The organism is Rhizobium sp. P1_E6, from assembly GCF_056405875.1.
The window spans coordinates 1-55,253 of the sequence record NZ_JBFUBG010000007.1; the positions used below are offsets into that span (position 1 = coordinate 1).

General features: G+C 60.0%; 60 protein-coding genes and 1 tRNA gene (1 of these 61 running past the window's edge). 24 read left to right on the top strand and 37 right to left on the bottom strand.

Going from position 1 to position 55,253, the window contains the following annotated elements:
* The 6 genes from AC1D35_RS06055 to rfbF form a co-directional block, all read right to left on the bottom strand.
* The coding region (locus tag AC1D35_RS06055) for a DegT/DnrJ/EryC1/StrS family aminotransferase (RefSeq protein WP_477938349.1) at positions 1–601 on the bottom strand (601 nt) is incomplete at its 3' end.
* 117 nt (positions 602–718) lie between these two features.
* Positions 719–1,963 carry a glycosyltransferase family 2 protein gene (locus AC1D35_RS06060; RefSeq protein ID WP_477938350.1) on the bottom strand — a complete coding sequence of 415 codons (1,245 nt, stop codon included), beginning with the start codon at positions 1,961–1,963 and terminating at the stop codon, positions 719–721.
* A complete protein-coding gene (rfbC, locus tag AC1D35_RS06065) occupies positions 1,960–2,502 on the bottom strand; it encodes a dTDP-4-dehydrorhamnose 3,5-epimerase (protein ID WP_113298211.1) in 543 nt (180 codons plus the stop codon). Before rfbC ends, AC1D35_RS06060 begins: the two co-directional genes overlap by 4 nt.
* Positions 2,499–3,734, bottom strand: a complete 1,236-nt coding sequence (locus tag AC1D35_RS06070; RefSeq protein ID WP_113507352.1) for a class I SAM-dependent methyltransferase — start codon at positions 3,732–3,734, stop codon at positions 2,499–2,501. The genes rfbC and AC1D35_RS06070 overlap by 4 nt, the downstream gene beginning before the upstream one ends.
* Complete coding sequence (gene rfbG, locus AC1D35_RS06075; protein WP_477938369.1) at positions 3,731–4,795, bottom strand: CDP-glucose 4,6-dehydratase; 1,065 nt, start codon at positions 4,793–4,795, stop codon at positions 3,731–3,733. Before rfbG ends, AC1D35_RS06070 begins: the two co-directional genes overlap by 4 nt.
* Positions 4,786–5,559, bottom strand: a complete 774-nt coding sequence (gene rfbF / locus AC1D35_RS06080; RefSeq protein ID WP_113298214.1) for a glucose-1-phosphate cytidylyltransferase — start codon at positions 5,557–5,559, stop codon at positions 4,786–4,788. The genes rfbG and rfbF overlap by 10 nt, the downstream gene beginning before the upstream one ends.
* Before the next feature lie 341 nt (positions 5,560–5,900).
* On the opposite strand from rfbF, the gene AC1D35_RS06085 reads away from it, so the two are divergent.
* A complete protein-coding gene (locus AC1D35_RS06085; RefSeq protein WP_162747150.1) occupies positions 5,901–6,107 on the top strand; it encodes a hypothetical protein in 207 nt (68 codons plus the stop codon).
* A 280-nt stretch (positions 6,108–6,387) separates the two neighbouring features.
* Here the strand turns inward: AC1D35_RS06085 and AC1D35_RS06090 are convergent.
* Positions 6,388–6,474, bottom strand: a tRNA-Leu gene (locus AC1D35_RS06090).
* Between the two features lie 169 nt (positions 6,475–6,643).
* On the opposite strand from AC1D35_RS06090, the gene AC1D35_RS06095 reads away from it, so the two are divergent.
* On the top strand, positions 6,644–7,051 hold the full coding sequence (locus tag AC1D35_RS06095; protein ID WP_113307259.1) for a BA14K family protein: 408 nt from the start codon (positions 6,644–6,646) through the stop codon (positions 7,049–7,051).
* Positions 7,052–7,054: 3 nt separating this feature from the next.
* On the opposite strand, the gene AC1D35_RS06100 is transcribed toward AC1D35_RS06095, so the two are convergent.
* Positions 7,055–7,348, bottom strand: coding sequence for an Rdx family protein (locus AC1D35_RS06100; RefSeq protein WP_477852656.1), 294 nt, complete (start codon positions 7,346–7,348; stop codon positions 7,055–7,057).
* 187 nt (positions 7,349–7,535) lie between these two features.
* Between AC1D35_RS06100 and AC1D35_RS06105 the strand changes: the two genes are divergently transcribed.
* Positions 7,536–8,585 (top strand): glycoside hydrolase family 25 protein, encoded by a 1,050-nt coding sequence (locus AC1D35_RS06105; RefSeq protein ID WP_477938351.1) that lies wholly within the window; start codon positions 7,536–7,538, stop codon positions 8,583–8,585.
* Positions 8,586–8,644: 59 nt separating this feature from the next.
* Here AC1D35_RS06105 and AC1D35_RS06110 read toward each other — a convergent pair whose 3' ends face one another.
* The gene (locus tag AC1D35_RS06110; protein WP_113307260.1) at positions 8,645–9,721 is read right to left on the bottom strand and encodes a methyltransferase domain-containing protein; all 1,077 of its coding nucleotides are present in this window, start codon (positions 9,719–9,721) and stop codon (positions 8,645–8,647) included.
* A 160-nt stretch (positions 9,722–9,881) separates the two neighbouring features.
* Here AC1D35_RS06110 and AC1D35_RS06115 point away from each other — a divergent pair, with 160 nt between their 5' ends.
* Positions 9,882–10,928 carry a helix-turn-helix domain-containing protein gene (locus AC1D35_RS06115; protein ID WP_113307261.1) on the top strand — a complete coding sequence of 349 codons (1,047 nt, stop codon included), beginning with the start codon at positions 9,882–9,884 and terminating at the stop codon, positions 10,926–10,928.
* 5 nt (positions 10,929–10,933) lie between these two features.
* Here the strand turns inward: AC1D35_RS06115 and lepA are convergent, their stop codons facing one another.
* Together lepA and tenA are read right to left on the bottom strand one after the other, a co-directional pair.
* Positions 10,934–12,766 (bottom strand): translation elongation factor 4, encoded by a 1,833-nt coding sequence (lepA, locus tag AC1D35_RS06120; protein ID WP_113298220.1) that lies wholly within the window; start codon positions 12,764–12,766, stop codon positions 10,934–10,936.
* Positions 12,767–12,842: 76 nt separating this feature from the next.
* Entirely contained in the window at positions 12,843–13,541 is a 699-nt protein-coding gene (tenA, locus tag AC1D35_RS06125; protein WP_113307262.1) for a thiaminase II, read from the bottom strand.
* A gap of 130 nt (positions 13,542–13,671) precedes the next feature.
* Between tenA and AC1D35_RS06130 the strand changes: the two genes are divergently transcribed.
* Positions 13,672–14,241, top strand: a complete 570-nt coding sequence (locus tag AC1D35_RS06130) for a helix-turn-helix domain-containing protein (protein ID WP_113307263.1) — start codon at positions 13,672–13,674, stop codon at positions 14,239–14,241.
* A gap of 29 nt (positions 14,242–14,270) precedes the next feature.
* The gene (locus tag AC1D35_RS06135) at positions 14,271–14,789 is read left to right on the top strand and encodes a GNAT family N-acetyltransferase (RefSeq protein WP_477852650.1); all 519 of its coding nucleotides are present in this window, start codon (positions 14,271–14,273) and stop codon (positions 14,787–14,789) included.
* Here the strand turns inward: AC1D35_RS06135 and AC1D35_RS06140 are convergent.
* Positions 14,771–15,397, bottom strand: coding sequence for an HAD-IA family hydrolase (locus tag AC1D35_RS06140; protein ID WP_113307264.1), 627 nt, complete (start codon positions 15,395–15,397; stop codon positions 14,771–14,773). The genes AC1D35_RS06135 and AC1D35_RS06140 overlap by 19 nt on opposite strands.
* Before the next feature lie 152 nt (positions 15,398–15,549).
* Here AC1D35_RS06140 and AC1D35_RS06145 point away from each other — a divergent pair, with 152 nt between their 5' ends.
* The 3 genes from AC1D35_RS06145 (at position 15,550) to AC1D35_RS06155 (ending at position 18,123) form a co-directional block, all read left to right on the top strand.
* Positions 15,550–16,575 carry a histone deacetylase family protein gene (locus AC1D35_RS06145; protein WP_113307265.1) on the top strand — a complete coding sequence of 342 codons (1,026 nt, stop codon included), beginning with the start codon at positions 15,550–15,552 and terminating at the stop codon, positions 16,573–16,575.
* 9 nt (positions 16,576–16,584) lie between these two features.
* Positions 16,585–17,136, top strand: a complete 552-nt coding sequence (recX, locus tag AC1D35_RS06150) for a recombination regulator RecX (protein ID WP_113307266.1) — start codon at positions 16,585–16,587, stop codon at positions 17,134–17,136.
* Between the two features lie 93 nt (positions 17,137–17,229).
* Positions 17,230–18,123: an EamA family transporter gene (locus AC1D35_RS06155; protein ID WP_113307267.1), complete on the top strand. Its 894-nt coding sequence runs from the start codon at positions 17,230–17,232 to the stop codon at positions 18,121–18,123.
* Between the two features lie 4 nt (positions 18,124–18,127).
* Here AC1D35_RS06155 and AC1D35_RS06160 read toward each other — a convergent pair whose 3' ends face one another.
* Positions 18,128–18,595: a truncated hemoglobin gene (locus AC1D35_RS06160; protein ID WP_113298227.1), complete on the bottom strand. Its 468-nt coding sequence runs from the start codon at positions 18,593–18,595 to the stop codon at positions 18,128–18,130.
* A gap of 173 nt (positions 18,596–18,768) precedes the next feature.
* On the opposite strand from AC1D35_RS06160, the gene mbfA reads away from it, so the two are divergent.
* Positions 18,769–19,752 carry an iron exporter MbfA gene (gene mbfA / locus AC1D35_RS06165; protein WP_113298228.1) on the top strand — a complete coding sequence of 328 codons (984 nt, stop codon included), beginning with the start codon at positions 18,769–18,771 and terminating at the stop codon, positions 19,750–19,752.
* 102 nt (positions 19,753–19,854) lie between these two features.
* Here the strand turns inward: mbfA and AC1D35_RS06170 are convergent, their stop codons facing one another.
* Both AC1D35_RS06170 and AC1D35_RS06175 read right to left on the bottom strand, forming a co-directional pair.
* Positions 19,855–20,454 carry a transglutaminase-like cysteine peptidase gene (locus AC1D35_RS06170; RefSeq protein ID WP_113298229.1) on the bottom strand — a complete coding sequence of 200 codons (600 nt, stop codon included), beginning with the start codon at positions 20,452–20,454 and terminating at the stop codon, positions 19,855–19,857.
* Between the two features lie 208 nt (positions 20,455–20,662).
* The gene (locus AC1D35_RS06175; protein WP_113307268.1) at positions 20,663–21,460 is read right to left on the bottom strand and encodes an alpha/beta fold hydrolase; all 798 of its coding nucleotides are present in this window, start codon (positions 21,458–21,460) and stop codon (positions 20,663–20,665) included.
* 181 nt (positions 21,461–21,641) lie between these two features.
* On the opposite strand from AC1D35_RS06175, the gene infC reads away from it, so the two are divergent.
* From infC to pheT, 5 genes are all read left to right on the top strand, one after another.
* On the top strand, positions 21,642–22,178 hold the full coding sequence (infC, locus tag AC1D35_RS06180; protein WP_477938370.1) for a translation initiation factor IF-3: 537 nt from the start codon (positions 21,642–21,644) through the stop codon (positions 22,176–22,178).
* A gap of 298 nt (positions 22,179–22,476) precedes the next feature.
* Positions 22,477–22,680, top strand: coding sequence for a 50S ribosomal protein L35 (gene rpmI / locus AC1D35_RS06185; protein WP_007813308.1), 204 nt, complete (start codon positions 22,477–22,479; stop codon positions 22,678–22,680).
* 39 nt (positions 22,681–22,719) lie between these two features.
* On the top strand, positions 22,720–23,124 hold the full coding sequence (rplT, locus tag AC1D35_RS06190; RefSeq protein ID WP_477938352.1) for a 50S ribosomal protein L20: 405 nt from the start codon (positions 22,720–22,722) through the stop codon (positions 23,122–23,124).
* A 148-nt stretch (positions 23,125–23,272) separates the two neighbouring features.
* On the top strand, positions 23,273–24,355 hold the full coding sequence (gene pheS, locus AC1D35_RS06195; RefSeq protein ID WP_477938353.1) for a phenylalanine--tRNA ligase subunit alpha: 1,083 nt from the start codon (positions 23,273–23,275) through the stop codon (positions 24,353–24,355).
* Between the two features lie 15 nt (positions 24,356–24,370).
* On the top strand, positions 24,371–26,794 hold the full coding sequence (gene pheT, locus AC1D35_RS06200) for a phenylalanine--tRNA ligase subunit beta (RefSeq protein ID WP_477938354.1): 2,424 nt from the start codon (positions 24,371–24,373) through the stop codon (positions 26,792–26,794).
* Positions 26,795–27,013: 219 nt separating this feature from the next.
* On the opposite strand, the gene AC1D35_RS06205 is transcribed toward pheT, so the two are convergent.
* Both AC1D35_RS06205 and AC1D35_RS06210 read right to left on the bottom strand, forming a co-directional pair.
* Entirely contained in the window at positions 27,014–27,373 is a 360-nt protein-coding gene (locus tag AC1D35_RS06205) for a nuclear transport factor 2 family protein (protein WP_113298234.1), read from the bottom strand.
* Positions 27,374–27,493: 120 nt separating this feature from the next.
* Positions 27,494–27,994, bottom strand: a complete 501-nt coding sequence (locus AC1D35_RS06210; protein WP_113307271.1) for a YciE/YciF ferroxidase family protein — start codon at positions 27,992–27,994, stop codon at positions 27,494–27,496.
* 144 nt (positions 27,995–28,138) lie between these two features.
* Between AC1D35_RS06210 and AC1D35_RS06215 the strand changes: the two genes are divergently transcribed.
* Positions 28,139–28,756 (top strand): hypothetical protein, encoded by a 618-nt coding sequence (locus AC1D35_RS06215; RefSeq protein ID WP_113307272.1) that lies wholly within the window; start codon positions 28,139–28,141, stop codon positions 28,754–28,756.
* Here the strand turns inward: AC1D35_RS06215 and AC1D35_RS06220 are convergent.
* Both AC1D35_RS06220 and AC1D35_RS06225 read right to left on the bottom strand, forming a co-directional pair.
* Positions 28,746–29,189 carry a GNAT family N-acetyltransferase gene (locus AC1D35_RS06220; RefSeq protein ID WP_113307273.1) on the bottom strand — a complete coding sequence of 148 codons (444 nt, stop codon included), beginning with the start codon at positions 29,187–29,189 and terminating at the stop codon, positions 28,746–28,748. The genes AC1D35_RS06215 and AC1D35_RS06220 overlap by 11 nt on opposite strands.
* A gap of 14 nt (positions 29,190–29,203) precedes the next feature.
* Positions 29,204–30,151, bottom strand: a complete 948-nt coding sequence (locus AC1D35_RS06225) for an aldo/keto reductase (protein ID WP_113307274.1) — start codon at positions 30,149–30,151, stop codon at positions 29,204–29,206.
* A 180-nt stretch (positions 30,152–30,331) separates the two neighbouring features.
* On the opposite strand from AC1D35_RS06225, the gene AC1D35_RS06230 reads away from it, so the two are divergent.
* Positions 30,332–31,318, top strand: a complete 987-nt coding sequence (locus AC1D35_RS06230) for a Gfo/Idh/MocA family protein (RefSeq protein WP_113307275.1) — start codon at positions 30,332–30,334, stop codon at positions 31,316–31,318.
* A gap of 3 nt (positions 31,319–31,321) precedes the next feature.
* Here AC1D35_RS06230 and AC1D35_RS06235 read toward each other — a convergent pair whose 3' ends face one another.
* Both AC1D35_RS06235 and AC1D35_RS06240 read right to left on the bottom strand, forming a co-directional pair.
* Positions 31,322–31,705, bottom strand: a complete 384-nt coding sequence (locus AC1D35_RS06235; protein WP_113307276.1) for a GtrA family protein — start codon at positions 31,703–31,705, stop codon at positions 31,322–31,324.
* A complete protein-coding gene (locus AC1D35_RS06240; RefSeq protein WP_113307277.1) occupies positions 31,702–32,697 on the bottom strand; it encodes a glycosyltransferase in 996 nt (331 codons plus the stop codon). Before AC1D35_RS06240 ends, AC1D35_RS06235 begins: the two co-directional genes overlap by 4 nt.
* Before the next feature lie 155 nt (positions 32,698–32,852).
* On the opposite strand from AC1D35_RS06240, the gene AC1D35_RS06245 reads away from it, so the two are divergent.
* Positions 32,853–34,700: a hypothetical protein gene (locus AC1D35_RS06245; protein ID WP_113307295.1), complete on the top strand. Its 1,848-nt coding sequence runs from the start codon at positions 32,853–32,855 to the stop codon at positions 34,698–34,700.
* 11 nt (positions 34,701–34,711) lie between these two features.
* Here the strand turns inward: AC1D35_RS06245 and AC1D35_RS06250 are convergent, their stop codons facing one another.
* Positions 34,712–34,954: a hypothetical protein gene (locus tag AC1D35_RS06250; RefSeq protein WP_113298243.1), complete on the bottom strand. Its 243-nt coding sequence runs from the start codon at positions 34,952–34,954 to the stop codon at positions 34,712–34,714.
* Between the two features lie 577 nt (positions 34,955–35,531).
* Here AC1D35_RS06250 and xseA point away from each other — a divergent pair.
* Positions 35,532–37,112 (top strand): exodeoxyribonuclease VII large subunit, encoded by a 1,581-nt coding sequence (gene xseA, locus AC1D35_RS06255; protein WP_113307278.1) that lies wholly within the window; start codon positions 35,532–35,534, stop codon positions 37,110–37,112.
* A 2-nt stretch (positions 37,113–37,114) separates the two neighbouring features.
* Positions 37,115–37,705, top strand: a complete 591-nt coding sequence (locus tag AC1D35_RS06260) for an NAD(P)H-dependent oxidoreductase (protein WP_477938355.1) — start codon at positions 37,115–37,117, stop codon at positions 37,703–37,705.
* On the opposite strand, the gene AC1D35_RS06265 is transcribed toward AC1D35_RS06260, so the two are convergent.
* Positions 37,706–38,203, bottom strand: a complete 498-nt coding sequence (locus AC1D35_RS06265) for a MarR family transcriptional regulator (RefSeq protein ID WP_113298246.1) — start codon at positions 38,201–38,203, stop codon at positions 37,706–37,708.
* A gap of 81 nt (positions 38,204–38,284) precedes the next feature.
* Here AC1D35_RS06265 and AC1D35_RS06270 point away from each other — a divergent pair, with 81 nt between their 5' ends.
* Complete coding sequence (locus AC1D35_RS06270; RefSeq protein ID WP_477938356.1) at positions 38,285–39,205, top strand: EamA family transporter; 921 nt, start codon at positions 38,285–38,287, stop codon at positions 39,203–39,205.
* Here AC1D35_RS06270 and AC1D35_RS06275 read toward each other — a convergent pair.
* The 10 genes from AC1D35_RS06275 to AC1D35_RS06320 form a co-directional block, all read right to left on the bottom strand.
* Positions 39,153–40,406, bottom strand: a complete 1,254-nt coding sequence (locus tag AC1D35_RS06275) for an aminopeptidase (RefSeq protein WP_113307695.1) — start codon at positions 40,404–40,406, stop codon at positions 39,153–39,155. The genes AC1D35_RS06270 and AC1D35_RS06275 overlap by 53 nt on opposite strands.
* A gap of 93 nt (positions 40,407–40,499) precedes the next feature.
* Entirely contained in the window at positions 40,500–40,973 is a 474-nt protein-coding gene (ybaK, locus tag AC1D35_RS06280) for a Cys-tRNA(Pro) deacylase (RefSeq protein WP_113307696.1), read from the bottom strand.
* A 3-nt stretch (positions 40,974–40,976) separates the two neighbouring features.
* Entirely contained in the window at positions 40,977–41,327 is a 351-nt protein-coding gene (locus tag AC1D35_RS06285) for an ArsC family reductase (protein WP_113307697.1), read from the bottom strand.
* A 69-nt stretch (positions 41,328–41,396) separates the two neighbouring features.
* Positions 41,397–42,176: a phosphonoacetaldehyde hydrolase gene (gene phnX, locus AC1D35_RS06290; RefSeq protein WP_113298251.1), complete on the bottom strand. Its 780-nt coding sequence runs from the start codon at positions 42,174–42,176 to the stop codon at positions 41,397–41,399.
* On the bottom strand, positions 42,173–43,303 hold the full coding sequence (locus AC1D35_RS06295) for a TIGR03364 family FAD-dependent oxidoreductase (RefSeq protein ID WP_113307698.1): 1,131 nt from the start codon (positions 43,301–43,303) through the stop codon (positions 42,173–42,175). Before AC1D35_RS06295 ends, phnX begins: the two co-directional genes overlap by 4 nt.
* 104 nt (positions 43,304–43,407) lie before the next feature.
* The gene (locus tag AC1D35_RS06300) at positions 43,408–44,469 is read right to left on the bottom strand and encodes a M14 family metallopeptidase (protein WP_113307699.1); all 1,062 of its coding nucleotides are present in this window, start codon (positions 44,467–44,469) and stop codon (positions 43,408–43,410) included.
* A 70-nt stretch (positions 44,470–44,539) separates the two neighbouring features.
* Complete coding sequence (locus AC1D35_RS06305; protein ID WP_113307700.1) at positions 44,540–45,148, bottom strand: 2'-5' RNA ligase family protein; 609 nt, start codon at positions 45,146–45,148, stop codon at positions 44,540–44,542.
* A gap of 174 nt (positions 45,149–45,322) precedes the next feature.
* Complete coding sequence (locus AC1D35_RS06310; RefSeq protein ID WP_113307701.1) at positions 45,323–46,042, bottom strand: ParA family protein; 720 nt, start codon at positions 46,040–46,042, stop codon at positions 45,323–45,325.
* 387 nt (positions 46,043–46,429) lie between these two features.
* Positions 46,430–47,371 (bottom strand): hypothetical protein, encoded by a 942-nt coding sequence (locus tag AC1D35_RS06315; protein ID WP_162748432.1) that lies wholly within the window; start codon positions 47,369–47,371, stop codon positions 46,430–46,432.
* Between the two features lie 553 nt (positions 47,372–47,924).
* Positions 47,925–48,821, bottom strand: coding sequence for a LysR family transcriptional regulator (locus AC1D35_RS06320; protein ID WP_113307703.1), 897 nt, complete (start codon positions 48,819–48,821; stop codon positions 47,925–47,927).
* A 250-nt stretch (positions 48,822–49,071) separates the two neighbouring features.
* On the opposite strand from AC1D35_RS06320, the gene AC1D35_RS06325 reads away from it, so the two are divergent.
* Complete coding sequence (locus AC1D35_RS06325) at positions 49,072–49,806, top strand: SDR family NAD(P)-dependent oxidoreductase (RefSeq protein WP_477938357.1); 735 nt, start codon at positions 49,072–49,074, stop codon at positions 49,804–49,806.
* Between the two features lie 51 nt (positions 49,807–49,857).
* On the top strand, positions 49,858–50,460 hold the full coding sequence (locus AC1D35_RS06330; protein ID WP_477938358.1) for an NADPH-dependent F420 reductase: 603 nt from the start codon (positions 49,858–49,860) through the stop codon (positions 50,458–50,460).
* Positions 50,461–50,711: 251 nt separating this feature from the next.
* Here the strand turns inward: AC1D35_RS06330 and guaA are convergent, their stop codons facing one another.
* The 3 genes from guaA to AC1D35_RS06345 all read right to left on the bottom strand — a co-directional run bounded on the left by guaA (position 50,712) and on the right by AC1D35_RS06345 (position 53,451).
* Positions 50,712–52,274, bottom strand: coding sequence for a glutamine-hydrolyzing GMP synthase (guaA, locus tag AC1D35_RS06335; protein ID WP_113307705.1), 1,563 nt, complete (start codon positions 52,272–52,274; stop codon positions 50,712–50,714).
* A gap of 92 nt (positions 52,275–52,366) precedes the next feature.
* On the bottom strand, positions 52,367–53,005 hold the full coding sequence (locus AC1D35_RS06340) for a 5'-methylthioadenosine/S-adenosylhomocysteine nucleosidase (RefSeq protein WP_113298260.1): 639 nt from the start codon (positions 53,003–53,005) through the stop codon (positions 52,367–52,369).
* Positions 53,002–53,451, bottom strand: coding sequence for a PaaI family thioesterase (locus AC1D35_RS06345; protein WP_113298261.1), 450 nt, complete (start codon positions 53,449–53,451; stop codon positions 53,002–53,004). Before AC1D35_RS06345 ends, AC1D35_RS06340 begins: the two co-directional genes overlap by 4 nt.
* A gap of 391 nt (positions 53,452–53,842) precedes the next feature.
* Here AC1D35_RS06345 and AC1D35_RS06350 point away from each other — a divergent pair, with 391 nt between their 5' ends.
* The gene (locus AC1D35_RS06350; RefSeq protein WP_477938359.1) at positions 53,843–54,922 is read left to right on the top strand and encodes a DUF2252 family protein; all 1,080 of its coding nucleotides are present in this window, start codon (positions 53,843–53,845) and stop codon (positions 54,920–54,922) included.
* Here AC1D35_RS06350 and AC1D35_RS06355 read toward each other — a convergent pair.
* Positions 54,901–55,253 carry the end of a DUF1513 domain-containing protein gene (locus AC1D35_RS06355; protein ID WP_113307707.1) on the bottom strand. 748 nt of this gene lie beyond the right edge of the window, so 353 of the gene's 1,101 nt are visible here — the last part of the coding sequence; the start codon falls outside the window, past its right edge; the stop codon is at positions 54,901–54,903. The genes AC1D35_RS06350 and AC1D35_RS06355 overlap by 22 nt on opposite strands.

The following is a 55,253-nucleotide window of genomic DNA, read 5'->3' on the forward strand; positions in this document are numbered from 1 at the left end:
GATCGGTGTCGCTGGTCACGAACATGCCGCCTTCGCCCGTCGTCAGCGTCTTTGTGCCGTGGAAGGAGAAGGTGCCGAAAATGCCCATGGAGCCGGCGCGACGGCCGTGCCAGACGGAACCGATCGCCTCGGCTGCGTCTTCGATGACGGGGATGCCGGTGCGGCGGCTGATGTCGAGCAACGCGTCCATGTCGCAGAGATTGCCATAGATATGGGTGGCGATGATGGCGCGCGTGCGCGGCGTAATCTGGCGCTCGACCTCCGCGGGGTCGATGCACCAGGTATCGGGCAGCACGTCGACGAAAACGGGCTCAGCGCCCAGATGCTTGATCGGCGCAACGGTTGCGATCCAGTTCGTGTCGGCGAGGATCACCTCATCGCCGGCGCCGATGCCGAGCGCGGCAAGCCCCATATGCATCGCGCCGGTGCAGCTCGACGTCGCAATCGCGTGGCTGGTGCCGAGATAGGCAGCAAATTCCTTCTCGAAGCGGATGATATAGTCGTAGCAGCGGGCACCCCAGCCGTTCGCCGCAGCATCGGCTGCATAGCTCGTCTCAAGCTCGGTGATGGACGGTTTGGTGTAGAATATCCTGTTTGTCATGCCTTAATTCTTTTGTGATGGGGCTGAGACTCACGCAATCGGGGCACATTGAACTCTGTAAAAACTAGGGGGTGAAACTGGCGCGAGGCTTTGCAGCGTCGGACGCAACTTCAGGCATCAGACGAGCACGTGCTGCGTCAGGTCGGTTTCGATGAAGATGAGGTTCGGCTTGTAGCCGAGCTTCAGGAAGTTCTCGCGCCTCGGCATGTCGGCGGCAAAGATCGCCGTCTTCTCCAGAAGCGCCGGATCATGCGTCTGCGGGTCGGCGACGATCTCGATCTCGGGCAACAAACCGATGTCACGCAGCATTTCGCCGATCGATTTCGGATCGGCCATGCCGCTGAGGATGAGCCTGTTGATGCCGGCGGTCGAGTTGACCTGATAGGCGAGCGTCTGGATCGCCACCGCCATCGGGAAGTTGTGACGAAGCTGGGCCACTTCCGGATGCTCGCCGAGCCCGCCGAGCRCCATGCGGGTATAGAGCTCGTAGGCCTTGATGAAGTCCTTGCGAGCCACCCAGAAACGGACGGCAACCGACATGCGGTTCAGCGTGAAGATCTTGCACATCTCGTCATAGATGGCGCGCGCCTCGCGGCTGGTATTCAGCTTGCCACGCTTGGCGGCGATATAGAGGAAATATTCGAGGCCACCGCGATACTTGTCCCAGGCGGTCATCACGTCGTCATTGCCGGCCTGCTGGCGCGTCGGCGCGATCTTGGAAACCGTCACCGAGCGATAGAAGGGCTCTTTAAGAAATGTGACAGCACCCTGATCGACGAAATGCGCCAGATAGGCGAAGGCCCAGAAGCAGAAATCGCGCGGCACCCAGGCGGAGCGCAGGGCGGACGAGCGGTAAATGCCGATCTCGGGGAAGATGTGCCCGTTGTAGATGAACTGGAAGAGTTCCACGAAATTCTGCCGTGCGAACTTCGTGTTCTCGGCGATCTCGTAGAACTTCGAGACGTCCTTGTCCTGCACTTCGTCGTAGAAATACCAGGGTGCGTGGCAGGCGACGACATCGGGATTGGCGTCCAGATAGGCCATTGCTGCCTCGACGCCGGCAGGCACCAGAAAATCGTCATCGGCAAGGTAGATCGAATATTCGCCGACCGCGTGATGGAAGGCGCAGGCAAGATTCGGTCCCGAGCCGCCGTTGACGGCGCGGCGGTGATAATGGATCGGCAGTCCCTTGGCGATGAACTCCTCGACAACCTGGGTCGTGTTGTCCGTCGAAGCATTGTCGGAAATGACGATCTCGTAGGGGAAGCTGAACTTGTAGCTCTCGCAATGCTCCAACGCGTTTCTGAGATAAGGTTCGCGATTGTAGGTCGGAATGCAGATGCTGAGTTTGATGCCGCTCAAAGGCTCGTCTCCTGGCTGTAGCTTTCAAGCGCGGCGTCGCGCTCGCTGATGACGCTCGGCATAAATGGCCAGGCGATGGAAAAGGCGGGATCGTCCCAGCGGACGCCGCGCGCAAGCTCCGGCACGTAGACTTCCGACATCTGGTAGAAGAGCTCGCAGTCGTCTTCGAGCGTCAGGAAGCCGTGTGCACATCCGGCGGGTATGTAGAAGGCATTGTGGCTGGCCGCATCGAGCTCAACGGCGGCCCATTTCAGATAAGTCGGCGAATCTCGCCTCAGATCGAGCGCCACGTCGAACACCTTGCCGCGCGTGGCGCGCACCAGCTTGATCTCCGGCCGTGGCTCGGCCTGGTAGTGCATGCCACGCAAGGTACCGCGCTTGTGGTTCTGCGACACGTTGCACTGCGGATAAACAGGCACGAGACCGTGGTCGGCAAAGCTCTTGGCGTCGAAAGTCCGCGCAAACAGTCCGCGGTCGTCGGAACGCGCGTCGACCTCTACGACAAAAGCACCCGAAACCGCGGTCGGAACGAATTTCATCCGATCACCGTCAGTTCCGGCACGGCGACGGCGAAGCGTCCGCCCCAGCCCCCGACCCTGCTGTTGGCCGCCACGACTTCGTTCTTGATGTTCCATGGCAGGATCAGAATGTAGTCCGGCCGCGTCTCGTCCATCTTTTCCGGCGCGTAGATCGGCAGCTTGCTGCCCGGCAGGAAGTGGCCCTGCTTGTGCGGATTGCGGTCGACCACGTAGTCGATGAGGTCGGTGCCGACGCCGCAGAAATTCAGAAGCGTATTGCCCTTGGCGGCGGCGCCATAGGCAGCGACCTTCTTGCCGTCGCGCTTCGCTTCCGCGAGGAAGGCGAGCAACCCGTCCTTGATCGGTGCCACGCGGCTCTGGAACGCCTCGTAGGTTTCGACCTCGTCGAAGCCCGCAGCCGCCTCGTCGGCGCGCACCTTGGCGACGCCGGGKCCGGTCGGATGAGCAGTAGAGGCCGTCCTGCAGGCAAGCACGCGCAGGCTGCCGCCATGTGTCGGCAGTTCTTCCACGTCGAACACTTTCAGGCCGTGCGCCGCGAAGACCTTTTCGACTGCCAGCAGCGACAGGTAATAGAAATGCTCGTGGTAGACCGTGTCGAACTGGATATTTTCGATCAGCCGCAGCAGATGCGGGAATTCGACGCTGACGACGCCATCGTGCTTCAGCACGCCTGAGAGCCCGCCGACGAAGTCGTTGATGTCCGGGACGTGGGCCAGCACGTTGTTGCCGATGACGATGTCGGCGGCCAGGCCGCGGGAGACGAGATCGGCCGCCGTTTCCTTGCCGAAGAAGCGCGCTTCCGTGGGCACGCCGATCTGCCGAGCCACTTCGGCCACGTTTTCGGCCGGCTCGATGCCGAGCACCGGCACGCCGGCCTCGACGAAATGCTTCAGCAGATAGCCGTCATTGCTCGCTACCTCGATAACCTGGGACTTCTCGCCGAGGCCGAAGCGCTTGCGGGCCATGATGGTGAACTGGCGGGCGTGCTCCACCCAGCTGTCGCTGTAGGAGGAGAAATAGGCGTAGTGACTGAAAATGTCTTCAGGCGGCACGAAGGCGTCGGCCTGCACCAGCCAGCAATCGGAGCAGACGAAGGCGCGCAGCGGATAGGACGGCTCCGGCTGCTTGAGCTGCTCTTCCGTCAGATAGGCGTTGGCGAGTGGCGTCGAGCCGAGATCGACGAAACGGTGCTGCAAGGGAGCGCCGCAGAACCGGCAATTATGCGCTGTCATGATATTGCTTCCTCATAGGCCGCGATCTGGCCGAGCGAGAAGGCGCGCATGTCGGCCCCTTCGCGGTTGGCCTTGTACCAGGCGGCGGTCCAGTCGATTGTCTGCTGAAGGCTCRGGCGCGGGCGCCAGCCGATGGCGGAAAATGCCAGGTCCGAGCTCAACGTGAGGGCAGGCGCCTCCGGCAGATGCGTTCCGGGTGCCTGCGCCCAGACGTCGTTGACACCATGGGCGAGGCCAAGTGCATCGGCGAGTTCACAGACGGTTGCGAAACTCTGCGGATCGGGGCCGAAATTGAGCGCCTCGGGCAGCTCCTTTTCATCCGAAAGCGTCAGCTCTTCGGCGAAGGCGAGATAACCGCCAAGCGGTTCCAGCACATGCTGCCAGGGACGGATGGCCTCGGGATACCGAAGCAGGATCGGCTGGTTGCTTTCAAAAGCGCGGATGAAATCCGGGATCAACCGATCTTTGGACCAGTCGCCGCCGCCAATGACATTGCCGGCGCGCACGGTAGCAACGCTGATGTCGCGCCCCTTGAAGAAGCTGTCGCGGTAACTCTGGACGACGAGTTCGGTGCAGGCCTTGGAATTGGAGTAGGGGTCCTTGCCGCCGAGCGTATCGCTTTCGATAAAGGGAATGCCGCTGCCATTGTTGGCATAGACCTTGTCGGAGGTGACGACGAGAACCGTCCTGACGGAGGCAGTCTCGCGGACCGCGTCAAGGACGTTTGCTGTTCCCATCACATTGGTTGCGAAGGTCTCGCCCGGATTTTCATAGGAGCGCCGGACCAGCGCCTGTGCTGCCATGTGGATGACGATTTCGGGCTCGAAATCGACGAGGCGCTGCTTGAACGCCGTTGCGTCGCGGATGTCGGCGATGTGGTGGCCTTGCCCGTTCCAGGGCGAAAGCCGCGCATAGAGAGAGGGACTGGTCTCGGGTTCGAGCGAGACCGCCGCCACTTCCGCGCCGAGCTTTTCCAGCCACAGCGAAAGCCAGGATCCTTTGAACCCTGTATGTCCCGTCAGGAACACACGCCTGCCATTCCAGAAGTCCGTCAGGCCCATATCTTCCACGGCGCCTTTCCGGAGCTCCAGAGCTCTTCGAGCTGATTGCGTTCGCGCAACGTATCCATCGGCTGCCAGAAGCCGTCGTGACGGAAGGCCGCCAGTTGCTTGTTGGATGTCAGCCACTGCAACGGACCGGCTTCCCAGATCGTATCGTCGCCTTCGATAAGGTCGATGACCGAAGGATCCAGCACGAAGAAGCCGCCGTTGATACGCTGACCGTCGCCCTTCGGCTTTTCGATGAAGGCGGTCACGACATCATTCTCGATATTCGTCGCCCCGAAGCGGCCCGGGGGCGTTACCGCGCACATCGTTGCCTTCAGCCCATGGCTGCGGTGGAAGGCGATCTCCGAACTGATGTCGATATCGGCAACGCCGTCGCCATAGGTCAGGCAAAAGGGCTCGTCCGGATCCAGATGATCCCGGATACGCCGGATACGGCCGCCCGTCATGGAGTTCATGCCGGTATCGACAATGGTCACCTTCCAGCTGGGCTTCGAGCCCTTGTGGTATTCGATCGCGTTGGTGGCGAGGTCGACGGTGATGTCGCTGTGATGCAGGAACAGGTTTACGAAATATTCCTTGAGCATATAGCCCTTGTAGCCGGCGCAGATGATGAAATCATTCAGGCCGTGATGGGCGTAGATGTTCATGATGTGCCAGAGGATCGGTTTTTCGCCGATTTCGACCAGAGGCTTAGGCCGCACACTGGTCTCTTCGGCGAGGCGCGAACCCAGACCACCTGCCAGAATTACGACTTTCATCCCAAGCGAACTMCAAAGTGTCTGATAATATTCATTGCGGCCGGCGTGCGCCTGGCGAACATGTCCGGCATGCGGGCAACGATCTCCACGGAGCGTAACGGCAGTATCTTCATCGTGATGCCGGTATCCGATTTCGTTCTTGTGCGAGGCTTGCCTTAGCCAGCGCGAAAATGGCCAACAGCCGAGCGGTTTCTGCCGCTCGGCTGCATAATTTGCCGGTAGTCTCTTGGAATTATTTGCTGTTTCGCAACGCCATACGTCGGCGCGGCGGGACTATGATTTTTGAGGGGTGAGAAAAGCGTCTGAAGGGAGCGAGGCGCTCAAAGAATCCGATCGATCTTATGCTGAATATGCAGATTGGGCATCAAGCCAGCCGTATGCGCGGCACGATAAGCGTTGCGCGCAGCATCGAAGGTCACGCCCCACATGATGGCGCTGAGCAGAAAAGTGATGATGTAGACCTGGATCCGCATACACGCATCGAAATGCGGCATATTGGCATTTATGTGGCGATGCTACTGTGCAAATTCGAATATGCCGGTGAATAAAAAGTGCGAAAAATAAGTGCGCTCGCTGTCGCAATGTTGAGTTGGGCCAAAGGCTGCGACAACCATGGGCCTTGGTGAGAAAAACGAGCGAACGCGCGACAACGGCAGCGCAACTGCCGCGGAGCTTTCAGCATCAATCTACGGTTTCCGCAAACGGAATCCCGATGACGTTGGGTTGGCCGCCATTCCGAATACAATGATGAAACTTAACACACGCTGCGGTGAGCGAGATAACAGGGAGAACCTGTATCTGTTTGATCTCGTTGGAGATCAATGGGAATGGTGCCCAGAAGAGGACTCGAACCTCCACACCCTTTCGGGTACCAGCACCTGAAGCTGGCGCGTCTACCAATTCCGCCATCTGGGCGACGGAGAGCCATGTACGGGGGTGGCTCTTTGCTGTCAACAGGGTTTTTGAAGTTTTCCTGACAGTCTGTGAAAAAGCTTCATGAAGCCGTTGTCGCACCCGGCGGGTCAGTGGATGGCACGGCCTGCTATTCGCACTATATTAGGGGATATCCGCAAAGGAATGCACCATGTTCGACCTTCGCCACGCTTTTCTCGCAGGCCTGCTTATGGCGGTGCCGCTGGCTGAGGCCAACGCCGCTTCGCCGTCGCTTGGGCCTATCAATACACAATCGACGATTTGTGATTATCGCGGTTGCTTCGGCTTCGGTCCGCAGCAGTGGCATCGCCCGGCCTATGTCCAGCCGAATTACCGCCCGCCGAATGCTGCCGGTCCGAAATATTATCAGCCGCCCGGCACTTTGCCGCCACGGTTGACCTATGACCCGCCACCGGTGCAACGGGTGCAGCCTTCGGCGAAAGACAGCAGTCGCCATGTGGAATGGTGCCGGAACGAATACCGGTCCTACAATCCGCGCACGGATCGCTTCGTGACGTACGAAGGTATCTACAAAACCTGCCGCTCGCCCTATCGCTGAGCCTCAGCTCTCCAGCGAAGCCCGGTCTGTGTGGCTGAGATCGCGATCGGGCTCGATAATGTCGCGCACCCGCTGCTTGAGTTCCTTCGGGCCCGGAAAGCCGCCATCACGTTTGCGCTCCCAGGTCAGATCGCCATTGACTCGGATTTCGAAATTGCCACCGGTGCCGGGAATGAGCGCTACCTCGCCAAGACTGTCCGTAAAAGTCTGCAGCAGCTCCTGCGCCATCCAGCCGGCGCGCAGCAGCCAGTTGCATTGGGTGCAGTAGAGGATGGTCACGCGGGCTTTCTCGGTCATGGGAGGCTCCTTTTATTCAAGGGATCTAGAGGCTCGTAAGGGGCCTCGCAATCCGTCTGCTATCAAATCGCCGGGCGGAAAGATCGGATTCAGTCTTTTTTGATAATTTTCTATTAGTCATGCTGGATTGGTGTTCTCACGGAATAGCTGAGGCACCCCCCAGTTGTTGTTTTGCGTAACGGTGCTCATGCGTTCCACGGCTGTCCCAGCAATCCTTCTTGCCTGCCTCGCTCTGGCTGGCTGCTCGTCGGCTTCCGGTCCGGAAAGTCTCGTCGCCGGCGTCACGCCGAAGCCTTCGAAGGAAATGACCTCCTCCGTCACGCCGCCGCCGGCTCACGTACCGCAGGCCACGGTCGCAGCGGTCGAACCGGACGAGGCCACCCCGCAGGAAAGCCTTGCCTGGGATGCGTCGGCGCCGGAATCGCGTGCCTTTTCGGCGGTGACGCCTTCAGCTCTTTCGCAGCCTGGAATGCCTGTCCCCGTTGAGCGCCCGGTCGAATTCGCGATGGCGGCAGCTCCTGCGATCCAGCAGCCGACCCGCGGCCGCTCGCGCGTCTATGGCTACGGTTTCCGCGATRCCAAGCCGATCAATTTCGGCAAGATCTCGCCACGCAAGCTCGCCGTCCACGGCGTCGACGTCTCACGCTGGCAGGGAGATATTGACTGGGAAACGCTGCGGACCCGCGGCGCGAACTTCGCCTTCATCAAAGCGACCGATGGCGGCGACCACCTGGACCCGATGTTCAAGACTAATTGGCGGCGAGCCAAGGAAGCCGGCATCAAGCGCGGCGCCTATCACTTCTTCTATTGGTGCCGCACAGCCGGCGAGCAGGCCGACTGGTTCATCCGCAACGTCCCGCGTGATCCGGATGCATTGCCGCCGGTCATTGATGTGGAATGGAACGGCGAATCGAGCTGCAAGGTGAAGCTTTCCCGCGCCCGCGTGCTGGAAAAGATGCAGGTCTTCATGGAGAAGATCGAGCGCCACTACGGCAAGCGTCCCATTATTTATACCGCCCCGGATTTCTACGAGGACAATCTCGAAGGCGCCTTCCAGAACTATCACTTCTGGCTGCGTGCGGTCGCGGAACATCCTTCGAAGGTCTATCCGAACCGCAAATGGCTCTTCTGGCAATATTCCGGCTCCGGCCTCTCGCACGGCGTCGAAGGCCGTATCGACCTCAATGTCTTCCGGGGCAGCGAGGATGAATGGCACCGCTGGGTGGCCGGGCTTTGAAACCTGCCGCTGGGCTGAATTTATCAGCCCAGCAAGGTTTTCGGCATCGATCGCAAAGATCAGAGCCGTGCCTCCAAAACAAGGTTGAACGGTGTAGCCATTGCCCGACGGAACCGTGTGAACCCTGCTTTGCGAAAAATCTCGGCCAGTCGTTTTTCGCCTGCCTGTGCGCCAAGCACCGTATGGCCGCCATCCGAGATCGCATGGGCACAGCAGATCGTCGTCGAGGCGGCATAATACATGCGCGCGACCGGCGAGATATTATCGCCGACGCCGTCTTTCGCAAAGTGCTCGACCAGCATCACTGTCCCATTGGCCGCAATGGTTCTGGCTGCRTGATCAGCGACAGCCAGCGGATTGCCCATGTCGTGCAGGCAGTCGAAGAGGCAGATGAGATCATAGCCGGAGTCCGGATAGGCATCCGCTCGCGCCGTCTCGAATACGACATTCTCTGTCCCACCCACCTTCGCTACGACCTGTCGAGCTTCGTCCAGCGATTCCGCGTGCGAATCGAATCCACGGAAATGTGAGGCCGGAAAGGCCGCCGCCATCAGGGCCGTTGAATGTCCGTGGCCGCAGCCGACATCGGCGACCAGCGCGCCGGCCTTCAGCTTTTCGACCACGCCATCGAGCGCCGGCAGCCATTCGGAGATGAGGCTTGCCTTGTAGGCATTGCGGTAAAGCGAGGCGACACCGCAATAGAGCCGTCCGTCATGGTCGCCCCAGGGAATGCCGGCCCCCGTGCGAAAGGCTTCGAGCGCCTTGTCCTCATCCGCCCACATCGAAGCCGGGATCGCCCAGGCTGCCGCCATGAAGACCGGGCTGTCGTCCTGCGCTAGCACCATTGCGTTTTCCGCCGGCAATTCGTAGCTGTGGCCGGCGACATCGTAGATCACATAGCCACCGGCAACCTGCGAACCCAGCCATTCGCGGATATAGCGTTCCGCGCATCCGGTGCGGGCGGCAAGCTGATGCGAGCTGACCGGACCCGCTTCCGCCATCGCCTTATAAAGGCCGAGCCGGTGCCCGATACTGACCATCACCCCGCCATAGCCGGCAGAGAGATCGCCGATTGCCCGTGAAACGATGAGGTCGAGCTTGGCCGCATCGATTGTCCTGCTTCTTATCTGGTCCATTGTCTTCTCCTGTCGAAACATTCGGAATGCGAATTGAATGACAGGTGGTGGAGCCGAGCGGCAGAGCGGTATGGACCAGAAGCGGGCCATTTGCGCCAATCCTTGCGGCGGTGTAGGCAATAGGGACAAGTGACGGAGCCGCTTTCTTCCGGGGGATGAGATGCAATCCGGTGTCGATCCTGCAGCATCCGAACCGCTTCATGTCAGCCTCGTGGCCATTCCCGAGGCGGTCGTCTCGACGCTGAGTGGCATCTTCGATGTCATGAATGCCTTCGCAGTCTTGCCGGCAGCAGGCGAAATCATCCCCCGCGGTCCGCCCTTCAGAGTCGAAATCGTCGGCGTGTCCGCAGCGCCGCTCGAGCTTGCCAGCCGCGTGCCCATCACCGTTCAGCGCAGCATTTCATCGCTTGAGCATACGGACATCATCATCGTTCCCTCTATATTGCTGCCATCGGATGGCTGGGAGAAAGGTCGCCATGCGGAACTTGTCGAATGGGTCCGCGCCATGCATGCGCACGGTGCGCTCATCTGCTCGGCCTGCTCAGGGCTCTTTCTGCTCGCCGAAACCGGGCTCTTCGATGGAATGGATGCGACCGTACATCTCGGTTATGCCGATGCCTTCCGGGCCAGTTTTCCGCAGGTGCCTGTCCATCCCGAGCGCGTGCTTGTGGTTTGCGGCAGGCGGGAGGAATTGATCAGCTCCGGCGCCTCGATGACCTGGCATGATCTGGTACTCTACCTGATCGCCCGCCATGCCGGCGCTTCGGCAGCGCAGGCGATCGCTCGCTTCTTTGCGCTGCAATGGCATCAGGATGGGCTTGCCCCCTACATCGTCTTCGAAGGGCGCAGGGATCACGGCGATATTGCCATCCGGCTGGCACAGGAATGGGTTTCAAGCCATTTCTCGGTCGCCAATCCCATCGAGGAGATGTTTCGCCACGCTGGCCTGACAGAGCGAACGTTCAAGCGCCGTTTTACCCATGCGACCGGCATCAGCCCAATCGCCTATGTGCAGAGGTTGCGCGTGGAGGACGCAAAGCGGCGACTGGAGCGCACGGATGCTCCGGTCGATGAGATAAGCTGGCAGGTCGGCTATGAGGAGCCCGCCTTCTTCCGCCGGCTCTTCAGGCGCATGACAGGACTAAGCCCCGGCGTCTATCGCCGCCGGTTCCGTGTCCCCGATTATGCTCGGCCGGTAAAAAGCTGAGGCGCTTACTCGTCGCCCATCTTCAGCGCTGCAATAAACGCTTCCTGCGGAATCTCCACCTTGCCGAACTGGCGCATGCGCTTCTTGCCGGCCTTCTGCTTGTCGAGCAGCTTGCGCTTGCGGGTGGCGTCGCCACCGTAGCATTTCGCGGTCACGTCCTTGCGCAGGGCCGAGATCGTCTCGCGGGCAATCACGTTGCCGCCGATCGCGGCCTGGATCGGAATCTTGAACATGTGCTTCGGGATCAGCTCCTTGAGCTTCTCGCACATGTCGCGGCCGCGTTTTTCGGCGGCTGTCCGGTGCACCATCATCGACAGCGCGTCGACCGGCTCGCCGTTGACGAGGATCGACATCTTCACGAGGTTGCCCTCGCGGTGTTCGGTGAGTGTGTAGTCGAAGGAGGCATAACCCTTGGAGATCGACTTCAGCCGGTCGTAAAAGTCGAAGACGACTTCATTGAGCGGCAGGTCGTAGGTCAGCATCGCGCGCGTGCCGACATAGGTGAGTTCGACCTGGATGCCGCGCCGGTCCTGGCAAAGCTTCAGGATGCCGCCGAGGTAATCGTCCGGCGTCAGGATCGTCGCGCGGATCCACGGCTCGTGGATTTCCGAGATCTTGACGACATCGGGCATGTCGGCGGGGTTGTGCATCTCGCGCTCCGTGCCGTCTGTCATGTACATCTTGTAGACGACGGATGGTGCGGTTGCGATGAGGTCGAGGTCGAACTCGCGTTCCAGCCGTTCCTGGATGATTTCGAGATGCAGAAGGCCAAGGAAGCCGCAGCGGAAACCGAAGCCGAGAGCAGCCGACGATTCCATTTCGAAGGAGAAGGACGCGTCGTTGAGGCGAAGCTTGCCCATGGCGGCGCGCAGATCCTCGAAATCGGCCGCATCGACCGGGAAGAGACCGCAGAACACCACTGGCTGCGCCGGCTTGAAGCCCGGCAGCGCTTCGGCCGTTGGCCGCTTGTCCTCGGTGATTGTATCGCCGACGCGGGTATCGGCCACTTCCTTGATCGAAGCGGTAATGAAGCCGATCTCACCGGGGCCAAGGCTGTCGACATTGACCATCTTCGGTGTGAGCACGCCGACGCGCTCCACCTGGTATTTCGCATCCGTGCCCATCATCCGCACCGTCTGACCCTTGGTCAGCACGCCGTCGATGACGCGCACCAGAACCATGACGCCGAGATAGGTGTCGTACCAGCTGTCAACGAGCAACGCCTTCAGTGGCGCCTTCTCGCCGCCGGGGCTTTTCGGCGCCGGCAGCTTATGCACGATTGCTTCGAGCACGTCGGGAATGCCGAGACCGGTCTTTGCCGAAATCAGCACGGCCTCCGAGGCGTCGATGCCGATCACTTCCTCGATCTGTTCCTTGATGCGGTCGGGTTCGGCGGCCGGCAGGTCGATCTTGTTGAGGACGGTGACGATCTCATGGTTGTTGTCGATCGCCTGGTAGACGTTGGCGAGCGTCTGCGCCTCGACGCCCTGCGAGGCGTCGACGACAAGCAGCGAACCCTCGCAGGCCGACAGCGAACGGGAGACTTCATAGGCGAAGTCGACGTGGCCGGGCGTGTCGATGAGGTTGAGAATGTATTTCTCGCCGTTGTTCGCTTGATAGTGCAGGCGCACGGTCTGGGCCTTGATGGTGATGCCGCGCTCGCGCTCGATATCCATATTGTCGAGCACCTGCTCGGACATTTCGCGCTCGGCGAGGCCACCTGTCGTCTGGATCAGGCGGTCGGCCAGCGTCGATTTGCCGTGGTCGATGTGGGCCACGATCGAGAAGTTGCGGATATGGGATAGCGGAGTCGTCGGATTGGTGCTCATGCGCGCCATATAGCAGCGCGCACATCGCCCGCAAAGCGGTAATTATCCTGCAGTTTACCCTATTTTGCAGCCTGTGGAACTTGGTTCAGACCGGCCACGTCTCCAGCCGCCAGGCCGAATCCCAGAACATCCATTCATATTGCGAGGCGCGCACGAAGGCGTCCATCATCTGCTGGCGCTCTGCCAGCGAGGCAGCACGGGCGGCGATATCAGTCAAAGCGATGACTTCGCGGGCTCCGGCTGCGAACTGCGGATCGCCGTAGGTGTTGATCCATGCCTGGAAGACATTCCCTTCGATCGCCGGCTTGCTCTTGATGTCTTCGCCGACATGCCAGTAGATCCAGAAGCAGGGCAGGATCGCCGAAAGCGCCACCGCATAGGAACTGTGGTAGGCCGTCGCCAGCAGGAAATTCGTATAGGCGAAGCAGGCAGGCGAGGGCTCGGCCGCCGTCACGTCGGCGCTGGAAATACCGAATTGGCTGAGAAAACCGGCATGCAGTCCCTGCTCGACGGTGATCGCCTTCTGCGCCGAACCGAGGAAGCGCAGCACCTGTGCATTATCGGGCGCCTTGGCGGCGACGATCGCAAGGCACCGGGCATAGTGCTTTAGGTAGATCGCGTCCTGCAGGATATAGTGGCGGAAAACCTCCGGCGGCAGTGTGCCGTCGGAAAGACGTTGCAGCAGCGGCAATCTCTCGATCTCGGCCATGATTGGCTTGATCCGGTCCCAGGCGGCAGCCGTGAAGCTTTCCCCGGTCTCAGTGCCTTGCGTGATGCCGTCCATGCTGGTCTCCGCTCTTGAATGCCGCTGCCATATATCGACGGCGTTACGGTGAAAGCAAGGCCGCACACGAGCACTTGATTCCATCATCGGATCCTGTATTTCTCTTATAGTAGAATTTCGGACCGTAGAAATGGAACAGGAACTGGAACAGGCGATCGGCATCCGTATCCGCACACTGCGGATGGAGAAGGGGCTGACGCTGGATGACCTCGCCACCGCTTCCGGCGTCAGCCGTGCGATGATCTCCCGCATCGAGCGTGCGGAGGCGAGCCCGACGGCTTCGCTGCTCGCCCGGGTCTGCGCCGCACTCGGCCTGTCCCTGTCTGCCTTCTTCGCCGAGGAGGGAGAGCAGGCGTCGCCGCTTTCGCGCCGGCAGGAGCAACTGGTCTGGCGCGATCCCGAAACCGGATATATGCGCCGTGCCGTTTCGCCACCGGGCACGTCCTCGGATATCGATATCGTCGATGTTGAATTTCCGGCGGGTGCACGGGTCAGCTTCCCGCCGCACGCGGCGAGCCGCGGCATGACTCAGCACGTCTGGCTCTTTGATGGCGAGCTGGAAATGACGGTCGGCGACACCGTTCATCGCCTCAAGCCCGGCGACTGTCTCTTCATGCCGGTCGGTGACGGCCATGTCTTTCACAATCCGGGTCACGCGCCGGCACGCTATTGCGTCGTGCTGGATCGCGGCGCCCGCTAATTCACGCGCTCATTTACCAGGGGACCATCATGCCGACCATTCGCCTTCTCGCCGCCGCCGAGGCCCACGCGGCCATTCCCGACCTTTGCGAAGTGCTCGCCGATTGCGTCAACGGTGGCGCCTCGGTCGGCTTCATGCAGCCCTACACGCCTGCGGATGCCGAACCCTATTGGCGTGGTGTCGCCGAAGCCGTGGCCGATGGTGCCACTCTGCTCTTTGTCGCCGACGTGGATGGCAAGGTTGTCGGCACGGTGCAGGTCGGCGCTGCCCAGATGCCGAATCAGCCGCATCGCGGCGATCTGAAAAAGCTGCTTGTTCATCGCTCCGCTCGCGGCCATGGCTTGGCGCGCCTGCTGATGGACATGGCTGAACAGGAAGCGGCCCGCCGCGGCAAGACGATCCTCGTCCTCGACACGGCAACCGGCAGCGACGCCGAAGCCATCTACCCGCGCCTCGGCTGGGAGCGCGTTGGTGTCATCCCCGACTACGCGTTGTGGCCGGAAGGCGGGCTTTGCGCCACGACGCTTTTCTACAAGCGGGTCGCCTGAGCATTCTGCGTAAAGGCAGCGATGGCGTCTGAAAGCGCCGAAGCCGGCGTCCAGTGCAATGCCTTCCAGCCAAACTGCGTGGCAGCAGCGATATTCTCCTCGAGATCGTCGATAAAGCCGATGTCTTCAGGCGCGACACCGACGCCTTCTGTTGCAAGGCGGAAGAAGTCGGTGGCTGGCTTGCGAGCGCCAAGTGCTGCGGAATAGAAAATGCCGTCGAAAAGCGCGCCGAGTTCGAGCACGTCGCGCAAATAGGCCGCCCGTCTATGCTCTTGATTGGTAGCAAGATAGAGAAGCGTGCCTTCGTCCTTCAGGCGGGCGAGGTCGGCAAGCAACTGCCGGTCCAGGCGGGAATCATTTTCAAACCAGTAGTCGAGCAGTTTCTCGGCGGTAAGGTGCGGGGCGATGCGGCCGAGAACCTCCGTCAGGCGGGGCTCTATCGGCTCCTGGCCGGTGATAATGCCCACCCAATAGGGTTTGAAAAACTCCTGTTGAAGCAACGGTGCCGACAGGCCTAGGTCGCGCTCAAGGTAGGTAAATAGCGGCAGACCGTCCGCCGGCCGCCCGTGAACCAGCACGCCATCGACATCGACCATCAGGATTTTCATGGGGCTTAATCTCTTGAGAAAAAGGAACGCATTCTGAAATCGGCTTGAACGTGGCGTCGTCCGCGGCAGCGATCAAGGCGTGTTCAACGCTTTTTTCTTCGGACCAGCCTGTGTAAGGCTTGAGTTTGACAGACTGATTTGCGGAGACCTCGGTGCGCGTCATCTATTCCGAAGACCACAAGCTGCGTGATGCGAAGACGGAGCTGCATGATGGCCAGCTTGTGACGCCCTTCGAGGCGCCGTTCCGGGCGGAATGGATTCTGTCTGCGGTCAGAGAAGCAGGCTTTTCCGAGGTCGTGGCGCCGGAGGCCCACGGCCTTGAAACGGCCCGCAAGGTGCATGATCCCGCCTATCTGGAATTTCTGGCGACGGTCTGGGATCGTTGGGTGGCGGCAGGCTATAAGGGTGAGGCGATTGCCAATTCCTTTCCCGTCCGCCGCACCAGCCAGCGCGTGCCCGAGAACATCGTCGGTGCGATCGGCCATTATGCGAATGCCGCCGATACTTCCATCACCAAGGGGTCTTACGAGGCAGCACTTGCCTCGATGCGCTGCGCGATGACAGCCGCGGATTGGCTGAATGCCGGCAACCGCTTCGCCTTCGCACTCTGCCGCCCGCCCGGCCATCACGCCGGCATCGACCTCTTCGGTGGCTACTGCTTCATCAATAATTCCGGCGTCGCGGCGCAACGCCTGCTCGATCATGGCGCCAGGAAGGTCGCCGTGCTCGATGTCGATTTCCACCATGGCAACGGCACGCAGGATCTCTTCTATCGCCGCAGCGATGTCTTTACCGCCTCGTTGCATGGCGATCCCATCCACGCCTTTCCCTATTTCCTCGGCCATGCCGATGAAGTGGGCGAAGGGGAGGGCGAGGGCGCCAATCGCAATTATCCGATGGCACGCGGTACGAACTTCGATGTCTGGGCATCGGCCCTGTCGGATGCGCTCTCCCGCATCAAGACCTTCGGCGCGGAAGCGATCGTCGTGGCCCTCGGCGTCGATACGTTCGAGCGCGATCCGATCTCCTTCTTCAAGCTGAAATCGGAGGACTTCATCCGTATGGGCGAGATGATCTCCGCTGCCGGCCTGCCGGTCGTCACTTGCATGGAGGGCGGCTACGGCGTGCCGGAAATCGGCCTTAACGTCGCCAATGTGCTCAAAGGCCTGGAAGCCTGATCACTGCCGATGACCGAGGAGACCATTTCATCAGATATCCCGACGCCCCGCATGCTGAGTTGGGCGCGCAACTCGACGATCTATCGCCTCGAACGGCGCATGATGACGGAAAAGCAACTCTTTGATGCCATCGCCCGCAAGGCGAAGGAGAAATTCGAGGGTATCAGCGGGGCACAGCTCAAGGCGGTTGCCGATTTCGCCGTCAAATTCGCTTATGACAACAAGGTTCTAGACGATACCGCCTATGCCGAAATCAGCACCCGTTCCGCCGTGCGCAGCGGCAAATCGAAGCGTGCCATCGCCCGGAAGCTTGCGGTCAAGGGCGTCTCCAGCGACAGGGTTGAGGCCGCGCTTGAAGAGGCTGACGATCTCTATGCCGCAGCGATCTTCGCCCGCAAGCGCGCCTTCGGTCCCTTCCGTCGCGTCGAACTCGACGACAAGCGGAAAGCAAAGGAACTCTCCGCCTTCGCCCGCAACGGCTTCAGTTTCGAGATCGGCAGGAAGGTCTTCGGGATGAGCTTCGAGGATGCCGAAGAGGTGATCCTCGCTGGTCGCCTCTGATATCGCATCAAGCCTTTTGCTGACACGATCAGAAGTTTGAATTTGTCGCCGGCAAACTGCCTTCGTATGAAGAGCGCGCAATCGGAGACATCAATGGAAGAGAGAACGAACGCTGAAGCCGGCGCCTTGACCGCGGAGACATCACCAGCATTCGGCGGCGTAGCGGCTGGTGGGCTGATGTGCCTCATGTCCATGTCCTCCATCCAGTTCGGCGCGGCACTTTCCTCCTCCGCCATCGCCACTTATGGACCGGCGGGTGCTACATGGCTGCGCCTTGCCTTTGCGTCCGTCATTCTAGCCATCGTCGTTCGCCCGCGCATCTTCAGCTATAGTCGTGATCAATGGGTAAGTGCACTGGTTCTCGGCACGACGACGGCGCTGATGACCACGAGTTTCTTCTCAGCGATCGCGCGTATTCCGCTCGGTCTTGCTGTGGCGATTGATTTTCTCGGCCCCCTGTCGGTCGCGACCATTGGCTACGGCCTCAGCCGGCGTCTTATCTGGCCGCTCGTCGCCGCGTTCGGTGTTCTGGCACTCGCCCATGATGGTGAGGGCTGGGTTGGAGATCCGCTCGGTGTTCTCTTTGCATTTGGCGCCGGAACCGGTTGGGCGATCTATATCGTGCTCACGAAGAAGATCGGCGCGAGCTTCAAGGGACTGGAGGGGCTCTCCATGTCGCTTATGGTCGCCGCGGTGGTCGCGACACCCCTGGGTTTTTCGGGCGCCGTGCCGAAGCTCGATGCTTACGGCCTGATCGAAATGGCGGGTCTCGCCGTTCTCGTGCCTCTGCTGCCCTACACGCTGGAACTGATTGCGTTGCGGCGCATGCCGACGGCTTCATTCGGCATCCTCATGAGCCTGGAGCCTGCCATTGCCGCAGTCGCAGGCTTCATCATTCTGGCACAGCCCATGACGCTTCTGCAGATGGCCGGAACAGCTTTGGTCGTTGCCGCAAGCGCCGGTGCAACCTTTTCCGCGAGGCAATGAAGCCTCAGCCTGTTTTCTTCGTGGGATCGTCGAGCGCCGGATTGTAGAAGAGCGACAGCGTCAGGCTTTTTGCGATCCGTTCGGCCGTCGCCATGAACCAGTCCTTGGCCTCTGGCGTCGGTGCCACGTCCTCGAGCGTTTCGGAAAACAGCGAAAGCCATTGCGGGAAAAGATCAGGCGTCATGTTCGCCACGCCGTGATGCGCCTGCACCGGCTTGCCGCCATAGGCGCCGCTGCGAAAGGCGACGGACGACCAGAAGCTTTTCATCCTGTCCATATGTTCGGGCCAACGCCCGGAAAGCCGCGCGTCGAACACCGGTCCGAGCTTGGGATGCTGCAGCACACGCCCGTAAAAGGTTTCCACAAGCTTCGCAATGAAGGCCTCGTCGACGCCGATCGCCTTCATCTCGGCCTCGGCCTTTTCGCGGATCGCGGCAACATGCGCAGCCCGTCCCTGTATCTCATTATTCATCGTAGACCCCGGCGCCGCTTGCTGCTGGCAGCCCTCATATAGGCCCGCGCACGGGATTGCCAAACCGCGATGGACGAATTGCGGCAATCCGCCAATCTTGCCGGGCTTGGATCTTGACCCTCGCCACATCACTCTTTAAATTTAGAATAATTCTAAACTATTGGAGAATATCTATGTTGGCCCGGTTTTTCAGATCACCGAAACGTTCCTTCCGCTCTCTCTCCGAGCAGGAAATCCTGGCTCTCGCCATCGCCTCCGAGGAAGACGATGCCCGCATCTATCTCGCTTATGCTGAGCACCTGCGTGCCGAGTTTCCGGCGTCAGCCAAGGTGTTCGAGGATATGGCTGAGGTGGAGGACACGCACCGCAAGTCGCTGATCGAAATCTACCGCCAGCGCTTCGGCGAGCGTATCCCGCTGATCCGGCGCGAGCATGTTCAGGGCTTTTACGAACGCAAGCCGGACTGGCTTCGCGCCAATCTCTCACTCGACTCCATCAGGCAGGAAGCTGAGGCGATGGAGGAGCAGGCCTATCGTTTCTATGTCGAGGCGATCAAGCAGACATCTGATGCCTCCACGCGTCAGCTTCTCGGCGATCTCGCGATTGCCGAACAGGGGCATGAGGAAATTGCCCGCATGCTGGGCGACAAGCACACGCCCGACGATGTGAAGAAGGAAGAGGACGAGACGGCGCGGCGCCGGTTCGTACTGACCTATGTGCAGCCGGGTCTCGCCGGTCTCATGGATGGCTCGGTTTCCACGCTCGCGCCGATCTTCGCTGCCGCCTTCGCCACGCAGGATACCTGGCAGACCTTCCTCGTCGGTCTGTCGGCTTCGGTCGGTGCAGGCATCTCGATGGGCTTCACCGAAGCCGCCCATGACGACGGCAAGATCTCCGGCCGCGGCTCGCCGATCAAGCGTGGCCTTGCCTGCGGTATCATGACGGCGCTCGGCGGTCTCGGTCACGCACTGCCCTACCTGATCCCGCATTTCTGGACCGCGACCATCACCGCCGCCGTCATCGTCTTCTTCGAGCTTTGGGCGATCGCCTTCATCCAGAACAAATACATGGAGACGCCGTTCCTGCGCGCCGCCTTCCAGGTGGTCGTCGGCGGCAGCCTCGTGCTCGCAGCCGGTATTCTGATCGGCAATGCCTAATTGCGGTCTGGCACAGCCCCAGCCAGTGCGGAGAGACGTCCACACGCCAAAATAAAAAAAGCCGGCTTTCGCCGGCTCTTTCACAGTCCCCCTCGAAACTCTTTACTTGAGAGCGCCGACCAGAACGTCGCGGCCGTTCTCAATGGTGACCCAGCGGCCGGCGTTGAAGCTCGACTGGCGCTTGATGAAGCTATAGGGCGTCGCAAACCACGGCTTGACGTCGGAGGCGAGGTTGTCGAGCACGAAGTCGCCTTCAGCAGTGCGCAGCGTCAGCACAGCGTGGCCTTCGCCATCGGGCTTGCGCACCACGGTCATCAGCAGATCGGCAGGCGAGAAGCCGCGCTGGATGAGGACACGGCGCTTCAGAAGTGCGAAATCCTCGCAGTCGCCGGCCGTGGTCGGATAGGCCCAAACCTCGTCTTTGCCGTAGATTTCCTTGTCGGTCATCGGCGTGATGGTGCGGTTGACCGTCGCGTTGACCGAACGGACCGTCGCCCACCGGGCACCCGTCATGGCGACCGGGCCGGTATTGCGGTTGGCACCGCATTCGCTGCGGTGCGTCTGACAGAAGTCGTAATGGCCAACCGGCTGCGATGTCGCATTACCGGTCACCATGGATGCATTCTTGCTCGGAGCCGGAATAGCGGCCGGCGCCATTGCAAACACGGCCATCATGGCCACGAGGAAACCCTTGATCCGCACGCCCTACTTCCCTGCATCGCCCTTTATTTATTAACAAAGAGTTAACGGAGAGGGCCGAAAGGAGTCAATCGTTACTTCTTGGGAGTGCCGTACAACTCGTAGACATGGTTAAAATGCAACATAACCTCCGGATGATTGAACAGATCTTATTCAACCATGGCCTTCTATTTGGCCAGTTGCATATGCTTTGATAGGGACTGGCTTGCGCTCACCGGATCAGGCCTTTGACGGCGCTGCGCAGCCGCTCGATGTCCTGCGGACGCGATAGCCGGTGATCGCCATCGCGAATGAAGGTCAGTACTACGTCGTCTGCCGGAAGATGTTCCACGAGCTTCATGGCATGCAGATAGGGAACATCGGCATCTTTCATGCCCTGCAGGATATGGATCGGGCAGCCCGTTTCGATGATGCCGGTCAGCACCCGGTTCTGGCGGCCATCCTCGATCAGCGCGCGCGTATAGATGTTGGGCTCCGGGCTATACTGCGAGCGTTCCTCGAAATAGCCGCGCTCCTCCAGCGAGGCGCGTTCCTTTTTCTTGAGGTTCGGTTCGATGAGATCGGAGGTGAAGTCCGGCGCCGGTGCGATGAGCACCATGCCTTCGAGCTTTGGTCCGCCATGCCGGGCAAGCTCCTGTGCGACCCGCAGCGCAATCCAGCCCCCCATCGAAGAGCCGACAAGGATCATTCGTTCCGGCGCGCTGTGACGGATCACCGCGAGTGCTTCCTCCAGCCAGCGCGAGATCGTGCCATCGGTGAAGGCTCCGCCGGAAAGCCCGTGGCCGGAATAGTCGAGGCGGATGCAGGCCGCGCCCAGTTCCGCGGCAAGCAGGTCGATTTCGACGGCCTTGCTGCCGCTCATGTCGGATCGGTAGCCGGATAGCCAAATGAGGGCGGGAAGATCGGTGTTGGCCTGCGCCGGGCGTACCAGCATGGCGATCTGCCGCGCGGCCTCGCCTTCGCCGACATCAAGGAACTTGGGCTCAAGAACAGGCATCTGGTCGGACATCGGGCAGAACTCCTATTGTTTTCGCCTATAAAACAGATTCTTGACAGGCTGACAGCAGGTGATTTTTCCGCTATAGGGTGTTATTGAATCCGTTGCAGTGATGGCGTGACCCGTTTGTGCCCCCCTTTCGAACTGGGACACGAAGCTGCAACGTTCCGAACAACGCGAGGAGAATACGACCATTCGCAGACCCTTTAAAACCGACGCGCCCGTAAAGGATGGACCGCGCTCGAACCGGGATATCCGCATTCCGAAAGTTCAGCTGATTGCTGCTGACGGCCAGAATATGGGCATCGTGCCCACTGACCAGGCTTTGAAAATGGCGGAAGAAGCCGGCCTCGACCTCGTCGAAATTTCCCCCAATGCCGAACCGCCTGTGTGCAAGATCCTTGATCTGGGCAAGCTGAAATATGCCAACCAGAAGAAGGCCGCCGAGGCGCGCAAAAAGCAGAAGATTGTCGAAGTCAAAGAAATCAAGATGCGTCCCAACATCGACACCCWTGACTATGAGGTGAAGATGAAGGCGATGGGTCGCTTCTTTGACGAAGGCGACAAGGTGAAGGTGACGCTGAAGTTCCGCGGCCGTGAAATGGCCCACCAGGAACTTGGCATGAAGCTTCTCCAGCAGGTCAAGGCCGACACGCTTGAGATCGCCAAGGTCGAAGCCGAGCCCAAGCTCGAAGGCCGCCAGATGATGATGGTGCTGGCGCCGAAGTGACCGGTGCCGCATTCTTTCGCTCAAAGCCGTCCGACAGGGCGGCTTTTGTGTTTCCTGGGGCGGCAAGATTCGTCATCCGCCCCGTTGCACTTTCATGACGCTGCGGTTATAAGCGCGCGTCCGAACTGACCGGCAGGGCATGCCGTGGCAGTTTCGAATGCTTGCGGACAGGTTTCGTCGCCTGACCCGCAGATCAACAACAAACGCTCCCGCGCCTTGGGCGAAGACCGGAAAACCGGCTTGCGCAAAAGGGTTTCTTTGATGAAGCGCGCAGGGAGGACAGAAACGGAGTAGCAAAATGCCCAAGATGAAGACGAAGTCCTCTGCCAAGAAGCGGTTCAAGATCACCGCCACCGGCAAGGTCAAGGCGGCTGCCGCTGGCAAGCGCCATGGCATGATCAAGCGCTCGAACAAGTTCATTCGCGACGCACGTGGCACGATGGTTCTGGCAGAACCCGATGGCCGCAAGGTTGTGAAGAACTATCTGCCGAACGGTCTCTGAGACTATTCCGGTAACGCGTTAGATTAAGGAGATCATGAAATGGCACGTGTAAAAAGAGGCGTCACCGCCCACGCCAAGCACAAGAAGGTTCTGAAGCAGGCCAAGGGTTTCTACGGCCGCCGCAAGAACACCATCCGTACCGCCAAGGCCGCAGTCGATCGCTCCAAGCAGTACGCATATCGCGACCGCAAGGTTAACAAGCGCAATTTCCRCGCCCTCTGGATCCAGCGCATCAACGCTGCCGTCCGCGAATTCGGCCTGACCTACGGCCGCTTCATCGACGGTCTGAACAAGGCTGGCATCGAAGTCGACCGTAAGGTTCTCTCCGATATGGCAATCCATGAGCCGGAAGCATTCGGCGCCCTGGTTGCTGCCGCCAAGAAGGCCCTTGAATACCTCAAGGAATCCGGCACGGCTAACGAGTTTGAAGGCGCGGTTCGGTAACCAGCGCTTCCCAAGCTTGACGCTTTTTTGAATTTTGGGAAACCCGCGCTGGTTTGGGCTAGCGCGGGTTTTTCTTTCTTTGTACTGCTGGCGCGGCCTTGCCGCGCCCGCCTTTCGAACGCCGCCTGATCTGGACGGAAAGAAGACAATGTCAGATATCGACCAGCTTAAATTCTCTCTGCTTGCCGAAATTGCCGCCGCCAATGACGAGCCCGCGCTCGAAGCCGTCCGTGTTTCGGCGCTTGGCAAGAAGGGCTCGATTTCCGAGCTCTTGAAGACGCTGGGCGCGATGACCCCAGACGAACGCCAGACCCGCGGCGCAGCGATCAACGCGCTGAAGAACGAGGTGAGCGACGCCTTCACCGACCGCAAGTCGGTGCTGAAGGAGGCAGCGATCAGCGCCCGGCTGGCGGCTGAAACGGTCGATGTCAGCCTGCCGGTCCGCTCGTCGCCTGCCGAGCGCGGCCGTATCCATCCGATCAGCCAGATCGTCGATGAGATCACCGCGATCTTCGGCGATATGGGCTTCTCGATCGCCGAAGGGCCGGATATCGAGACCGACTATTACAATTTCACGGCGCTTAACTTCCCCGAAGGCCATCCGGCCCGCGAGATGCACGACACCTTCTTCTTCAATCCGGATGAGAAGGGCGAGCGCAAGGTTCTGCGCACGCATACCTCGCCGGTGCAGGTGCGCACCATGGAAGCGCAGAAGCCGCCGATCCGCATCATCATTCCCGGCAAGACCTACCGCCAGGATAGCGATGCCACGCATTCGCCGATGTTCCATCAGGTCGAGGGCCTGGTCATCGACAAGAAGGCCAATGTCGCCAACCTCCGCTGGGTGCTCGAGGAATTCTGCAAGACCTTCTTCGAGGTCGACGGCGTGACGATGCGCTTTCGCCCGTCCTTCTTCCCCTTCACCGAGCCCTCCTTCGAGGTCGATATCCAGTGCGACCGCTCCGGCCCGATCATCAAGTTCGGCGAAGGCACCGACTGGATGGAAATCCTCGGCTGCGGCATGGTCCATCCGAACGTGCTGCGTTACGGCGGTCTCGATCCGGACGAATATCAAGGCTTTGCCTGGGGCATGGGCCTCGATCGCATCGCCATGCTGAAATATGGCATGYCGGACCTGCGCGACTTCTTCAACGCCGACGTCCGCTGGATAAACCACTACGGCTTCCGCCCGCTCGACATGCCGACGCTGTTCGGCGGCCTGAGCGTTTAAGGGAGGATTGGACATATGAAATTCACGCTCTCCTGGCTTAAGGATCATCTGGAAACAGATGCCACGCTCGATGAAATCTGCACCCGCCTGACGCAGATCGGGCTGGAGGTGGAGGATGTCGACGACAAGGAAGCCTTCAAGCCCTTCGTCATCGCCAAGGTTCTCTCCGCTGAAAAGCATCCGCAGGCCGACCGCCTGAAAGTGCTGATGGTCGATATCGGCCAGGGTGCACCGGTGCAGGTCGTCTGCGGCGCGCCAAATGCGCGTGCAGGCCTCATCGGCGCCTTCGCGGCACCCGGCACCTACGTTCCGGGCATCGATGTAACGCTGTCGGTCGGCAATATCCGCGGTGTCGAAAGCCGCGGCATGATGTGCTCGGAAAAGGAACTGCAGATCTCCGACAGCCATGACGGCATCATCGACCTGCCGGAAGATGCGCCGGTCGGCGCGAGCTATGCTACCTACGCCCATCTCGACGATCCTGTCATCGAGATCAACCTGACGCCGAACCGTCCGGACTGCACTTCGATCTATGGCATTGCCCGTGACCTCGCAGCCTCCGGCCTCGGCACGCTGAAGACGCGGCCTGCTCCATCCTTCGCCGCCGAAGGCGAAACCCCGGTCAAGCTGACGCTCGATCTCGACGATGCGAAGCTTTGCCCGGGCTTCGGCCTCAGGCTCGTGCGCGGCGTCAAGAACGGCCCGAGCCCGCGCTGGCTGCAGCAGCGGCTTCTCGCCATCGGTCTGCGTCCGATCAATGCGCTCGTCGATATCACCAACTACATGACCTTTGATCAGGGCCGGCCGATGCACGTCTTCGACGCCGCCAAGGTCAAGGGAAGCCTGACGGTTCGCCGTGCCAAGGAAGGTGAGACCGTACTTGCGCTCGACCAGCGCGAATACAAGCTCGGCCCGAACAACGTCGTCATCGCCGATGAGAACGGCGTTGAATCGATCGGCGGCATCATGGGCGGCGAGCATTCCGGCTGTGATGAAAACACCGTCGATGTGCTGATCGAATCCGCTCTCTGGGATCCGATGAACATCGCCAAGTCCGGCCGTGCGCTTGGCATCATCACCGATGCCCGCTACCGCTTCGAACGCGGCGTCGATCCGGAATATATGGTTCCCGGTCTCGAGCGCACGACGGAGCTGGTTCTGGAGCTTTGCGGCGGCACCCCGGCAAAGGCCGAGATCGTCGGCTACAAGGGTTACGAGCCGAAGATCGTCGATTTCCCCTATTCGGAGGTCAAGCGCCTGACCGGCCTCGAGGTCTCGACGGAAGAAAGCAACACGATCCTGACCCGCCTCGGCTTCAAGGTCTCCGGCTCCGGCGAACGCGTCTCCGTCGCCGTTCCCTCCTGGCGTCCTGATGTGGACGGCAAGGCCGATCTCGTTGAAGAGGTCATGCGCATTCACGGCGTCGACAACATCAAACCGGCGCCCCTCGAAAGCCATGCTGCCGTCAACGGTAAAATCCTGACGGTGCTGCAGATCCGCACCCGCGCCGCCAAGCGCGCCCTTGCCTCGCGCGGCATGCTGGAAGCCGTCACCTGGTCCTTCATCCCGGAAGATCAGGCGAAGCTCTTCGGGGGCGGTTCTCCGGCTCTCAAGCTCGCCAATCCGATCGCTGCAGAAATGTCGGACATGCGCCCCTCGCTGCTACCGGGCCTGCTGACCGCTGCCCAGCGCAACGCCGACAAGGGCTATGGCGACGTGGCAATCTTCGAGGTCTCGGGCACCTATGAAAACGATACTCCGGAAGGCCAGCGTCGCGTTGCCGGCGGTATCCGCCGCGGTACGGCTTCGCTTTCTGGCGCCGGCCGCATGTGGTCGAATGCGACGAAGGGCGGCGGCAAGCCGGTCGACGTCTTCGACGCCAAGGCCGATGCGCTGGCCGTTATCGAAGTCTGCGGCCTGCCGACGGCCAATATCCAGATCGAACAGGGCGGTCCCGAATGGTATCATCCGGGCCGTTCCGGCACGATCAAGATGGGCCCGAAGGTGATCCTCGGTTACTTCGGCGAGTTCCACCCGACCACCCTTGAAAAGCTTGATGTCTCGGGCGCTCTCTGCGGTTTCGAGGTTTACCTAGATGCCATGGCCGAGCCCAAGAAGAAGGCGACCCGCACCAAGCCGGCGCTCGACCTTTCGCCCTTCCAGGCAGTCAAGCGCGACTTCGCCTTCGTCGTCGACAAGTCGGTGGAAGCTGGCGCTATCATCAAGGCGACAACCAGCGTCGACCGCAAGCTTATCACCAGCGTCAACGTCTTCGATATTTTCGAAGGTGCCTCTGTTGGCGAGGGCAAGAAGTCTGTGGCGATTGAGGTTCAGATCCAGCCGGCCGAGCGCACGCTGACCGACGAGGATTTCGAGGCGCTAACGCAGAAGATCGTCGCCAGCGTCGCCAAGTTCACCGGCGGTACCCTGAGAAGCTGAACCGGCTAAAGCAGGCTCTCGCAAAACTGCGCAACGGTTTTGCGTCCGCAATTGCGTGAAAACAGAGAGATAGAGCATCGTGTGTCCATTCAGGCCCGCGATGCTCTGACTTTGTGAATCTGCAGACGAAACGTTCCGAAAGTCGATTGCGCCGGATGAAGTCTTGCAGCCTGTTGCGGACCTCGACCATCAACCCGGGAACCGAAAGCTGCAGTCTTTTCATAGATGGAGGTGATAAAGCTTGCTGACGATCGTCCAGCGACCGTCGATCCTCAACAATGAAAGATAGTCGGTAAATCGCATGCCGGCGAACTCGTCGGTCACTTTCGCGGTCGCTGCGTCACCGGAAATATCGATGCTGCCGATATCCATATAAGGCTGAGTGCCGGGTGGTGCGGCCCCTTCCTCGAGGATTGCGGCGATGAACTCGTCGCGCGAGAGCCATTCCACCGCATTCTGATAGTGCCCGATGATCGAACTTTTCGGGTGAAAGGCTTTCTTCAGGGCCGCTTCATTGGCAAAGGCCATGCCCTCGACATAGAGATGAACCGTTGCTTCGATTGCCTGCCTGTCGGCCATATCGATACCTCGCCTCAAGTTTCCAATGAAATGATAGCGGGGCCATGCGCGAAGACAAGCTCGAAGAAAAGCGAGCCGCCCGATCGGGGCAGCTCTGCCTGTCGGTATTCGGGCGCCAGCTCAGGCCGCGCGCGAAGCCTTCTGATTTGCGGCGGTCGTCGCAAGCTGTGACAGCAACTTGTCTGTCTTGCCTTCTTCCTGCAGCGTCTGGTCGAGAAGCGTGACGGCCTCTTTGAAGCCGAGCGTCTGCGCCCAGGTCTTCAGTGTGCCGTAGCGGGCGATTTCATAGTGCTCGACGGCCTGCGCCGAAGAGATCAGGCCGGCATCGATGGCAGGCGTACCCTTGAACTCCTCCATGATTTCTTCGCCCTCGGCGATGATGCCCTGAATTGCCTCACATGTTTTGCCCTGGGCGCGCTTGCCGATCAGCTCGAAGACCTGCTGCAACCGTTCGACATGGCCTTCGGTTTCCTCACGATGCTTTTCGAAACCCGCCTTCAATTCCGTCGACTGGGCAGCGCGCGCCATCTTCGGCAGGGCGCGCAATATCTGCCGTTCGGCGAAATAGATGTCCTTCAGCGTGTCGTAAAATAGATCTTCCAGCGTCTTTTCCTTGGCCATTGTTCCGTTCCTTCATTGGGGATTCGCGCCCTTTTCGGCGACACTCTTAGAAGCAAATACGGCGCTAATTGTTCCCGGCGCGTTTCGGGTGGAACGGCTGCATTTTCCGGGCAATGATGTCGGGAGCAATCGGGGGGCTCGCACATGAAGAAACCGGGATCGATGAAAGGGCTCGAGGATCTCGGCCGGGTGCGCCTGTCGAARAACTTCTTCTTTCGCGATTTTCTCCATTCCGAGATTGCCGATTTCTACCGTATCCCGAATATCCCCGACGATCCCGATCTGGCGATCGAGGTGGGCAGACGCCTTTGCGCGCAACTTCTGGAACCGCTGGAAGCGACCTTCGGACGCCTGCATATCCGCTCCGGCTACCGTTCACCCGCGGTCAACCGCTTCGGCAACGAGAACAGACTGAATTGCTCGACCAACGCAGCCACTGCTGCCCATCACATATGGGATGTCAGAGACTTTGACGGCTGCATGGGCGCTGCCGTCTGCATCGCCATTCCCTGGATGGTCGATCGCTATGGCGATGAAAGCGACTGGCAGCGGCTCGCCTGGTGGATCCACGACCACCTGCCTTATGCCTCGCTCTGCTTCTTCCCCAAATTATGGGCCTTCAATATCCAATGGCATGAACGGCCGAAGCGGATAATTCAGAGTTATGTACGCCCGCGGGGCATCCTCACCAAGGAGGGCATGACCAACTGGGAAGGCGATCATTCCGAATGGTATGAAGGCTTTCCGCAACTCAGAAATTGATGCGGTAGCGGATGTGGCCGTCGCTTTTGACGTATGTGTCGTAGAGTGCGCGGGCCGTTTTGTTCTGTTCGCTCGTATGCCAGTAGAGCCGCGACCAGCCGTTCTTTTTGCAGAGTGCCACGAGGTCGTCCATCAGCGCCCGGCCCACACCCTTGCCGCGCACATCCTCGGAAACGAACAGGTCTTCCAGATAGCAGTCCTTGCCGCGGATCCAGGTGCCCTCATGCGTCAGGCAGAGCGTAAAGCCGACGACCGCGCCGTCGAGTTCCGCCACCCGCATGAAGATTGCCGACGCCGGATCGAAGACCCGGCGCCAGGTGGAATCGGTAATGTCGGCATCGACGGTGACCTCGTAGAAGGCGAGATAGTCCGCCCAGAGCGCACGCCAGCGTGCTTCGTCCTCAGGCCTCGCATCGCGGATTGTCACGCTCATGGCATCACCTCGTTTCAGGCGCCGGCCTTGTCGAGCAGCGCCATTGTCTCGTCGGAGAGCTCAAGCGTTGCCGATTTCACCAGGCTTTCAAGCTGGGAAAGGCTCGTAGCACTGGCAATCGGCGCCGTCACGCCCTTCTTGCGCAGCAGCCAGGCGAGCGAGATTTCCGCGGGTTTTGCACCCGTCTCGTCGGAGACCTTGTCGAGTGCCGTGAGGATGCGCATGCCCTTGTCATTCAAATACTGGGCAACGCGGCCCTCCCGCGCCTTGCCCTCCGTATCCGCCTTGCTGCGGTACTTTCCCGAGAGAAAGCCGGCCGCGAGGCTGAAATAGGTAATGACGCCGATATCTTCCTTGGCGCAGAGATCGGCAAGCGGACCTTCGAAGCTCGCACGCTCGTAGAGGTTATATTCCGGCTGTAGCGCCTGATAGCGCGGCAGACCTGCCTTGTCGGCGGCGTCGAAGGAGGCCTGCAGCAGGCTCGCATCATAATTCGAGCAGCCGACGGAACGGATCTTGCCCTGTTCCAGGAGTTTAGCATAGGCACCAAGCGATTCCTCATGCGGCGTATCGGCATCCGGCCAGTGCGACAGATAGAGATCGATATAGTCGGTCTGCAGCCGGCGCAGCGAATCCTCGACTGCCTTCAGGATGTAGCTGGCCTTCAGCGTCTTGCCCTGACCCATGTCCGAGCCGACCTTGGTGATGATGACGGCCTTGTCGCGGGAGACTTTTCCCTTCTTCAGCCACTTGCCGATGATCTCTTCGGAATCACCGCCCTTGTTGCCCGGCACCCAGGCCGAATAGACGTCGGCCGTGTCGATCGTGTTGAGGCCGGCGTCAAAAAAGCCGTCCAGAATGTCGAAGGACGTTTTTTCATCGGCCGTCCAGCCGAATACATTGCCGCCGAAGACGATCGGCGAAATTGAAAGGCCTGTTTTTCCAAGCCGGCGCATTTCCATGACGCTCTCCCAAAATGCTGAAGTGATTGAAATCTGAGGAAACGACAGAACGCCGTTCGCAAGTAACCTAGCGCGGAGTACCCTCGAAGGAAACCAAACTTCCGTGATCGGCCGTCGCGCCATTGCGCCGCATGACAGGGCTGCATAAGGTGCGCCCAGACGATTTCAGGAGGACCTTTCATGCTGCGTTTCGGTATAATTTCAACGGCTAAGATCGGCAGGGACAACGTCGTTCCCGCCATCCAGGACGCGGAAAACTGCGTCATTACCGCGATCGCCAGCCGCGATTTTGCGCGTGCCCGCGAAATGGCAGACCGCTTCTCCGTGCCGCATGCCTTCGGCTCCTACGAGGAGATGCTGGCGTCCGACACCATCGATGCCGTCTATATTCCGCTGCCGACTGCCCAGCATGTCGAGTGGTCGATCAAGGCTGCCGATGCCGGCAAGCACGTGCTCTGCGAAAAGCCGATCGCGCTGAAGGCCTCCGAGATCGACGATCTGATCGCCGCCCGCGACCGCAACAAGGTCATCATCAGCGAAGCCTTCATGGTCACCTATTCGCCGGTCTGGCGCAAAGTCCGCTCGCTGCTGCAGGAGGGCGCGATCGGCGAGCTTCGCCATGTGCAGGGTGCATTTACCTATTACAACCGCGACCCCGGCAATATGCGCAATATCCCCGAGCTCGGTGGTGGCGGCCTGCCTGATATCGGTGTCTATCCCGTCATCAGCACCCGCTTTTCCACCGGCAAGGAACCGTCCTGGATCCAGGCGATCACCGAACGCGATGCGGAATTCGGCACCGATTTCTATTCCAGCGTGAAGGCGGATTTCGGCGAGTTCGAGCTGAGCTTCTACATCTCTACCCAGATGGCCGGCCGCCAGATCATGGTCTTCCATGGCACCGACGGTTATATCGAGGTCAAGTCGCCCTTCAATGCCAATCGCTGGGGGCCGGAGGAGATCGAAGTGACCAATCGCGGCCACAACGAATCCCAGATCATCCGCTTCCAGGACAGCCGCCAGTACAAATGCCAGGCGGAAGCCTTTGCCCGTGCTGCATCAGGCGAAAAGGAAGACATCGTCACGCTGGAGGATTCGAAGCTCAATCAGAAGGTCATCGACGCCATCTATCGCGCCAGCGAGCAGGATGGCTGGGAAGCCGTCTGACCTCTAATCGGCATTGCCGCGGAAGACGAAGCGGGAATAGCCGAAGAAGCTGAAAAACATCGATGCCGCGGTCGCGAGCACCATCGCGACAAGCGGCTGCAGCGCCGGTAGTGACAGAAGCAGTGCCGAATAGAGCCCGTAATTGACAAGGGCGGCGGTTATGCCGACCGAGCCGTAGCGAAAACCTTCTACTGCCAGCGACCGGCCGGATCGGTCGAAAGTGAAGCTCCGGTTGAAGGCCCAGGTCGTTGCCATCGCCAGGACAATGGCGATCAGCCGAGCGATGAAGGGACCGAGTGGCGTCAGGTGCAGAAGCAACGCAAGCACGCTCGCATCGACGATGAAGCCCAGCCCACCGGCGACCGCGAAGCGAATGAGCTTCTTCATGCCGCGTCAGCCTTCTTGCTATCAAGTGTTATGGGCAAGGTTTTATCCTTTGCCGCGACCGGCGCTGCGAGGCTCATATAATGGATACGCAACTGCTCGGCCCGCGCCCGCGCAACGGAGTCCAGAATGACGCCGGCCGTAAACAGCATGATCGAGATCATCGCCAGCGCCGTCGAGAGCACCCAGGTCGGCATGCGGCTGACGAGGCCGGTTTCGAAATATTCCGCCAGCACCGGCCCCATGAAGCCGAGGCTTGCCAGCATGAAGAGCGCGCTGATCGTGCCGAAGAAGGCAAAGGGCCGCGTCTCCTTCATCAGCATGGCGAACATCCACAAGATCTTGCGGCCGTCGCGGAAGGTCGAGAGCTTCGAATGCGAGCCTTCCGGGCGCCTGCCATAATGCAATTCCAGTTCACTGACAGGCAATTTCAGCCGCGAGGCATGCACCGACATTTCCGTTTCGATCTCGAAGCCGCCGGAAACCGCTGGAAAGCTCTTGACGAAACGGCGTGAGAAGGCCCGGTAGCCGGAGAAGATATCGGTGAAGTCAGGTCCGAAGATTGCGCGGTAGAGGATATTGAATAGCCGGTTGCCAAAGGCATGCCCCTGCCGGCCGGCGTCGTCATGCACACCGCGCCGCGTGCCGACCACCATGTCGGCCCGTTCCGTCAGCAGCGTCCGTACCAGCTCTTCGGCATCCTCAGGCGCGTAGGTCCCGTCGCCGTCGGCGATGATGTAGATGTCGGCATCGATATCGGCAAACATGCGGCGCACCACATGGCCTTTGCCCTGGCGCCGCTCGCGCACGACCTGCGCGCCGGCAAGCATGGCATGCAGCGCTGTGCCGTCAGTGGAATTGTTGTCGTAGACGTGGATATGCGCATCGGGCAGGGCCGCCCGGAACCCCCTGACAACAGCACCGATCGTCGCCGCTTCGTTGTAGCAGGGAAGCAGAACGGCAATATCAGGACTTTCGCTGAGCGATCGCGCCATGGGGTTACACTCGTTACAAAGAAACCGCGGCGAATTTACTGCATGCAGCGTTAACAAGCCGCTATAGGAACCGAAGCCGTCACGTCCTGTGGTTTACACTTTCTTGATAAGCCACGGCTAAGGTTTGCCCATCACGCAACGACCTGGCTATCATGATGAACGCAGTGCAGCCGATCGCCAAGGCGCAATCCGCATCAGCCAGGACTGGATTCATCGGCAGAATCCGGCAGATGCTCACTCATCTCCTGCCTTCCGCCCTCATCTACACGGTGATCCTGATCGGCATTATCACCGTCATGAAATATGCCGGCGGCCCGGTCGATTATGTCGGCCCTGATAATGACGATGGCATGCGCCTCGTGGAGGTCAGAGATTTCCTGAATGGGCAGGGCTGGTTCGATCTGATGCAGTATCGGCTCGGCCTCGGCGAGGGCACGCTCATGCATTGGTCGCGGCTGATCGACCTGCCGATCGCTGCTCTGATCCGCTTTTTCGGCCTCTTCCTCGGCCATGATGCCGCAGAAGCCGCGGCCCTTGTGGTCTGGCCTCTGTCGCTCGTTTTTCCTGCCATGCTTGCCATGGGCCTTGCCGGCAGGCGTGTCGGCGGCCTTGCCGGTATGCACCTGTCCTTCTGCTTTGCCGGTATGGCAATCTATACCGGCAATCGCTTCGCGCCCGGCGCCATCGATCATCACAATGCCCAGCTCGCGCTTGTCGCAACCATGGTGGCGATGTTGTTCGATGAAAGACAGCGCGCGTGGAACTACGCCGTCGCTGGTGTGTCAGCGGCATTGGCGATCGCGATCGGCGCGGAAACCACACCCTTCGTTGCCACCTATTGCCTGGTGGTGGCTTTGCTCTGGGCCTGGGAAGGCGAGCCGTTCGCTGCCGCCACCAAGGCTTTCGGCCTCAGCCTCGCTGTTGCGATCAGCATCCTCTTCTTTGCGACGGTGCCGCAACAACAATATTCGACGGTGACGTGCGACAATCTTTCGCTCGGCTTCTACAGCTTGGCGACGATTGGCGGTGGCCTGCTGCTCGCTTCCGCAGTCTTTGCCAGCCGTCTCGGCCGCGGCCTGCGCTTTGCCATACTTGCGGCCGTCGGCGCTGCTGTTCTCGGCTCGGCAATGGTCATTGCGCCGCAATGCCTACGCAATCCGCTTGCCGATCTTGATCCTATGCTGGTCGAGCTCTGGCTTCGCAATGTTTCGGAAGCGCAATCCATTCTCGCGCTCAGCCGGACGGATCCCTTTTCCATTGGCGCATTCTATGCGCCGGGCCTGCTAGCGATCGCCGTCTGCATTTTTCGCTCCGTGCGGGGCGATCGCGTGCAGATCCATCTCGTCCTTCTGGCGCTCTTGAGCGTCAGCTGGGCTGTCGCCCTGGTCCAGGTCCGGGGAGCCGTCTTCGCAAACCTTCTGTCCATCCTGCCGCTTGCCCTGCTGATCATCGATGTGCGTCGCATGTCGAACGGCGATAGCGAGAATGCCGCGATTGCCCTCGTCTATATCGTGACGGTTCTGGCAAGCGTACCGGCGGTATGGGCCGTCGGCGGCGCGCTTGTCGAAATGCAACTCGACAAGACGAAGAATGGGGAGGAGGCAGAGCGTCTCTCCTGCTCATCGAAACAGGCGCTCGCTCCGCTTGCCGCCGTGCCCGCTGGTCTGATCTCGGCGCCATCGGAAATGGGCGTGCCAATCCTGCGCTACACCGTCAACCGTGTCCTGTCGGCGCCCTACCATCGAAACCAGGGTGGCATGCTGACCGAGATGCATATCGGTCTGGCTGAGCCGCTGGAGGCGGGAGCATTTCTGAAAGGAGCGGGTGTCACGATGCTTGCGTTCTGCGCGGATGATCTGCAGACCCGTGAAATCGCCAGATTGAAGCCCGATGGGCTCTATGCGCAGCTCGGCAAGGGCATGATTCCGCCCTACCTCGACCCGCTTCCGAAAGCCGCCAACAGCGGCGTCCAGTTCTTCCGTTACCGGCCGACGCCGGACTGACGTCCTATCTTTCAGGAATGGACGAGTACGGCTCGCAGACGATCGGTGGTGAAGAGACCACCGAGATAAAGCAGCAGACCGGCATTATAGCCGATGATCGTGTAGAGAAGCGCCAGGAATGACACCGCGCCGCCGGAAGCGATTGCGGCGAGAGCAAAGGTCGCGCCGATCAGCATGGCGACCAGCGCAATGACGCTGGCCGAGCGCATGAGGCCGACGGTGAGGCCCAGTGTGGTTGCTGTCAGGATGATCATGTCGTCACCTCTTCTTCAGGTCGTTTGCGAGGAGCCTAGGGGCCCTCCGCTAACAAAAGTTTATTGGCCACCCTCCATGGAAGCTTCAATTGCGGCCATGGTTACGGATGCGTTCACCTGACGGCATTTCCTCCGGCTCGCGCCGGGTACATGTTTCGATACAAATCAACTCTGTTACAGGCTGAAAAGTTCCGTTACTTTCTCGCTTACGTAAACGGAACTCTCCAGTGACAGCACCGGTGTTGAACGAAGCAGCATCACGCTGGCAATTCGATCGACGTCGGATCGACTGGTTGTTCGGAAAGAGGGCGAGCCGATACCCAATAAGGTTGAGCAATAGCGACGATAAGATAAGCGATCGCTCCCGCGCCTTTCATCGGCGGGGAATTTTCACTGTCACCAGCATGCTCATTTTCGGGTCAGTGTTCGCCACTCCCTACGAACATGAATAATACTAAGTTTTTTTGGACGTAGCGATATCCCTATTTCTAGGGTCTTTCGTCGATTTTCGGGTAAAAATACGCCCTTCGACGGAGCCGACCTTCCCGTTCGGGGTCGATCAAAATAGAAAGGGCGGATGAGCAATGTCTTTGACGGCGATTCGCCCACCAATCTTGCGGAATATTCAGTCTCTGAACTGTCCGGTTCCATCAAGCGGACCGTCGAGACAGCCTTTGATCAGGTGCGGGTGCGCGGCGAGATTTCCGGCTACCGCGGGCCGCATTCTTCCGGTCATGCCTATTTTTCGTTGAAGGACGACCGCGCTCGCATCGATGCGGTCATTTGGAAAGGCACTTTTTCCCGCCTGAAGTTCCGTCCGGAAGAGGGCATGGAGGTGATCGCGACCGGCAAGGTCACGACCTTCCCCGGCTCTTCTAAATATCAGATCGTCATCGAGACCCTGGAGCCTGCTGGTGCAGGCGCGCTGATGGCATTGATCGAGGAGCGCAAGCGCAGGCTCGGCGCTGAGGGCCTGTTCGATCCATCGCGCAAGAAGCGCCTGCCTTTCATGCCTGAGGTCATCGGCGTCGTGACCTCGCCCACCGGGGCCGTCATCCGCGATATCCTGCATCGTATCTCCGATCGTTTCCCGGTCCATGTCATCGTCTGGCCAGTCAAGGTGCAGGGGGAGGGCTCCGGCGAGGAGGTGGCGAACGCCATCAACGGCTTCAATGCCATGGAACCCGGCGGTGAGATCCCGCGTCCGGATGTGCTGATCGTCGCGCGAGGCGGCGGCAGTCTCGAAGATCTCTGGAGCTTCAACGACGAAATCGTCGTGCGTGCCGCAGCCGACAGCCGAATTCCTTTGATCTCCGCTGTTGGCCACGAGACGGACTGGACGCTGATCGATTACGCCGCCGATGTCCGTGCGCCGACACCGACGGGTGCCGCTGAAATGGCCGTGCCCGTCAAGGCCGAGCTTGAGGCGCAGACCGCAGATCTCACTGCCCGCCTGCAGGGCTGCATGAGCCGCCAGATGGATCAGCGCCGCCAGTCCGTTCGCGCGTTGATGCGCGCTCTGCCGTCGCTCGACCAATTGCTGGCGCTGCCCCGCCGCCGCTTCGATGAGGCGGCCACCGGCCTCGGCCGCGGGCTGGAACTCAACACCATCAACAAGCGCCGCGGTTTCGAGCGTGTCGCCTCGCATCTGCGTCCGGACGTGCTGTCGAACCGCATCACCGAGCGTCGCCAGCTTCTCAACGAGCGCATGGCCCGGGCTGAGCGTACCGTCGAGCGTCTGCTCGATCGTTCAAAGTCCCGCATTGAGCGCGCCGAAGCAATTCTCGCCTCGCTTCCGGCGCGGCTGAAGACTCAGACCGATCGTGGCCGCGAGCGGCTCGGCAATCTTTCGCGCCACGCCGATACTGCGATCCGCCATCAGCTGACGCGTGCGCGCGCCGAGCTTTCTGCACAGGACCGCGTTCTTCAGTCTCTCTCCTACAAGAACGTGCTGAAGCGCGGGTATGCGGTCATCCGCGATGAGGACAACAGGCCGGTATCGCAGGCTGCCGCACTCTCCGCCGGGATGGGCATCGCCATCGAGTTTGCCGATGGCCGCGTCGGAGCCATGACGACCGAAGGCGGCACTCCACCGGCAGGGTCTAAGAAGCGCACCGCAAGGGGCGGCGAGCCGCCGAAGCAGGGAAGCCTGTTCTAGCGATGCACATTCTGCTCGTGCTCGCCCATCCGCTGCCGGAAAGCTTTGCTGCTTCTGTGGCCCGGACCGCTCAGGAGGCACTCGAAGCCTCCGGCCATACTGTCGATCTGCTGGATCTCTATGCCGAGGATTTTGACCCTCGGCTATCGAAGGCCGAGCGGAGCGGCTATTTCGACGTGCCTTACGACACCTGTGCCGTTGCCGGTATCTTGGCTCGTCTTCAGGCTGCTGACGGGCTCGTCCTCGTTTTCCCGCAGTGGTGGTTCAATTTCCCGGCCATCCTGAAGGGCTTCTTCGATCGCATCTTTGCGCCGGGCGTCGCTTTCACCCACGATGCCGCCGGCGGCCGCATCGTGCCGCAGCTCACCAATATCAGGCTGCTCTATGCGCTGACGACGACAGGTTCACCCTGGTGGCTGGTGCATTTCTATATGGGCAATCCCGTCCGCCGCCTGCTGAGGCGCGGCATTGCCAATTTCTGCTCGAAGAAACTCGTCTTCCGTATGCTGAACCTGCACTACATGGACCGCACGACGGATGCCAGACGCAGGGCGCATCTGGAGCGCATCCGCAAGGTGCTCGCGGCCGTCTGACTATTCGAAGTCCGACAGGAATTTCTTCAGCAGCCGATCAAGCTCCGCCTTGTCTTTATCTGTCAGATTGCGCGTCAACCGCTGTTGGTTGGCGACATGGGCGCCAACCGCCTCTTCCACGATCGCCAGCCCCTTCTCGGTGAGCGCAATCAGCACGCTGCGCCTGTCTTCGGGATTAAACAGCCGTTCCACGAAGCCGGCCTTTTCCAGCTGGTCGATCCGGTTCGTCATCGTGCCCGAACTCACCATAGTCATGCCGAGCAATTCTCCGGGCGAAAGCCGGTAGGGCGCGCCGGAGCGGCGAAGGGTCGCCAGCACATCGAAGGCGGAAGAGGAGAGGCCATGCTTGAGCAGTACGTTTTCCACTTCCCGGCCGATATGCGTCGTCAGCCGTTTCAACCGGCCGAAGATCCCCATGGGTTCGACATCCAGCTCTGGCCGCTCGCGCCGCCACTGAGCCAGGATCCGGTCGACGTGATCTTCATTGGTTTTGCCCATACCGCATCGATATCAGGAGATCTCTTGACGTCAAGATAAAATGCATTATCCTGAATTTATCTTGAAGTAGAGATTCTTGAAATGAAGACAAATGCACGCTATGCCACCGATGTGCTGATGACCGCTGTTGCTCCCGCCATCTGGGGAAGCACCTATTTCGTCACGACGTCCTTCCTGCCGCAGGATTATCCGCTGACGGTTGCGATGCTGCGCGCGCTGCCGGCCGGTCTGCTTCTGCTGCTGATTGTCCGGACGCTGCCCACGGGCATCTGGTGGGGCCGCGCCTTCATTCTCGGCGCGCTGAATTTCTCATTCTTCTGGGCGATGCTTTTCGTTTCGGCCTACCGATTGCCGGGCGGCGTGGCCGCCACGGTCGGCGCCGTGCAGCCACTGATCGTCATCGCGCTGTCGCGCCTTTTCCTTGGCAAGCCGATCCGATTCTTCGCTGTCATTGCCGGCCTGATCGGCATGGGTGGGGTGGCACTTCTGGTGCTCGGCCCCAAAGCGGCACTCGATCCTGTCGGTGTTGCCGCAGGTCTTGCCGGTGCCGTCTCCATGGCTTTTGGTACGGTGCTGACCCGCCATTGGCAGCCGCCCGTATCGAGCCTGACTTTTACCTCATGGCAACTGACTGCGGGCGGCATCCTGCTCGTGCCCGTCGCCTTCTTTCTGGAGCCTGCGCTTCCGGTGCCGACGGCAGCCAATATAGTCGGCATCGCCTATCTCGGCCTCATCGGCGCAGCCTTCACCTATCTGCTGTGGTTCCGCGGTCTGTCACGCATCGAGCCTTCAGCCGCGGCATCGCTCGGTTTCCTGAGCCCCGTCGTCGCGACCCTGCTCGGCTGGCTGGCGCTCGGCCAAAGCCTGACGCCAACCCAGCTTGTCGGTTTTGCCATGGTGCTGGTCAGCGTCTGGCTGAGTCAGCGGAGCCTGATGCCGAAGGCTGCGGTTACGCCCACTCGCCCTGGCGCATCACCGGCACCCGCGAACCATCCGGCTTGATGCCGTCGATATCGACCTTGTCGGAACCGATCATCCAGTCGATGTGGATCAGGCTGGAATTACCGCCCTGCGCCTTGATCTGCTCCTGGCTTAGCGAAGCGCCATCGAGGAAGCACTTCGAGTAGCACTGGCCGAGCGCGATATGGCAGGAGGCATTCTCGTCGAACAGCGTATTGTAGAAGAGGATACCGCTCGCGGAGATCGGCGAGGAATGCGGCACCAGCGCCACTTCGCCGAGCCGGCGCGCGCCCTCATCCGTATCCAGCACCTTGTTCAGGACCTCCTCGCCGCGCGAGGCCTTGGCCTCGACGATGCGGCCGCCTTCGAAGCGCACCCGGATATTGTCGATCAGCGTGCCCTGATGCGAAAGCGGCTTGGTGCTCGACACATGGCCTTCCACGCGCAGCGCATGCGGCGTGGTGAAGACTTCCTCGGTCGGGATGTTCGGATTGCAGGTGATGCCGTTCTTCGCCGTCGAGGCGCCACCATGCCATTCATGGCCATCCGCCAGACCGACAGTGAGATCCGTGCCCGGTCCGGTGAAATGCAGAGCGGCAAAACGTTCGCCGTTCAGCCAGAATGAGCGTTTGGCGAGATTGGCATTATGCTCTGCCCATGCAGCGATCGGGTCATCGAGGTCGACACGCGAGGCAGCAAAGATCGCCCTGGCAAGCCTGGCGATGGCAATCGCTTCCGGATCGTCGGGGAAGACGACCTTCGCCCAGGAGGGGTTGGGATAGGAGACGATGTTCCAGTTGATGTCGAAGTTGGAGATCTTCTCCAGCGCCGGCTTGTAGGCCGTGGAATTGGCGCGGTTGGCGCGGCCGACCTTGCTGGGATCCTGCTCCGACAGGAGCATCGGATTGTCACCGGCAATAGCAAGGCGGGCGGTATCCTTCTCATAGGCCTTCGCCATGCCGTCGTAGAGCCAGCCGGAAGCCCGGTCGAAGCTCTCGTCGCTGCCATATTGGTAGCGCGCCAACGTCGTCTCCTCGTCGGAGTAGAAGGTTGAAACAAGGCCGGCGCCGGCGAGATAGGCGTGTTTGGTGATCAGCCGCACCAGCGGCAGCGCCACGACAGGAGAGGTAATGACGAGATCCTGCCCCTTCTGAAGCTGCAATCCGACCTTGATGGCGACTTCCGCCAGCTTCTCGAGTTTGACGGGATCGACGGAGCTGTGGCTCTGGGGCATGAACGTCATGGGATCAACTGCCTTCTGATATCTACGACGGGAGGTGAAAGACTTAGACCCCTTTACGGCGAAAATGAAGCGCTCCGGCCAATTCATCTCGCCTCAGGCGATCAGCGCCGCAGCTGTCGCTTTCAGTGCTTTTAGCGCGTCCTTGGGGTCCAGCCGCACTTGCAGCCCACGCTGTCCGCCATTGATATAAACCAGCGGTTCGGCCAGCGCCGTTTCCTCGATTGCCGTCGGAACGATCTTCTTCTGCCCGAAGGGACTGATACCGCCGACATGGTATCCCGTCAGCCGCTCCGCATCGGTCGGTTTCATCATATTGGCCGACTTGCCACCAAAGGTGCCCGCGAGCTTTTTCATGCTGACCTCGCGGTCGGAGGGCACGACCACACAGACCGGCTTCCCATCCACCTCCGCCATCAACGTCTTCAGCACGCGATGCGGCTCCTCACCCAAGGCTTCGGCCGCCTGCAGCCCGACGCGCTCGGCATTCGGATCGTAGTCATAGGTGTGAATTGTAAAGGCGATGCCTGCCTGCGTGAGAACCTGCGTGGCGCGGGTGGTCTTGGACATGGCTCAGCCCTCGAACGTCCGCTCGTAAATCTCCGGTTTGAAGCCGATCAGCAGCTTGTCATCAGCTTCCAGCACGGGACGCTTGATCATCGAGGGTTGGTCGAGCATCAGCGCGATCGCCTTCTCGCGGTTGAGGTCCTCGCGAGCAGCGTCCGGCAACTTGCGGAAGGTCGTGCCTGCACGGTTGAGCACCGTTTCCCAGCCTGCCTCGTCGATCCAGCGTTCCAGATGCGCGCGGTCGATGCCGACAGCCTTGTAGTCATGGAAGTCATAGGCAACGCCGTGGTCCTCCAGCCAGCTGCGGGCCTTCTTCATCGTGTCACAGTTCTTGATACCGTAGATGGTAGCGACCATGGGGTTCGATCTCCCTGTTTCGGCAGGGAGATATCACGGCGGATAAGCGCTGCAAACGTCGTTCGGCGTTTATCCCTCGAGCTCTTCGATGAGCGCCGGCAGGTCGGCCACGGTCTCGATAATGTAGTCGGCGCCGGCGGCGATCAGTTTCTCGCCGATCCTTTTGTGCAGCTCGGCCCGCGCCTCCGGCGAAAGCGCATCCACTTCTTCGGGCGTCAGGCCGGCTTCATTGCCGGAGAGCGTTACGCCGACCGTCACGCAGCCGGCGGCAGCACCTTCGGCAATACCCGGTTCCGTATCGTCGACCTTCAGGACGGCAGAGGCCGGATAGACCATCAGATCGACGAAGCATTTGTACATGCCGATCGGCGTCGGCCGGCCGAGCGGCAGGTCATCGGCGCAGATCAGGTTGTCGGGCGCATAGCCCTGTTCGGCGGCAAGCGGCAGCACGCGCTCCATGATCGAGCGCGTATAGCCGGTGGTCGAGCCGATCTTCATCTGCCGCTCACGCAAGTACTCGATCGTCCTCAGCGCGCCCGGTACCAGTGCGCAGTAATTGCTCACGACCGCCTCGTTGAGCGGCACGAAGAGTTCGTAGACCTTATCGATTGCCGATTCGTCAGGGGAGGTACCGCATGCAGCCTGCCAGCGGGCGGCAATATGCGGCTCGGCCAGCATTGCCGCAATATGCGCGCGCTTTGGAAGCCCCATCGGTTTGCGGGCATCGGCGATCGTCACTTCGATGCCGAACTTGCCGAAGGTTTCCACAAAGGCGCCCATCGGCGCGAAGGAGCCAAAATCGATGACCGTGCCGGCCCAGTCGAAGACCACTGCCTTGAATTGCGTCATGCTGCGCTCCCGTAAAGATCTTCGATGGTTTCCTCGCCGATGCCGAAAGCAGTGGATGCACCGCAGCCCGCCGTGACCACGACGATGCGCAACGCGTCGGAAGGCTTGTCGGTGAACCGCCAGCGGTCCGGGGCGGAGGCATAGGTGCCGATCCAACGCTCGGTGATGAAGCGTCCCGGCAGGTTGAGCACGGTGTCCAACTCGTCGAGGATCAGCCTGTCGACCCGCTCCAGCCCAAAGGGATCGGGCGTTTCGGAATAATGATGGCTGTCGCCGACGACGAGCGAGCCGTCCTCCGACTGCGTGACGATCAGATGGATGCCGTTTTCGCGCTCGGGCTTGAATTCCCGGTCGAGCCTCGCCTTGAGCACAGTCGCCTCCGGTAACTCGGCATAGCCGAGATAGCGTCCAAGCCCGAGATCGGACATGACGGCTGTGCCGAGCGAAACCCGTTGCGCCGGAACGACGCGCATCATCTGCAGTTTGCAGCGCGTTACGTTGAAAGCAGCGATCCGGTCGGCAAACAGGCTCTTGAAATCATCGCCCGGGCAGACGACCACTGTTTCCGCCTCGATCACCCCTGCAGTCGTTTCGACTCGCGGCGGTTCGACGGCACTCACCGCCGTGGAGCGGCGGAACTCGATGCCGTATTTGACTTCAAGATACCGCGCGAGCAGGGGAATGGCAGTTCGGGACTCCACGCGCAGCTCATGCGGGCTGTAGAGTGTAAACGGCGCTGCCTCCGGCCGCAGCGCCGGCACGAGCCGCCGTGCTTCGTCGACCGTCAGTCTTTCGCAGCCTTCTCCCATTTCGGTCCGCAGAAAGGCATCGATCACGCCTTCGGATTCGTCGAGCCTCGCTGCCAGCAAAAGCCCGCGCTGCAGGACATCGATGCCGGCCTCGTCCACCACTTCGGCCCAGATATCACGGGCCTTCCGTGCCTTGCCCCAGCAGTCGCCAGCCTGCTGGCCGGTCACCGTCACAAATCCGAAATTGCGCACCGAGGCGCCGTTTGCCTGTGCGTCGCGGTCTATAACCACAACGCGTTTGCCGCGCTTTGCCGCCGCCAGCGCATGCGCCAGCCCGATAATTCCTGCGCCGACGATCGCAACGTCGTATTGCGGCATGAAAGCTCCTTCGCAACATGTCTGCAACGGCTTGGCGGATTATCTTGAAGCCTGTGTGACAGTTGCGCGGAGCCTTACATTCGCGTGTGGAAAAGAACGCCGGTTCAGTCTTCCAGCGCGCCGGCCCTCCGCGTCGCCTTGCTCGGCCGGTCGGCCGCGATCTTCACTATGTCGCCTCGCCGGCGCACCAGCCGATCGGACGTGCGGGTCAGCAGCAGCCCGCCCTGCGGCGCCAGGATGTGGATATCGCCTTCGGCAAAGCCGGGTCGGGTGATGATCGTCGCCAGAAGCTCTCCTTCAGAAACACGTTCGCCGATATTGCGATGGAACAACACTGTGCCACCCTGCGGCGCGCGCACGATCTCGACATTGTCGAGCGGCACGGCCGGTCCGAAGAAGGTCTTGTCACCGCCTGCCCGGCCGTTGACGACACCACGCCCGATCAGGAATTGCAGCAGGCCTTCGGCGTCTTTTGCGGCCATATCGGGATAGACGTCGCGCCGGCCGCGCAGCTCCACCGTCACCGAAAGCTTGCCCGGAAGCTTTGTCTTGCGCTCGCCTGGCACCTCATATTTCCAGGCAAAACCGACCGCTTCTTCAAAGGCGGAGCTTTCGCCATCAGAAAGCAGCACTGCTTCCATGTCGAGCGCATTGGCAAGGTCCGCTGCCTCCGGCCAGAAGGCCTCATCGATATAGGCATATTGCAGCGATTCATCATCGCAATGCAGATCGAGCACCAGATCGGCCCCGAGTGCCATGTCAATCAGCTTTCGCTTCAATCGATCTGTAGCCGGATAATCATCGAGACCGTCAAGCAACTCCTCCCGGTCGCGAACCGAGATCAGCGGAAAATCCCGATTGAAATTGGTCCGCGATCCCAAATCGAAGCGGCCCTGCAACTCGCCGAAATGCGATTGCGCCGCCCCGATCGGATTTGCCTGCGGCACGAGCGTGATATCGCCGGCGATACGTCCTTCGCTTTCTGCTTGCCCGAGTTGAAGGCAGAGAAAATGCGCAAGCGCCGTTCCCGGCAGTTCATTGGAATGCAACGCGGCCTGGATATAGACCTTCGGCGCCGCCGGATCGCTTCCCCTGAAGCGCATGACCGGCAACCGCCATTCGATGCCGGGCGTATCGCCGGGGATGATGATCTCTGAAACGTCCACTGTCTTGCTCCGCATGTGCATATTGAGTGGGGAGTTTTAGGCGAATCCCCACCCGCGGTGCAAGCGCAGCTCAGCCGATGAGAGGCCACCGGTTGATGACGTGATGCTCGCTCTTCCCGTAGATACTGTGAATCAGCAGGAACTCCTGGACGGTCCAGCGCACAGGTCGGTCAAGCTTTTCAGGCAGCACGGTCTTGCGATCATAGACCATCGTCATGTGCGGCGTCAGATGTCCGCCAACATTATAGGGTAGCCCGGCCTCGTAGAGACCTTCTTGAATTTGGTTGCGAAGATCCAGCAGGCCTTCGTTTTCTTGCCTGCCACAGATGACGAAAGCCTGCGCTTGGCCAGGATGCTTGAAGCTCATGGCCTCGTCGAGAACAATTTCGAACGGCTGGGCACGCACTGTCGCGGCGACTTGTTCAGCGCCGAACACGATATCATCCGGGAGCCGACGGTAGGCGCCAATGCCGTTCAGCGTGACATGAAGCACTGCGTTGGGCCGCGAGGGGCCGGTCAGAGAATGTCTATTGCGATACATTTGCGCGATGTCCAGCGCCTCGGATGCCGCTTCGATGGTTGGACGAAGCGCGAAGAAAATCCTGTCGTGAAATTCTCCGACAAGATCGGATTTCTTCTGCGGGCCTGCGCTATTCGGATCGAGTGGAAAATGAGGCATTTGAACTACGGACTACATCGCCCGCCTCCTTGTTTCGACAAGGAGGAGCATAACCGGATTGACATTATAGTCAAAAACAAAACATGAACAAAATGTTTTGTATGGATATTAAAGACAGAAACGGCTGCCGCAAGGCAGCCGTTTGTTGGCGTCAATCAAGCGTTGAGGCAAGCCTTATGCAGCGTTCTTGACGAGCTCAACCGCCTTCTTGGGAGACCTGGTGCGGGCTGCCTTCGGCGGCGCGAGACGAAGAACATCGTCTGCCAGCAAGCGGGCATTGTCTTGCGCCTTGTCGAGATTGCTGACACGGGCAGGGTCCATCGTGTAGAGGCTGCCGCCGGAAACGAACATATCGCGATAGGCGGCACGCTCGATCAGCGCCGTGTCGATGACATTGACTTGTTGCTTGGCGAGCAGACCCTTTACGGCGAGCAATGCGCGCGTCGTGATGATCGAGCTGATGCGGGTCAGCACGACCGAATGCGGGATGCGAATATCATGCTGGGCCGCGAGCTGCTTCAAGATCTCAAGCACCTGCGCGCCGCCGACGGCATCCATGGCGCAGCCCTGCACCGGAACCATCACATGATCTGAAAAGCCGATGGCCTTCGCCATCAGCGGGGTCATCCCGGCCGGCAGGTCGATGATGACATAACCGCCCCGTTTCTTGAGGTCCTTGATCTGCTGTTCGATCGTATCTTCACTGACGCCTGGCATGACGGCGAAATTGGCTGCTTCCCCTGTCAGGCGGTGCCAGCGTGTGGCCCATTGCTGAGGGTCTGCATCCAGAACGGAAACGCGATGGCCACGGCGAGCCAGTTCTGTGGCAAGAACGAGGGCGACCGTCGTTTTGCCGGCGCCTCCTTTCGTATTCGCAAAAGTAAGTGTTGGCATCGATTACCTCGGGTTGATGAGTTGGCGGCACTCATCCCTGAGAGAGACGCGTCTCGGGCTTAAAGGACAGCGGCTTTCGCAGTGATGAGTTGAAAAGGTCAAACAGCAACCTTGCGTGGCGCTGTTTTATCCTGCTGTCCGAGGTTGATTTTTTCTGGGTGCTATTAGTGAGCAAAGGCTGTAATGCATACGCGCCTTCTTCTCTTGCGAAGAATTGCGTATCTTGAACTGGTCCAGTTTGCGCGGATCCGATCAAGCAATATGGAAATGATGTGCATCATTAGGGCCCGATATTTTCTACGACAGGACTGACTCCATATATCGGGCGTCACGCGCTATCCGCCTGTATACGTAAATTGTTGGTCAAATCACCGACCGATCCAGTACTTATAATTTCACATTCTCTGTGAACCACTCAAGAAATTCTGTCCCGTCAAAAGTTGCTTCGCTGCTTTTGAGATTGTCTGAAATAATGCTCAAATTATTGGTAGATTTTAGTAGCCCCATTATGCTCATCGCGATCGCTTCGCCGTCCTTTTCGGCCTTTAAAAACGTCCCCGATGGTTTCGAAAAAACAAGAGTCAATCTTAGTTTCTCTCCCGGTTCTATTTTTATCTGTAACGGGATGCCAAGCTTCACATTCCAATATTTCGCGCCTCTTTCACGCGTGTCGATACCGTAGTCAAACGATCCAGAGACGGGGTATCCGAACTCCGCATCGGGCTTTTCTGTCGCCACCCCTATCACTGCGCCTTTTCCGTCTAATCCGACCTGCACGTTATACGTAACACTGTCGATAAAACCTGAAATTCCCGCGGCTTTTAATTCTAGATCTGAAGATAAATTAAGAGATTTTGTCCATGCTGGTACGACATTCGATGGATTTGATAGTGTAAATTCGATAGCGAATTTATCCTTATTTGTAGATTTTAATACTATTACATTTGATATAGCAGGAGAAACAGCCTTTATATCCTTCGATAACCCTAAAATGGTATCCGACAAAGTTTTATCAGAAATACTAAGGCTTTCGGCTATTTCAAGAACTGCTAATAGTTGTTTACGATTAAGCGTTGAATTCAATTTCAATTGCTCTATTGCTAATTTTTGATCTTCGGAAAAAGATTTAAATTCGGCCATAATTGACTGAAATTGTTCCAAACTTACCGAGCAGTTGCCAATACAGCTATCTTCAACATTACCTTCGATGACAATTCCGCCGGTCTCTGCTTTAACTCTTGGTTCTTGCGCTAACACAGGTGCAGTGTTCTGCGCCGCACCGGTGAGTAAGGAGGCAATAAGACTGGCAATGCAAAAATAAAAGCGCATCTGCTTACCCTACGGTTGCCTGTCTTTCTGCTGCGTCGATTGCGTACTCACTCTTGAGTTGGTAGCATTCCCACCGATAACTATTCCTCCAGCGGTGGCGCTGGTTCCGGCCGTTGGGGCGTTCGAAATGTTGTCTGAGGGATAGAAATAGACAAACAACGTCCAGAGTCCGCCAATTGCGATTACGAGACCGCCACCCATCCAGGCAATAATCTCTCTTTGTTCCTTTGAAGGCAGGTAAAGTTTCGGTCGGCCCATAAGTAAATACTCCTCGATAGTGAGCTGACAATCTCTGTTATCGGGCAGAGAATACTTTGTCGTTCGAGAAAATAATCTACAGGTGCAGTTTACTCGCAGACATACGAATCCATTCGTCTGCAGAAATATTGTAGCATATGATAGAAGTTGTGAGAAGGCAGTAATAACCGCTCCGCATCACGTTTGACCAGGTGCCGATATCCGTTAAAATTGTGCGAGAAAATTTTAAGAAAACCAATCGGCGAGGTGAGGCATCAAAAGAAATAACGCCATCTCGCCGGCGACCTGCCGGGCGTCAGTCGCGCGATATGCACAGCCCCGCGAGAAGCGGAGCGTAGACGGCGAGCCTGCGGGATACGAACTCGGTAAAGAGCTGCACGCGCTTCGTCTTGCGCGTCTCCCCCTGTGTGAGAAGCCAGAGCGTTCCATACATGTGCAGGTCGGTGCCCGGCACCCTCACCAGTAAGGGGTCGGCATCTCCGACGAAGCAAGGCAGTGTCGTGATCCCGAGCCCCTGCCGTACAGCAACGATCTGCGCCTCGGCGTCCGTAATCCTGAATGGACCCCCCGCGGTGTGAACCTCACCCTCGCTAGCCCAATCCGGAATTCCATGAATGCTTATGACGATCCACCGGATGGGATCAGGCGCGCCCGCACGCCATGCGGCTAGTCGGTCGCGGGACATGTAGACTCCACCGAACAGCTCCGGTCCCTTCAGGCCGTGAAGATTGAGCGGCAGCGTTTTGCGGTCGTAAACGACGCGGATCGCCACGTCGGCCTCTCTGTTCGTAAGATTTGCCAGCTCGCCGGACGACGAGATTTCCATCTCGATGTCCGGATGCAGGCGCGCGAAATCGGCGAAATCCGGCATGAGCAGGTGTGTCGCGAGTGTCGGAGCCAACGTCACCCGCAGAAGCCCGCGCACGCTTTGGTCGCGCCCGAAGACGCGCGTCTCCAGCTGGTGTGACGACGCTTCCATCTGGTTGGCAAGCTCGAGGACCTCCTCGCCCGCAGCCGTCAGGCGATAACCCGAAGGCAGCTTTTCGAACATCCGCGCCCCGAGGCGTTCTTCGAGCTGTGCGATGCGTCGCAGCACGGTCGAGTGATACACCCCGAGGCTCTCGGCGGCAGCCCGCACTGAGCCTCCGCGCGCCACAGCCAGAAAGTAGCGAATGTCATCCCAGTCGATCATGGTGCAATCCTGCACCGCCCGGTGCGCCTTCCAAAGCCGTCTCTACTGCATCGTACTGCAGTATTGGTGGTCATCAAAGCCCATGTTGACAAGCGCGATATCGACTGTCGCGGCAGCATCATTCGTCAGGCCGGATCGATTTTGCACCACCGATGTGCGCGCTTCCGCACTCACCGCCTGAATCCTGCGGACCTATGTTGAGGGTCTCGGGGCGTCCCCGAACGACCAGGGGCAACGAAGGATGCATGACATGAACAGACTGAATGGAAAGACTGCCGTTATCACCGGTGGCGCTACCGGCATCGGCCGCGCCGCAGCAAAGCGCTTCATCGAGGAGGGCGCCTTCGTCTTCATCTTCGGCCGCCGGCAAGACGCGCTCGACGCGGCTTTGGCGGACCTCGGGCCGAATGCCCGCGCGGTGAAGGGCTCGGTCTCCGATCTGGCCGACCTCGACCGACTCTACGCGGCGGTGGCGGCCGAGCGCGGAACCCTCGATATCGTCTTTGCCAATGCCGGGGCGGGAAGCCCGCTTCCGCTCGGCAAGATCACCCCCGAGCACATCGATGAAACTTTCGACACCAATGTGAAGGGTACGATCATGACGGTCCAGAAGGCGCTGCCGCTGATGGGGGAAGGCGGTTCGATCATCCTGACCGGCTCTAGCGCCGGCACCACGGGCGCCCCGGCATTCAGCGCCTACAGCGCGAGCAAGGCGGCAGTGCGCAACCTCGCGCGGACCTGGGCGGAAGACCTTAAAGGCACCGGCATCCGTGTAAATGTGCTGTCGCCCGGGGCGACGGCGACCGAACTGGCGAAGGAAGCGCTCGGCGAGGAGGGCCAGAAGGTCTTCGCCTCGATGACCCCGCTTCAGCGTATGGCCGATCCGGCGGAGATCGGAGCGGTGGCTGCATTTCTCGCGTCGCCGGACAGCAGCTTCATGACCGCCAGCKAGGTCGCGGCCGACGGCGGCCTCGCGCAACTCTGACGCGTTCCGCCGGGCTAGGCCGGGGGATCAATATCAACACGGAGAAGTATTATGAGCTATGCGATTATAGGATTCGGTGCGGTAGGCCAGGCTCTCGCCCATACCTTCGCCCGTAAAAACATCGACGTGGCCGTCGCGAGCCGCCGGCCGGCCGAGGCGTTGGCGCCGCAGGCTCGGGCGATTGGACCCGGCGTCGTCGCCAAGTCGTTGCGGGATGCACTCGAGGCCGACACAATCATCTTGGCGGTCCCGTTCGGTGAGCATCGCGAGGTCGCGAAGGCCCTGCCGAGCTGGGAAGGCAAGACAGTCATCGACGCCACGAACGCCTTTGGAGTTCTCGTTGAAGAGCTGGACGGTCTCCCGTCCTCCGCCTTCGTCGCGAAGGCGTTCACCGGCGCCAAGCTCGTGAAAGGTTTCAATCACCTGGTTGCGGCCACCTTGGCCGCCGATCCGATCGTCGAGGGCGGACACCGGGTCGTCTTTCTGTCGAGCGACGACGAGGACGCGATCGCTCCCGTGGCGGCCTTGGCCAAACGACTCGGGTTCRCACCCGTCACGCTCGGAAAGCTCAACGAGGGTGGCGCGCTGGTGCATGCACGCGGCCGCACTTGGGGCCAGCTCATCTTCCAGGATTTGTTCAAGAAGGAGCAGTAATCGATCTGTGACCGTGTGATCGACGCCGAGAACTGGTCGCGCGCTAGCTTCTTCGAGCAGCGCGCGACCGAGTATTTGAAGGCCACAAAGTCGCGTAGGTTGGGGTGGGCCTGACGGCGCATGGGCGCCGTTCGAAGAGCGGGGAGACGCCCGACGGAGCGGCAGATCTGCGGGTCGCCTTGAACCTATCGACTGCTACCGATGGCCCCAGGGTTCGCTCGAATGTCCTCTGCTTCCGATACTACTCCCCTTCACTCCCACTCGATCGTGCCCGGCGGCTTGCTCGTCACATCATAAACGACGCGGTTGATGCCGCGGACTTCGTTGATGATGCGGGTGGCGGCGCGGCCGAGGAATTCCATATCGTAATGGTAGAAATCCGCCGTCATACCGTCGACGGAGGTGACGGCGCGCAGTGCGCAGACGAATTCGTAGGTACGGCCGTCGCCCATGACGCCGACGGTCTGGACAGGCAGCAGCACGGCGAAGGCCTGCCAGATGGCGTCATAGAGGCCGGCCTTGCGGATCTCGTCGAGATAGATCGCATCGGCTTCGCGCAGGATCTCGAGCTTTTCGCGGGTGATGCCGCCGGGGCAGCGGATAGCGAGGCCCGGACCCGGGAAGGGGTGGCGGCCGATGAAGCTGTCAGGCAGGCCGAGTTCCTTGCCGAGGGCGCGCACTTCATCCTTGAAGAGCTCACGCAGCGGCTCGACGAGCTGCATCTTCATGCGCTCCGGCAGGCCGCCGACATTGTGGTGCGACTTGATGGTGACGGAGGGGCCACCAGTGAAGGAAACGGACTCGATCACATCGGGATAGAGCGTGCCCTGGCCGAGGAAATCGGCGCCGCCGAGCTTCTTGGCTTCATCCTCGAAAGTCTCGATGAACAGGCGACCGATGATCTTGCGCTTGGTTTCCGGGTCCGAGACGCCTTCGAGTTCGCCGATGAAGCGATCGGCTGCATCGACATGGATCAGGTGCAGGTTGTAGTGCTCGCGGAACATGGCGACGACGCCCGCCGCCTCGTCCTTGCGCATCAGGCCGTGGTCGACGAGGATACAGGTGAGCTGGTCGCCGACCGCCTCGTGGATGAGCAGCGCCGCAACGGAGGAGTCTACACCGCCCGAAAGGGCGCAGATGACACGCTTGTCGCCGACCTGTTTGCGAATGTCGTCAACCGCCTTCTGGCGATAAGCCGACATGGTCCAGTCGCCCTTGATGCCGGCAATGTTGTGAATGAAGTTAGCGATCAGCTTTGCGCCATCAGGCGTGTGCACGACCTCCGGATGGAACTGCACGCCGTAATATTTGCGTTTCTCGTCGGCGATGAAGGCGTATGGCGCGTTGGAGGAGGTTGCAACAACCTCGAAGCCCTCGGGCAGTCTCGTCACGCGGTCGCCATGGCTCATCCAGACCTGATGGCGGGAGCCTTTGGACCACAATCCCTCAAAAAGAGCGCAGTCCTCATCGACTTCGAGGAAGGCGCGTCCGAATTCGCGGTGATGACCGCTCTCCACGAGGCCGCCGAGCTGCATGCACATCGTCTGCTGGCCGTAGCAGATGCCGAACACCGGAAGGCCGCTGTCGAAGATGATATGCGGCGCCCTTGGCGATCCTTCATCCACCGTCGAGGCCGGGCTGCCGGACAGGATCACGGCTTTCGGCTGGAGGCGATTGAAGCCCTCTTCGGCGGACTGGAAGGGAACGATCTCGCAATAGACACCGGCTTCACGCACGCGTCGTGCGATGAGCTGGGTCACCTGGCTGCCGAAATCGACGATGAGAACGCTATCGGGATGTGCTGTCTGGGTCATGGCGAGCCTTTAATGAAAAGCGCCTCTGCTTGCAATCCGGGAATTCGGCCGCAGCCGGGTTTTATTGTCCCGATTGTCCCTGTTTTCAGCCCTTAGAACCAGAAAACGCCATCTTCCAGGGCAGTAAACAGACTGTCGACGGCATAGGAAAGTTTGCGGTCGACGATGTGCAGATATTCTGTCCAGCCGGAAATATGCTGTAGCTCGACTGCGCCATCCGAAATGCCGCGAAGGCCGATCAGGGGCAGCTTGTAGCCCTGGCAGGCGCGCAGCACTGCATAGGTTTCCATGTCGACCATGTCGGCTGCGATATTGGCATAGGCCGCACCGGAGACGACATTGCCGCCGGTCGAAAGGGTGGCTTCGGGAACACCGGGAATGCGCAGCGGCAGATCGAGGTCTGCCGGCAGGTCGAGGAAGGGCGTCTTGCCCTTTTCGAAGCCGAGAGGCGAGGCGTCCATGTCGCGGTAGGAGACGGAGGTGACCTGATAGACCTCGGTCTGTTGCAGCCGCGCCGAGCCGGCCGAGCCGAGCGATACCACGAGATCGGGCAGATCGTCGGATGCATCGAGACGGGAGAGCGATTTGGTGAGGGCGATCGCCGCCTCGACCGGGCCGACGCCAGTCATCAGCGGCTCGATGCGTGAGCGCAGGAACGGACCATATTCGGCCTCTGCGGCCATGACGAACAGGATGGATTTGCCTGCGACCGACTTCAGTTCGAATTTCATCCCGTAATTCCCTCTCTTCCGCGGATAACCATCATCGTGCCGGTCATGGATGCGATGAGCTTCGCAGGCCCATCGCTGATCGCATAACCTCGCCCATCGGCGACGATGATGTTGGAGCCGGGTTTCGTGATCTCGCCCCTGAAGAGGAAGCGTTCGCCGCGCCCCGGCGACATGAGGTTGACCTTGAACTCGATCGTCAGGATCGAGGCGTCAGGATCGATAACGCTGTAGGCGGCAAATCCGCACGCCGAATCGAGCGCGGCGGAAATGATGCCCGCGTGCAAAATGCCGTGCTGCTGTGTCAGTTTGACGTCGAAAGGAAGCTCGATTTCCACCACGCCGTGCTCGACGCGTGTCAGCTCCGCGCCGATCGTGTGCATTGCCGCCTGGCGGGAAAAATTCTGGCGGATCCGCTCCCGGAAATCGCCCCTGTCGGTATTGTTCATCGCAGTCCCTCTCGCAGCCGCGAAAGTGGCATGACCGGCCGGATTCGACAAGGTTTCAATCCGGCTTACGATGTTTTTGTCTTTCGGTCGAATTTCGATCACGCGGCTCTCTCTGGTCATCTATTCGACTGGATCGTTTCCGCCCAGGGAGCCACGCCAGTCGTCTCACGGACGGCCTGCAGCACTTCGTCCGTCAGTGCCGCGCCGTGGCAAGCTCGACCCGTTCGATGCTCTGGGCAATTCGTCGCCCGAAAAAGGCGACGGATACACATCCTGTCATGGGCGCGACGACTGAATTTCCGCTTCGTCGCGTCCGTCCTGGGATCATCCCGAAACCTCTTCTGAATAAGGCCCCGCAGGATTATGATCGACCGAAGCTGAGGGCGAGCCGATGAAGAGATTTTCTCAATCTGTGGACGATTATGAGGCGTGGCTGGCAAACGAGCTGCAGGGCGAGCTCGTGCACGAGGATCTCGACGAGAAACACCGGAAGATGTGCGACGAGGCCTTCGCGTTCTTGCGAGCCACCTACTGGCGTTGGTCCGAGATCATCTACGACGTCAGGCCCGAGCTTGCCGACATGCCGCAAGTGCTGTCGATCGGGGATACGCATCTGGAGAATTTCGGGACCTGGCGGGATATCGAGGGACGGCTCGTCTGGGGTGCCAATGATTTCGACGACGCGGCGATCATGCCCTACGGGCTGGATCTCGTGCGGCTGGTGGCAAGCGCCGTTCTGGCTCAGTCGGATGACGGGATTTCCGGCAGGGCGATCGCCGAGCTCATCCTCGCCGGCTATGTGCGCGGCCTCGAGCACCCGGCTCCGGTCATCCTGGAGCGCGATCATCCTTGGCTCCGCGACAAGCTTTTGCTTTCGGAAGATGAGCGGAAAGACTTCTGGGAAAAATGCGATAAGCGCAAACCCGGCAAAAGGCCGGCACCCGGCCGTTTTGTCGAGGCCTTGAAAAATGCTCTGCCGAGGGGTTCGGGAAATGCCACACCTGTACCGGTGACGAAGGGGACGGGAAGTCTCGGGCGGCCGCGTTTCATCGCCTATGTGAAGGAGTGGCGCGGCGGCCCAGTGTTGCGTGAAGCCAAGGCGCTTGTGCCCTCCGCCTGGTCTTTGGCCAGATCAGGAGATCACGTCATCAGAACCGGCGTCATCGCCGCCGGACGGATGCGCAGCCCCGATCCCCATTTCGTTGTAACCGGTCGCATTCTCGTTCGCAGGCTTTCGCCCAACAGCCGCAAGATCGAGATCAAGAGCGATGCGAAGACCCTGTTGAACGGCTCGATGCTGGAACTGATGGGCTTCGAGATCGCCAACTGCCATTCAGATGACKCAGCAAGTGTTGCGGCAATTCGCAATGATCTGCGCTCCCGCGGCGAGAACTGGCTTTACGAGGCGGCGCGGGCAACCGCGGAAGCCACTGAAAGGGACTGGAAGGCTTACCGTACGGACGCTTGCTGAGCGATGCGCACGATATGCTGGTCCCAGGCGACATCGCTTTGAGCGGAAAGGAAATTGCCGTCATAGGATGAAACGGCAAAACCATCAGGTGCCGGCGCAATGCCTGCGGCATCGGGAATGCTTTCCTCGCGCAGTACCTTGCCCGTCTTCCCATCGATGGTGACGGACGCACCGGCGATCGGCGAGGTAACACCGACGAGCCCTTCCTTCCGGTTGACGGCGATCGCCCCGACATAACTGGCAAGTAGCCGTGTCGTCTCCTCGGGCAGGTCTATGAAAACAAGATCCTCGCCCTTGGCGAAATGGCCGACCAACGGTGGTAGATCCTTGC

Bases quoted from the DNA above. Each gene is read 5' to 3' on its own strand.
- rfbC (WP_113298211.1), bottom strand. From the start codon at position 2,502: ATGAAATTCGTTCCGACCGCGGTTTCGGGTGCTTTTGTCGTAGAGGTC.
- rfbF (WP_113298214.1), bottom strand. From the start codon at position 5,559: ATGAAAGTCGTAATTCTGGCAGGTGGTCTGGGTTCGCGCCTCGCCGAA.
- AC1D35_RS06085 (WP_162747150.1), top strand. From the start codon at position 5,901: ATGCTGAATATGCAGATTGGGCATCAAGCCAGCCGTATGCGCGGCACG.
- AC1D35_RS06095 (WP_113307259.1), top strand. From the start codon at position 6,644: ATGTTCGACCTTCGCCACGCTTTTCTCGCAGGCCTGCTTATGGCGGTG.
- AC1D35_RS06100 (WP_477852656.1), bottom strand. From the start codon at position 7,348: ATGACCGAGAAAGCCCGCGTGACCATCCTCTACTGCACCCAATGCAAC.
- AC1D35_RS06115 (WP_113307261.1), top strand. From the start codon at position 9,882: ATGCAATCCGGTGTCGATCCTGCAGCATCCGAACCGCTTCATGTCAGC.
- lepA (WP_113298220.1), bottom strand. From the start codon at position 12,766: ATGGCGCGCATGAGCACCAATCCGACGACTCCGCTATCCCATATCCGC.
- tenA (WP_113307262.1), bottom strand. From the start codon at position 13,541: ATGGACGGCATCACGCAAGGCACTGAGACCGGGGAAAGCTTCACGGCT.
- AC1D35_RS06130 (WP_113307263.1), top strand. From the start codon at position 13,672: ATGGAACAGGAACTGGAACAGGCGATCGGCATCCGTATCCGCACACTG.
- AC1D35_RS06135 (WP_477852650.1), top strand. From the start codon at position 14,271: ATGCCGACCATTCGCCTTCTCGCCGCCGCCGAGGCCCACGCGGCCATT.
- AC1D35_RS06140 (WP_113307264.1), bottom strand. From the start codon at position 15,397: ATGAAAATCCTGATGGTCGATGTCGATGGCGTGCTGGTTCACGGGCGG.
- recX (WP_113307266.1), top strand. From the start codon at position 16,585: ATGACCGAGGAGACCATTTCATCAGATATCCCGACGCCCCGCATGCTG.
- AC1D35_RS06155 (WP_113307267.1), top strand. From the start codon at position 17,230: ATGGAAGAGAGAACGAACGCTGAAGCCGGCGCCTTGACCGCGGAGACA.
- AC1D35_RS06160 (WP_113298227.1), bottom strand. From the start codon at position 18,595: ATGAATAATGAGATACAGGGACGGGCTGCGCATGTTGCCGCGATCCGC.
- mbfA (WP_113298228.1), top strand. From the start codon at position 18,769: ATGTTGGCCCGGTTTTTCAGATCACCGAAACGTTCCTTCCGCTCTCTC.
- AC1D35_RS06175 (WP_113307268.1), bottom strand. From the start codon at position 21,460: ATGTCCGACCAGATGCCTGTTCTTGAGCCCAAGTTCCTTGATGTCGGC.
- rpmI (WP_007813308.1), top strand. From the start codon at position 22,477: ATGCCCAAGATGAAGACGAAGTCCTCTGCCAAGAAGCGGTTCAAGATC.
- pheT (WP_477938354.1), top strand. From the start codon at position 24,371: ATGAAATTCACGCTCTCCTGGCTTAAGGATCATCTGGAAACAGATGCC.
- AC1D35_RS06205 (WP_113298234.1), bottom strand. From the start codon at position 27,373: ATGGCCGACAGGCAGGCAATCGAAGCAACGGTTCATCTCTATGTCGAG.
- AC1D35_RS06210 (WP_113307271.1), bottom strand. From the start codon at position 27,994: ATGGCCAAGGAAAAGACGCTGGAAGATCTATTTTACGACACGCTGAAG.
- AC1D35_RS06220 (WP_113307273.1), bottom strand. From the start codon at position 29,189: ATGAGCGTGACAATCCGCGATGCGAGGCCTGAGGACGAAGCACGCTGG.
- AC1D35_RS06225 (WP_113307274.1), bottom strand. From the start codon at position 30,151: ATGGAAATGCGCCGGCTTGGAAAAACAGGCCTTTCAATTTCGCCGATC.
- AC1D35_RS06230 (WP_113307275.1), top strand. From the start codon at position 30,332: ATGCTGCGTTTCGGTATAATTTCAACGGCTAAGATCGGCAGGGACAAC.
- AC1D35_RS06235 (WP_113307276.1), bottom strand. From the start codon at position 31,705: ATGAAGAAGCTCATTCGCTTCGCGGTCGCCGGTGGGCTGGGCTTCATC.
- AC1D35_RS06240 (WP_113307277.1), bottom strand. From the start codon at position 32,697: ATGGCGCGATCGCTCAGCGAAAGTCCTGATATTGCCGTTCTGCTTCCC.
- AC1D35_RS06245 (WP_113307295.1), top strand. From the start codon at position 32,853: ATGAACGCAGTGCAGCCGATCGCCAAGGCGCAATCCGCATCAGCCAGG.
- AC1D35_RS06250 (WP_113298243.1), bottom strand. From the start codon at position 34,954: ATGATCATCCTGACAGCAACCACACTGGGCCTCACCGTCGGCCTCATG.
- xseA (WP_113307278.1), top strand. From the start codon at position 35,532: ATGAGCAATGTCTTTGACGGCGATTCGCCCACCAATCTTGCGGAATAT.
- AC1D35_RS06260 (WP_477938355.1), top strand. From the start codon at position 37,115: ATGCACATTCTGCTCGTGCTCGCCCATCCGCTGCCGGAAAGCTTTGCT.
- AC1D35_RS06265 (WP_113298246.1), bottom strand. From the start codon at position 38,203: ATGGGCAAAACCAATGAAGATCACGTCGACCGGATCCTGGCTCAGTGG.
- AC1D35_RS06270 (WP_477938356.1), top strand. From the start codon at position 38,285: ATGAAGACAAATGCACGCTATGCCACCGATGTGCTGATGACCGCTGTT.
- AC1D35_RS06275 (WP_113307695.1), bottom strand. From the start codon at position 40,406: ATGACGTTCATGCCCCAGAGCCACAGCTCCGTCGATCCCGTCAAACTC.
- ybaK (WP_113307696.1), bottom strand. From the start codon at position 40,973: ATGTCCAAGACCACCCGCGCCACGCAGGTTCTCACGCAGGCAGGCATC.
- AC1D35_RS06285 (WP_113307697.1), bottom strand. From the start codon at position 41,327: ATGGTCGCTACCATCTACGGTATCAAGAACTGTGACACGATGAAGAAG.
- phnX (WP_113298251.1), bottom strand. From the start codon at position 42,176: ATGACGCAATTCAAGGCAGTGGTCTTCGACTGGGCCGGCACGGTCATC.
- AC1D35_RS06295 (WP_113307698.1), bottom strand. From the start codon at position 43,303: ATGCCGCAATACGACGTTGCGATCGTCGGCGCAGGAATTATCGGGCTG.
- AC1D35_RS06305 (WP_113307700.1), bottom strand. From the start codon at position 45,148: ATGCCTCATTTTCCACTCGATCCGAATAGCGCAGGCCCGCAGAAGAAA.
- AC1D35_RS06310 (WP_113307701.1), bottom strand. From the start codon at position 46,042: ATGCCAACACTTACTTTTGCGAATACGAAAGGAGGCGCCGGCAAAACG.
- AC1D35_RS06315 (WP_162748432.1), bottom strand. From the start codon at position 47,371: ATGCGCTTTTATTTTTGCATTGCCAGTCTTATTGCCTCCTTACTCACC.
- AC1D35_RS06320 (WP_113307703.1), bottom strand. From the start codon at position 48,821: ATGATCGACTGGGATGACATTCGCTACTTTCTGGCTGTGGCGCGCGGA.
- guaA (WP_113307705.1), bottom strand. From the start codon at position 52,274: ATGACCCAGACAGCACATCCCGATAGCGTTCTCATCGTCGATTTCGGC.
- AC1D35_RS06340 (WP_113298260.1), bottom strand. From the start codon at position 53,005: ATGAAATTCGAACTGAAGTCGGTCGCAGGCAAATCCATCCTGTTCGTC.
- AC1D35_RS06345 (WP_113298261.1), bottom strand. From the start codon at position 53,451: ATGAACAATACCGACAGGGGCGATTTCCGGGAGCGGATCCGCCAGAAT.